The sequence below is a fragment of the Cellulomonas sp. NS3 genome (assembly GCF_024757985.1).
Classification (GTDB): domain Bacteria; phylum Actinomycetota; class Actinomycetes; order Actinomycetales; family Cellulomonadaceae; genus Cellulomonas_A.
On the sequence record NZ_CP103289.1, the window covers coordinates 1130671 to 1187590 of the forward strand.

Below are 56920 nucleotides of genomic sequence, written 5' to 3' on the forward strand. Positions count from 1 at the left end.
CAGACGCTGGCCGCGACCGGCATCTCCCCGGACGTCCGCGTGAAGGACCTCGGTGACACCGAGCTCGTCGCGCTCCGCGACTACCTCGAGGGCAACTACAAGCTCGAGGGTGACCTTCGCCGTGAGGTCGCCGCGGACATCCGCCGCAAGGTCGAGATCGGGTCCTACGAGGGCCTCCGCCACCGTCGTGGCCTTCCGGTGCGCGGTCAGCGCACCAAGACCAACGCGCGTACCCGCAAGGGTCCGAAGCGCACCGTCGCCGGCAAGAAGAAGGCCGGCCGGAAGTAGCCCGCGACGGGCAGGCGGCGCGCACAGCGCCGCGGCCCGCGCGTCGGACACCCGACCTCACGACCCCCGCAGACCCGGAAGAGAACCCACATGCCTCCCAAGTCCCGTACCGCCGTGCGCAAGCCGCGCCGCAAGGAGAAGAAGAACGTCTCCCACGGCCAGGCGCACATCAAGAGCACGTTCAACAACACCATCGTCTCGATCACCGACCCGTCCGGCGCCGTCATCGCCTGGGCCTCCTCCGGCCAGGTCGGCTTCAAGGGCTCGCGCAAGTCGACGCCGTTCGCCGCGCAGCTCGCTGCCGAGGCCGCCGCGCGTCGTGCGCAGGAGCACGGCATGAAGAAGGTCGACGTCTTCGTCAAGGGTCCCGGCTCCGGCCGTGAGACCGCGATCCGCTCGCTGCAGGCCACCGGCCTCGAGGTCGGCTCGATCCAGGACGTGACGCCGCAGGCGCACAACGGGTGCCGTCCCCCGAAGCGTCGCCGCGTCTGATCCACCGGTGGGCCGGGTCGCCGCGGGAGTGCCCGCAGCGACCCGGCCCAGCCGTGCACGACTCACCGACCGGGTGGACCGAGACCGGGTCGGCCAGCAGTAGCTGCGCAGCGTCATATGGCGGACGCGCGCTGAGAGGAAACCAGAAGTGCTCATCGCACAGCGCCCCACCCTGACCGAAGAGGTCATCTCGGAGAACCGGTCGCGGTTCTCCATCGAGCCGCTCGAGCCGGGCTTCGGCTACACGCTCGGCAACTCGCTCCGCCGCACCCTGCTCTCCTCGATCCCCGGTGCCGCCGTCACGTCCATCCGGATCGACGGTGTGCTGCACGAGTTCACGACCGTGCCCGGGGTCAAGGAGGACGTCACCGAGATCATCCTCAACATCAAGAACCTCGTCGTCTCCTCGGAGAACGACGAGCCCGTCGTGATGTACCTGCGCAAGCAGGGCGCCGGCGTCGTCACGGCCGCGGACATCGTGCCGCCGGCCGGGGTCGAGGTCCACAACCCGGACCTGCACCTCGCGACGCTCAACGAGAAGGGCAAGCTCGAGATCGAGCTCACGGTCGAGCGCGGTCGCGGGTACGTCTCCGCGAACCAGAACAAGTCGTACGACGCCGAGATCGGCCGCGTGCCGGTCGACTCGATCTACTCGCCGGTCCTGAAGGTGACGTACAAGGTCGAGGCGACGCGTGTCGAGCAGCGCACGGACTTCGACAAGCTCATCGTCGACGTCGAGACGAAGGCCGCGATCACGCCCCGCGACGCCCTCGCCTCCGCGGGCAAGACGCTCGTCGAGCTGTTCGGTCTGGCCCGTGAGCTGAACGTCGAGGCCGAGGGCATCGAGATCGGCCCGTCCCCGACGGACGCCGCGCTCGCCGCCGACCTCGCGCTCCCGATCGAGGACCTGCAGCTGACGATCCGGTCGTACAACTGCCTCAAGCGTGAGGGCATCCACTCCGTGGGTGAGCTCGTGGCGCGCAGCGAGGCCGACCTCCTGGACATCCGCAACTTCGGCGCGAAGTCCATCACCGAGGTCAAGGAGAAGCTGGCCGAGCTCGGCCTGTCCCTCAAGGACAGCCCGCTCGACTTCGACCCGACCGCCGCCGCCGGCTACTACGACGGCGACGAGGGCGACTTCACCGAGGACGAGCAGTACTGACGCCCCCCGGGAGGCGTGCGGCCCGTCCGGCCCGCGCACAGCCCTTCACTGACCTCAAGGAGTAAAGACCATGCCTACGCCCACCAAGGGTCCTCGTCTCGGTGGCGGCCCGGCGCACGAGCGGCTCATCCTGGCCAACCTGGCCACGGCGCTGTTCGAGCACAAGCGCATCACGACGACGGAGACGAAGGCCAAGCGCCTGCGTCCCCTCGCCGAGCGGCTCGTCACGTTCGCCAAGCGCGGTGACCTCGCGGCCCGCCGTCGCGTGCTGACGGTCGTCAAGGACAAGTCGGTCGTCCACACGCTGTTCACCGAGATCGCCCCGGCCGTGGCCGAGCGTCAGGGTGGCTACACGCGCATCACGAAGATCGGCCCGCGCAAGGGCGACAACGCGCCGATGGCCGTGATCGAGCTCGTCCTCGAGCCGCTCTCGCCGAAGCAGGCGGTCGTGCGCGAGGCCGAGAAGACGGCCGCGAAGTCCGCCCCGAAGACGGCCTCGACGGCGGACGCCGCCGCGGCGCCCGCCGCCGAGGAGCCGGCTGCCGGCGACGCCGCTGTCGAGGAGACCACGGAGGCCCCGGCCGCCGAGGCGACCGAGGCTCCGGCCGAGGGCAGCGCCGACAAGGCCTGAGCACCACCGACGCGAGGCCCGGACCGGGAAGACCTGGTCCGGGCCTTCGTCGTACCCGGGGCTTCGTCGTACCCGAGCCCTCGTCCCCGGGCTCTCGTCGCACCGGGTCGACGTCGCACCGGGACGCGTCGTCCCGCGCGTGCGGACTCCGCGCCGCCGGTGCGAGACTCCGAGGATGACGACCGATGCGTCCCGCGAGACCCGTAGCGGCTCGGGCGCCGAGGCCGGCGCCCGAGCGGCGAGCCTGCCGCCGAGCAGCGAGGTGCGCCCACATCCCGGCGCGCTGCCCGTCGTGCTGCTGCACGGTCTGCGGACGTCGTCGACCATGTGGCGTGCGCAGGTGCGCGCGCTCGAGGCGGCGGGCCGGCGCGTCGTCGCGCCCGACCTCCCCGGGCACGGGACGCGGATCGACGAGCGCTTCACGCGCGCGGGGGCGATCGAGACGGTCGAGGAGTCCGTCGACGAGGTCGGCGGGCGGGCGCTCGTCGTCGGCCTGTCGCTCGGGGGGTACATCGGGATGGCGCACGCCGCGAGGCACCCCGAGCAGGTCGCGGGCCTCGTCGCGGCAGCGTGCTCGACCCGGCCGGCGCGGCTGCTGGTCGCCGGGTGGGCGCTCGCCGCGCGCGGGATCGTCCGCCTGCCGGACCACGGTGCGGCGCTCAACCAGCTCCTCGTCGAGCGGGTGCTTCCGCCGTCGGCCGCGGAGGACGCCGGCGCGGGCGGGTTCGCGCTGCACGTCGTGGAGGACGTGCTGCGCGAGGTGTCCGCGTGCACGCCGCTCGAGGACCTCACGCGCATCGACGCGCCGGTGTGGCTCGTCAACGGGCGCTTCGACCACTTCCGCGGCGAGGAACGACGCTTCCTGGCGGCGTGCCGCGACGGCCGGCTCGTCGTGGTGCCGCGCGCGACGCACCTCGTGAGCCTCGTCGCCCCCGAACGCTTCACCCGCACCGTGCTCGAGGCGCTCGACGAGCTCGAGCACGGACCGCGGGCCGGGTCGGCTCCCGGGCGGCGCCTCCACGGCGCGGCGCGCTGAGGGACGGCGCGGGACGGTGAGGAGCGCGGCACGGTGAGGGACGCGGGACCTCGGTGAGGGACGCGGGACGGTGCGGAGCGTGGGGCGGCGCGGAGCGCGGGACCTCGGTGAGGCGGGGGACGCCGGGCGACGGTGGACGCCGGGGCGCGGGCCGCCGCGAACGCGGACGCGGACGCTCCCCGGCTCAGGCGGGGCGGCGCAGGTCCCACGCCCGGACACCGCCGACGATGCCGGCCTGGTTCGGTACGACGACGACGTCGTCCCCGAGCCGCGCGAGCACCTGCGGGGTGACCTGGCGCGCGTTCCCGCCGCCGAGGTAGAGCCGGTCCCACAGGAAGACGGGCCGCAGCCCGTCGACCACCCGGCGCACGCGGCGCGACCACAGCCCGTTGCCGAGCCGTGCCCGCTCGATCTGGCCGATGTAGGAGTCGTAGGTGGTGTCGCGGCGCACCGGCGCGTGCGAGAGCTCGAGGTGCGGGGCGAGCAACCCGCCGTCGAACAGCGCGGAGCCGAGCCCCGTGCCGAGCGTCAGCACGAGCTCGACACCGGTTCCCGAGACGACGCCCGCGCCGTGCACCTCGGCGTCGTTCAGGACGAGCGTCGGGACGCCGAGCCGCGCCTCGAGCAGCGCGCCGATGTCGCAGCCCGACCAGAGCTCCACCAGCGCAGGGTCGACGCGCGTGTGCGGTCCCGAGCGGGTGACGTAGTGCGGGGTCGCGACGACGACGCCGTGCCGCACCATCCCCGGCATGCCGACGGTGGCGCGCTCGGCGCGGGGGAGGCCCTCGGCGATCGAGGCGATGGTCTCGACGAGCCGCTCGGGCGGCAGGGGGTACGGGGTCGCGACGCGCACCGCGGGCGCGTGCAGGGTCCCGGCGGCGTCGAGCACCGAGGCCTTGATCCCGCCGCCGCCGCAGTCGACCGCGAGCGTGAACGACGCGCGGCCGCCCGGACCGGGGACGACGGGTGCAGGCATCCGTCCACGCTAACGCGACGCGCGGGACGGCGACGCGCGGGACGGTGACGCGCGGACGGCGACGGGCTGCGCGGCAGGGGAGACAGCGGCCGGCGAGGCGGCGGCGCGCGCGGAGCTGGCGAGACGGCGGCGAGCCCGACGGCGGCCACGCGGTGGCGTGCGAGGCGGTGCACCGCCGCCCCTCGGGCGTGCTGGGCCCGGGGTCCGGGGCGTTACGGTGTCGGGCGTGAGCAGCGTCCGTGTCCGTCTCGACCTCGCCTACGACGGGACCGACTTCGCGGGCTGGGCGCGTCAGCCCGGGCTGCGCACGGTCCAGGGGGTGCTCGCGGACGCGCTCGGGCGGGTGCTGCGGACGGAGAACCCGCGCGTGGCGGTCGCGGGCCGCACCGACGCCGGCGTGCACGCGCGCGGGCAGGTGGCGCACGTCGACGTCACCCCGGAGGCGTGGGAGCGCGTGGTCGGGCGCACGACGCGGACCCCTGCCGAGGCGCTCGCGACGCGCCTCGCGGGCGTGCTGCCGCCGGACGTCGTCGTGCACCGGGTGGGCGTCGCGCCGCCCGGCTTCGACGCGCGCTTCTCCGCGCTGCGGCGCCGCTACGCGTACCGGGTGTGCGACGACGCCCTGCTGCGCGACCCGCTGCGGCGCACCCACGTGCTGTGGCACCGCGCGCGGCTCGACGTCGACGCGATGGACGCGGCGGCGCGCCTGCTGCTCGGGCGGCACGACTTCGCGGCGTTCTGCCGCCCGCGGCCGGGCGCCACGACGATCCGCACGCTCGAGGTGCTGCGCTGGGAGCGGGCGCAGGAGGGGGCCGACGCGGGGCTCGTCGTCGCGCACGTCCAGGCGGACGCGTTCTGCCACAGCATGGTCCGGGCGCTCGTCGGGGCGAGCATCGCGGTGGGGGAGGGCCGGCGCGACGTCACGTGGCCCGCGGACCTGCTCGCGGGGCGACGTCGAGACCCGGGGAGCGCGGTCGTCGCCGCGCTGGGGCTCACGCTCGAGGAGGTCGCCTACCCGCCGGACGCCGAGCTCGCCGCGCGGGCCGAGCAGACGCGGGCGACGCGTGCGGCGGACGACGTCGACGTGCTCCGGGGGCGCTGCACCGACGAGGGCTGACCGCACCCGGCTCCGCCCTGGGCCTCGACACACGGGCGCGCCGACAGGTCCTCCAGCACCGCGCGGACGAGCGCCGGGCCCGGCGCGCGACGGGCCCGGACAGCACGACGACGCGGCACCCACGGGCGGGTGCCGCGTCGTCGTCGTGCCGGGGTCAGGCCCGGTCGTCGCGCTCCAGGTACGGCGCGTCGGTGCTGCTCGGGTCCTCGGTGAGCCCGAGGTCGCCCACCACGTCGCGGTCGGTGCCGTCGTCCGCGCCGGCTGCGACGTCGTCGACCAGGAGGTCCGTGTCGAGGCGCGGGTCCTCGTCCTCGAACGTGTCGTCGCCCGCGTCGGCGGTCTCGAGCTGGTCGAGCACGATCTCCTCGTCGTCGACGACGTGGATCGCGGCCTCCTCGGCGCTCACGGTGCCGGCGGTCGAGCCGGTCTCGATCGCGAACGCGTCGGTCCCGCCCGCCGCGACGGCGTCGTCGTCCTCGACGAGCTGACCCGCGCCGTCGGGCGCGACGTTCGGGTCGCCGGGGCGCCGCTCCTCCCAGACCTCGGGCTCCTCCTCGTCGAGGCGCTGGCTGAGCGTCTCGCCGTGCGCCTGCTCCCACGCGGTCTCGCCGAAGTGGTTGGGGCGCGGGTGGTCCGGCGGGGAGTAGCCCTCGTCGAGCATCGTGTCGTCGTCGGGCTCCGCGAGCGTGTCCTCGCCGGGCAGCTGGTTGGTGTCGCCCTCGGAGCCGAGGGCCGGGTCGGTGCTGGTGGCCGGGGTGTCTTCACTCATGGCACTCACGATGGCACCGCCACGCGTGACCTGCGAGGGGAGCGCGGGACGTCCCGCGGAGGGAGGGCGCGGGTAAGAGGTCGCCCGCACGGCTCGCGGCCCGGGACACTGGTGGGGTGGGACACCTCGACATCAGCTCCGTGAGCTACTTCCTGCCCGACGGCCGTCCGCTGCTCGACGAGGTCGACCTGCGCGTCGCCGACGGGGCGAAGGTCGCGCTCGTCGGGCCGAACGGCGCCGGCAAGACGACGCTGCTGCGGATCGTCGCCGGGGACGAGGCGCCGCACGGGGGAGCGGTCGCGCGCAGCGGGGGGCTCGGCGTGATGCGCCAGATGGTCGGCCGGATCGACGACGAGCGCTCGATCCGCGACCTGCTCGCGTCGCTCGCGCCGGCGGCGGTCCGCGACGCCGCCACCGAGCTCGCCGCCGCGGAGCTCGGGATCATGGAGGTCGACGACGAGCCCGCGCAGATGCGGTACGCGACGGCGCTCGTCGACTGGGCGGACGTCGGTGGCTACGAGGCCGAGGCCGGCTGGGACCAGGTGACGGACTCGGTGCTGTCGATCCCGTTCGACCGGGCGCAGCACCGTGAGGTGCGCACGCTGTCCGGCGGGGAGCAGAAGCGGCTCGTGCTCGAGGCCCTGCTGCGCGGTCCCGAGGAGGTGCTGCTGCTCGACGAGCCGGACAACTACCTCGACGTCCCGACCAAGCGCTGGCTCGAGCAGCAGCTCACGGCGTCGCCCAAGACGGTCCTGTTCGTCAGCCACGACCGCGAGCTCCTCTCGACGACGGCCACGCAGGTCGCGACGCTCGAGCCGACCGCGGCCGGCTCGAGCATCTGGGTGCACGGCGGCTCGTTCCGCACCTACCCGCAGGCGCGCGAGGACCGGCGCTCGCGGCTCGAGGAGCTCATGCGGCGCTGGGAGGAGGAGCACGCGAAGCTCAAGGACCTCGTGTTCACGCTCAAGAACAAGGCGGCGTTCAACGACGGGCTCGCGTCGCGGTACCAGGCGGCGCAGACGCGCCTCCGGAAGTTCGAGGAGGCCGGCCCGCCCCAGGTCATGGCGCGCGAGCAGAACGTGCGCGTGCGGCTGCGGGGCGGCCGGACGGCGAAGCGCGCGGTCGTCGCGACCGGGCTCGAGCTCACGGGCCTGATGAAGCCGTTCGACCTCGAGGTGTGGTTCGGGGAGCGCGTCGCGGTGCTCGGGTCGAACGGCTCGGGCAAGTCTCACTTCCTGCGGCTGCTCGCGACCGGCGGCTCCGACCCCGGCCCGGAGCACGAGCCGGCGGGCGAGGTCGACGTCGCACCCGTGGCGCACAGCGGGCGCGTCGTGCTCGGCTCGCGCGTGCGCCCCGGGTGGTTCGCGCAGAACCACACGCACCCCGAGCTCGGGGGTCGCACGCTGCTCGAGATCCTGCACCGCGGCGACGGGCACCGGCCCGGGCTCGGCCGCGAGCCCGCCAGCAAGGCGCTCGACCGCTACGAGCTGGTCGCGGCGGCGGAGCAGGCGTACGACACGCTCTCGGGCGGCCAGCAGGCGCGGTTCCAGATCCTGCTGCTCGAGCTGGGCGGCGCGACGCTCCTGCTGCTCGACGAGCCGACCGACAATCTCGACCTGCACTCCGCGGAGGCGCTCGAGGCCGGCCTCGAGGCGTTCGAGGGGACGGTCATGGCCGTGACGCACGACCGGTGGTTCGCGCGCGGCTTCGACCGGTTCCTGTCGTTCGGGGCGGACGGCGTGGTCGTGGAGACCCCGGAGCCGGTGTGGGACGCCGGTCGGGTGCAGCGCGCGCGCTGAGCGACGTCACAGCGGGTTCAGCCGACCGCGTTTTGACCCTGCCTCCGCCCGGCGGCTACTCTGGTGTGTCGTTGTGCGTCTCCCGCCTGCGCTGGATGTGCGAAGAGCAGCCGCTACCTGCTCCCGCCGGGTCCAGCACGGGCGGTCGTGCCGGTGCGATCCCACTCGCCGGCCAGGGATGCTCCACCGACAGCACTCATCGGCGGGACCCCCTGTGGTCCCACGCCGTGAACACATTCAGCAACACGAGACGAAGGCTTAGACCGTGCGCACGTACACCCCGAAGCCCGGCGACGTCGAGCGGAACTGGTACGTCATCGACGCGACCGATGTCGTCCTGGGCCGCCTCGCCACCCACGTGGCCACGCTGCTGCGCGGCAAGCACAAGGCGACCTTCGCCCCGCACGTCGACGGTGGCGACTTCGTCGTCGTCATCAACGCGGGCAAGGTGGCCCTCACGGGCAACAAGCGTGAGACCAAGCTTGCCTACCGCCACTCCGGTTACCCGGGTGGCCTGCGTGCCACCGCGTACGCCGACCTCCTCGACAAGCACCCCGAGCGGGCGATCGAGAAGGCCGTGCGCGGCATGCTCCCGAAGAACTCCCTCTCGCGCGCTCAGCTGAGCAAGCTGAAGGTGTACGTCGGCGCGGAGCACCCCCACGCGGCCCAGCAGCCGAAGCCCTTCGAGATCACCCAGGTCGCTCAGCAGGCCTGAGCCTGCTGCAGCCAGCCACCCAGACAGGACGCGAGGACACACCAGTGGCCGAGACCACGGTCGACATCGACCTTGAGGGCGACGACACGCCCACCAGCTACACCTCCGAGACCGCTGCGCCCACGGGCCGCGGCCAGAGCATCACCGCTCCCGGCCAGGCCCTCGGCCGCCGCAAGGAGGCCATCGCCCGCGTGCGCCTCGTGCCCGGCACCGGGCAGTGGAAGATCAACGGCCGCACCCTCGAGGACTACTTCCCGAACAAGGTGCACCAGCAGCTCGTCAACTCGCCGCTCAAGCTCGTCGACGTCGAGGGCCGCTTCGACATCGTCGCGCGCATCACCGGCGGCGGCGTCTCGGGCCAGGCCGGCGCGCTGCGCCTCGGCATCGCCCGCGCGCTCAACGCGATCGACGCCGACTCGAACCGCCCGGCGCTCAAGAAGGCCGGCTTCCTGACGCGTGACGCGCGGGTCGTCGAGCGCAAGAAGGCGGGTCTCAAGAAGGCCCGCAAGGCGCCCCAGTACTCCAAGCGCTGATCCCTCAGCCGTGGCCCGATGGCCCCGACGGTCACCAGACCATCGGGGCCATCGGCGTCTCACGAGCCGACCGGCACCGCACGACGCACGACGAAGGAGTGATCTGATGGGTCTGTTCGGGACCGACGGGGTCCGTGGCCTCGCGAACCGGGACGTGACGGCCGAGCTCGCGCTCGACCTGTCCGTGGCCGCCGCGCACGTGCTGGGCTCCCTGGGCGAGTTCGAGGGGCACCGCCCGCGCGCCGTGATCGGCCGCGACTCCCGCGCCTCCGGGGAGTTCCTCAGCGCCGCGGTCGCCGCCGGGCTCGCGAGCGCCGGGGTCGACGTGCTCAACGTCGGCGTGCTGCCGACGCCCGCCGTCGCGTTCCTCACGGCGACGCTGGACGTGGACCTCGGCGTGATGCTGTCGGCGTCGCACAACCCGATGCCGGACAACGGCATCAAGTTCCTCGCGCGCGGGGGCCACAAGCTCGACGACGAGCTCGAGGTCGCGATCGAGGCCCGCCTGCGGGAGGACTGGGAGCGACCGGTCGGTGCCGCCGTCGGGCGTATCCGGATGGACAACGGGCAGGCGGGGGCCGACTACGTCGAGCACCTCGTCTCGACGATCGACGTGAGCCTCGCGGGCCTGCGCATCGCGGTCGACTGCGCGAACGGTGCGGCGAGCGAGGTCGGCCCGGCCGCGCTGCGTGCCGCCGGCGCCGACGTCGTCGTCATCAACGCGTCCCCGGACGGGCGCAACATCAACGAGAAGTGCGGCTCGACGCACCCCGAGCAGCTCCAGGCCGCGGTCGTGGCCTCCGGCGCGGACCTCGGCGTCGCGTTCGACGGCGACGCGGACCGGTGCCTCGCGGTCGACCACACGGGTGCGCTCGTCGACGGCGACCAGATCCTCGGGACGCTCGCCGTCGCGATGCGGGAGCGGGGCACCCTGACCGACGACACCCTCGTCGTCACGGTGATGAGCAACCTGGGCCTGCGGCTCGCGATGACCGCGGCCGGCATCCGCACGATCGAGACGGCCGTCGGCGACCGGTACGTGCTCGAGGAGATGCGCGCGGGCGGGTACGCGCTCGGCGGCGAGCAGTCGGGCCACGTCATCCTCGCCCAGCACGCGACGACGGGAGACGGCGTGCTGACGGCGCTCCAGCTCGCGGCGCGCGTCGCCGGGACGGGCCAGAAGCTCGAGCAGCTTGCTTCGGTCGTCCAGCGGCTCCCGCAGACGCTCGTCAACGTGCCGCGCGTCGACCGGGCTCGCGCCTCGACCGACGAGGTGCTCGCGGGCGCCGTCCGGGCCGCGGAGGTCGAGCTCGGCGACACCGGGCGCGTGCTGCTGCGTCCCTCGGGCACCGAGCCGCTCGTGCGGGTCATGGTCGAGGCCGCGAGCCAGGACGACGCCGAGCGCATCGCGAACGGCCTCGCGGACGTCGTGCGCGCGCAGCTCGCGCTGTGAGCGGGACGCCGTCCGGGGCGGCGGCGCTGCTGCGCGAGCAGGTCCACCGCCTGCTCGACGCCGCCCAGGACGGCGTCGTCCCCATCGTGCAGGCCGGCCAGCCCGTGCTCCGCGCCGTGGCCGAGCCGTACGACGGTCAGCTGGACGCGGCCGAGCTCGGCGCGCTCGTCGAGCTCATGCGCCGCACGATGCACGCCGCCCCGGGCGTCGGGCTCGCCGCACCGCAGATCGGGCTGTCGCTCGCCCTTGCTGTCGTGGAGGACCCGGGCATGCTCGACCCCGACGTCGAGCAGGTGCGTGAGCGTCCGCGCCTGCCGTTCCGCGTCCTGGTGAACCCGCGGTACGAGGCGGTCGGCGACGAGCGCGTGTCCTTCTACGAGGGCTGCCTGAGCGTCGTCGGCTACCAGGCCGTCGTGGCGCGGCACCGCTCGGTCCGCCTCACGGGCGCCGACGAGGCGGGGAGCGCGCTCGACGAGGTGCTCACGGGCTGGCCCGCGCGCATCGTGCAGCACGAGACGGACCACCTCGGTGGGACCCTGTACCTCGACCGGGCCGAGCTGCGCTCGCTCGCGCGGACCGACGAGCTCGGCGCCCGCTGGGCCGGCGAGCCGCGCCCCGAGACGGCCGCCCGCGCGCTGGGCTTCCCGCTGCGCTGAGGCGCCCGGCGCTGCTGCGCCCGCCACCACCCGAGGTCGAGACCACGCGCGCCCCAGGTCGGTGCGCGCGGTGCTGTGCGGCGCACGTTGGGGCGCCCTCGGTCGTGCGACGGGGTATCAGGTGTCGGCCTGTCGGCCCCTCGGAGTAGCGTCCTGGACGCGATCTCATCCGGTCGACGGAGGCGTCACCGCGCTCCTCTCCAGCAGGATCGAGGGGAACGGAGGGCGCGCACCCTGGGACCACCTGGGGGTCGCTGGGGGTCGTCTGGGGGGCTTCCCCCATTCCGGCGCCCAGTGACGGCGACCTACCGTGAGCAGGACGACCTCACCGGCGGCTTCGCTGCCACGACCTAGTGGAGCTGATGACTGGTGCTGGAGGAGTGGATCCTCGCGCTCGCGGGCTCCGGGTGGATCTACCTGGGCATCTACGTGTTCGCGACGATCGACGGGTTCTTCCCGCCGATCCCGAGCGAGTCCGTCGTGATCGCCGTCGCGGCGACGGCGATGGTCGGGGACGGGCCGAACCTGGGGCTCCTCGTCGCGTCGGCCGCAGCCGGAGCGTTCACGGGTGACCAGATCGCCTACGCGATCGGCAGCCGCGTCGACGTGCGACGCGTCCGGTTCCTGCGGGGCAGGCGTGGCCGGGCGACGCTGGCGTGGGCCGAGCACGCGCTCGCGAACCGTGGCTCGTCGTTCATCCTCGCCGCGCGGTACATCCCCGTGGGACGGGTCGCCGTGAACATGACGGCCGGCGCGCTGGGCTACCGCCGCCGCCGCTTCGTCGCCCTGACCGCGCTCGCCGCGCTGACGTGGGCCGTCTACGGGACGGCGATCGGCGTCGGTGCGGGGGCCTGGCTGCACGACCACCCGGTCATCGCCGTCGTGGCCGGTGTCGTGGTCGGCGTCGTCCTGGGCCTGCTCATCGACTGGCTCCTGCGCCGGTGGCTGCGGCCGGGCGTCCCCGTCATCGAGCAGAGCGTCCTGGGCGACCTCGCCCCGACGCCGGACCTGGCCGACGACCCCGCGGCGGACGCCGGTCCGGCAGGGCCGCTGCTGCACGAGACGCACGTGACCGCCGGGGTCGACCCCCGCACGGCCCGGCCGGTCACGTCTCCGCAACGATCCGCTCACCCGGGTTAACGATCTGGTCTCGTCCGGCGCCCTCCGCCGGGGTCCGTCCTACGCTGGTCATGGGACGACACCGCTGTCGCCCCTCCCGCCCACCGGACCACCTTCGAGGTGCTCCCTCGGTGCGCGGGCCGGCAGGGGGCGAGCGGGGGTTTCGGCATGCGACGACGACACGAGGGGCGTGGGCGAGGCAGCCCTCGACGGCGCCTCGTCGCGCTCGTCGGCGGCACCGCGCTCGCGTGCACGACCGTCCTCGCCGGCTGCGCGGGTGCGGGCGACCCGCTCCCGGCCGAGGCCGAGACGGCGCCGCGGGCCGACTGCCTCGCACCCCAGGTCATCGCGTCGCTCGGGCTGCGCGCCGACGACGCGTCGGGCACCGCGCACCCGGACGTCCCCGAGCCGGGTGCCGTCCCCGAGACGTTCACGCCCGTCAGCGCCGTCCAGTGCATGAGCGGGGAGCGGCTCACGGACGCCGACGGCGTGTGGGCCGCCGTCACCGTGCGGCAGCTCGAGGGCGACCTCGCGCCGCTGCTCGAGGCGCTCGAGCGGCCGTCGGAGACGGTGCGCGCCGACCAGGCGTGCGCGGCCCCGGTGTTCCCCGCGTGGGAGCTGTGGCTCGTCGACGCGCTCGGGCGGGCGGTGCGGGCGCACCGCCCCGTCGACGCGTGCGGCGCGCCGATCGAGCAGGTCACCACGGCCGTCGAGCAGCTCGACACGACGGGTGAGGAGCACTTCCCGGTCGACCTGCTCGCCGCGCGGGTCACCGCGACGCCGACGCCGTGACGGTGCTCGCGGGCCGCCGCACGCCCTGACGGCGGCCGCCGCTCACCGGTCGTGCGCCGCGCGGGTCGCGTGCCGCAACGGTGCACGCGCCGCCCCGGTCGTGCGCCGCGCCGGGCCCCTCAGAGCTTGCGGAGCCGGACGCGCTGGACCGCGTGGTCCGGCCCCTTGGTGAGCACGAGCGTCGCGCGGCTGCGGGTCGGCACGATGTTCCGCTCGAGATTCGGGGCGTTGATCGCGTCCCAGATCGCCTCGGCGCGCGTCACGGCCTCGTCGTCCGAGAGCGACGCGTACCGGTGGAAGTACGACTCGGGACGGGCGAACGCGGTCGCCCGCAGCGACAGGAACCGGTCGACGTACCACTGGCGGACGTCCGCGGTGCGGGCGTCGACGTAGATCGAGAAGTCGAAGAAGTCGCTCACGGCGAGGTTGGACACGCCCCCGTCGAGCGACGGGCGGGCCGGCTGCAGCACGTTGAGACCCTCGACGATGAGCACGTCCGGGCGCCGCACCACGACCTCGGCGCCCGGCACGATGTCGTACGTCAGGTGGTCGTACACGGGTGCGCGGACCTCGGCGCGGCCGGCCTTGACCTTGGTCAGGAACCGCACGAGCGCGCGCCGGTCGTAGGACTCCGGGAAGCCCTTGCGGTCCATGAGCCCGCGGCGCTCGAGCTCGGCGTTCGGGTAGAGGAACCCGTCGGTGGTGAGGAGCTCGACGCGCGGGGTCGCGGGCCAGCGCGCCATGAGCTCGCGCAGCAGCCGCGCGGTCGTCGACTTGCCGACCGCCACCGACCCCGCGACGCCGATGACGTACGGCGTGCTGCCGGTGTCCTCGCGCAGGAACGTGCTCGACGCCTCGTGCAGGCCGCGCGTCGCGCCGACGTACAGGTCGAGCAGCCGCGAGAGGGGCCGGTAGACCGCGTCCACCTCGGCGAGGTCGATCGGGTCGCCGAGCCCGCGCAGCCGCGTGACGTCGGCGTCGGTGAGCGGCAGCGGGGTGGACTCGCTCAGCCGTGCCCACGCGGACCGGTCGAGGTCGACGTACGGGGACGACGGCGCGAGGGCGGAGGGGGCCACGAGGAGCCATTCTGCCGGACGGGGCCGTGCCGCCCGGCGCGTCCGACCGGGCCGCGCGCCCGCACGTGCCGGAGATCACCATGAGTCCCACCTGCGCGCCCGTAGACTCGCCCCCATGTGCGGAATCGTGGGATACGTCGGCAGCCAGGATCCGAGCGGCCGTCCGCTCGACGTCGTGCTCGAGGGGCTGCGACGCCTCGAGTACCGGGGCTACGACTCAGCAGGTGTGGCGCTCACGTGCGGGGACGGGACCCTGACGAGCGCGAAGAAGGCGGGCAAGCTCGCGAACCTCGTCGAGGTCCTCGACGCAGAGCCCCTGTGCGAGTCGACCGCCGCGATCGGTCACACCCGCTGGGCCACGCACGGTGCGCCGAACGACGTCAACGCGCACCCGCACGTCGTCGGCAAGCTCGCGCTCATCCACAACGGCATCGTCGAGAACTACGTCGCGCTCAAGGCCGAGCTGCTCGCCGCCGGGGTGGAGTTCCAGTCGGAGACCGACACCGAGGTCGTCGCGCACCTCGTCGCGCGCCAGTACGAGCAGACGCCCGACCTCACCACGGCGCTGACGACGGTCGTCCGCCGCCTGCACGGCACGTTCACCCTCCTCGCGGTGCACGCCGACCTGCCCGACGTGGTCGTCGGCGCACGGCACGACTCCCCGCTCGTGGTGGGTCTCGGCGAGGGCGAGAACTTCCTCGGGTCCGACGTGGCGGCGTTCATCGCGCACACGAAGGAGGCGCTCGAGCTCGGTCAGGACCAGGTCGTGACGATCACGTCGACCTCCGTCGAGGTCACCGACTTCGAGGGCCGCCCCGCGCAGGGCCGCCGCTACACCGTCGACTGGGACGCTGCCGCCGCCGAGAAGGGCGGCTTCGCCTCGTTCATGGACAAGGAGATCCACGACCAGCCGCAGGCCGTCGCGGACACGCTCCTCGGCCGGACCGACCTCCAGGGCCGGCTCGTGCTCGACGACCTGCGCATCGACGAGTCGGTGCTGCGGTCGGTGGACAAGATCATCGTGATCGCGTGCGGCACCGCCGCGTACGCCGGGCACGTCGCCAAGTACGCGATCGAGCACTGGTGCCGCATCCCGGTCGAAGTCGAGCTCGCGCACGAGTTCCGGTACCGCGACCCGGTCGTCAACGAGAAGACCCTCGTCGTGGCGATCTCGCAGTCGGGCGAGACGATGGACACCCTCATGGCGGTCCGGCACGCGCGCGAGCAGGGCGCCAAGGTCGTCGCGATCGTGAACACGCACGGCTCGACGATCCCGCGCGAGTCCGACGCGGTGCTCTACACGCACGCGGGGCCGGAGATCGCGGTCGCGTCGACCAAGGCCTTCCTGTCGCAGATTACGGCGGCATACCTGCTCGGGCTGTACCTCGCGCAGCTGCGCGGCAACAAGTTCCCCGACGAGATCGCGGAGATCTTCGAGGACCTGCGCCAGATGCCCGACAAGATCCAGCAGGTGCTCGACCGTGCCGGCCGGGTCCGCGAGATCGCCCGCTGGATGGCGGACACGTCGTCGGTGCTGTTCCTCGGCCGGCACGTCGGGTTCCCCGTCGCGCTCGAGGGTGCGCTCAAGCTCAAGGAGCTCGCGTACATCCACGCGGAGGGCTTCGCGGCCGGCGAGCTCAAGCACGGTCCGATCGCGCTCATCGAGCCGGGGCAGCCGGTCTTCGTGATCGTGCCGTCGCCGCGCGGGCGGGACTCGCTGCACTCGAAGGTCGTCTCGAACATCCAGGAGATCCGCGCGCGCGGCGCCCGCACGCTCGTTGTCGCCGAGGACGGCGACGAGGACGTGCGGCCGTTCGCCGACGAGGTGTTCTACGTGCCGCAGTCGCCCGTGCTGCTCGCGCCGCTGCTCGCGGTGGTGCCGCTGCAGATCTTCGCGTGCGAGCTCGCGACCGCGCGCGGGCTGGACGTCGACCAGCCGCGCAACCTCGCGAAGTCGGTCACGGTCGAGTGAGCGCGGGCCGCGGGCGGGGGCCGGCGGTCGCTGCCGCCCCGCTCGCGAGCCCCGCGTGGCGGGACCGGCCGGCTCGCCCTGCGCGGGCCGCCCGGTGATCGTCGGCGTCGGGATCGACGTGGTCGACGTCACACGGTTCGTGGCGACGCTCGAGCGTGCCCCCGGCCTGCTCGAGCGGCTGTTCACGCCCGACGAGCGGCACCTGCCGCCCGCGTCGCTCGCCGCCCGGTTCGCCGCCAAGGAGGCGATCGCCAAGTCGCTCGGGGCTCCCGCGGGGATGAGCTGGCAGGACGCCACGGTCCGGCGCGTCCCTGGTCAGCAACCCGTCGTCGAGGTGGTCGGGACGGTCGCGGCACGCGCCGACGAGCTCGGGGTCGCGCGGTTCCACCTGTCGATCTCGCACGACGCGGGCATCGCGTCGGCGGTCGTGGTCGCGGAGCGCGACCCGGTCTGACCTCCGGGCGCGACGGGCCGACGTGCGAGGCCCGGCGCTGACGCCGGGTGGCGGCCCACGCCGGTCCGGGCCCGGTCCCGGCACGACGCGGGCCGCCCTCCCGCAGGAGAGCGGCCCGGCCGGGCGGTGCGGGTCGGCGACGCCGGTCAGCGCAGCGCGGGGACGACCTCGCGCTCGAACAGCTCGATGCCCGAGCGGTCGTAGGCGGCCTCGGCGAAGTACGTGATGGCGTAGGTCATCCCGAGACCCTCGAGCTCGCGGAGCTTGTCGACGATCTGCTCGGGCGTCCCGACGAGCGGGCCGTGCCGCAGCTGCTGGGCGAGCTCCGGAGCCTTGTTCGGGACCGTGAGCGCGTAGTGCTCCTCGGCCCACGCGATGCGGTCGTCCACCTCGGCCTCGGTCGCGCCGATCACGACGTTGTAGTTGGCCGAGCGCGTGATCTCCTCGAACGGCCGCCCGAGGGCGTCGCAGTGCCCGCGCAGGACCTCGGACTTGTGTGCGAACGTCTCGGGCGTCCCGTCGAAGTTCGTGTACTGCGCGTGCTCGGCGGCGATGCGCAGCGTCTTCTGCTCGCCGCCGCCCGCGATCCACAGCGGCGGGCCGTCGGTCTGCAGCGGCAGCGGCGAGAGCTGCGCGCCGTCGACCTGGTAGTGCGTCCCGTCGAGCGTGGCCGTGCCGTTCGTCCAGAGCTGCTTGAAGATCTGCACGCCCTCGTCGAGCATCGCGAGCCGCTCCCCGGCGCGCGGGAACCCGTAGCCGTACGCGCGCCACTCGTGCTCGTACCAGCCGGCGCCGATGCCCATCTCGACGCGGCCGCCGCTGATGACGTCGGCGGTCGCGGCGACCTTCGCGAGGTACGCGGGGTTGCGGTAGGCCATGCACGTGCACATCTGGCCGAGGCGGACCCGGCGGGTGCTCGCCGCGTAGGCGTTGATGAGGCTCCACGCCTCGTGCGTGGCCTCCCCGTTGGGCTCGGGGACGGCGTGGAAGTGGTCGTAGACCCAGATGGACTCCCAGACGTCGCCGGTGTCGGCGTGCTGGGCGAGCCCGTTCATGACGTTCCAGTGGTCGGCCGTGGCGATCCCGGTGAGGTCCTGCCGCCAGCCCTGGGGGATGAAGAGTCCGAAGCGCATGAGACCAGAACCTACCGCCGGGCCCGGCGCGCGCCCGTCGGGCGCCCGTGGTGTCCGCCCCTCGAGAACCCGGTCTGCCGCACCCGCGACCGTGCACCCGCCGCCGTGCACGCGCGACGCGTCCCGCGGTGCGGGGAGCAGCGGCGACCGTCCCGTCGCGGCCCGCCGCGCGGGGGCGCCCTCGACTCCGCCAAGATGGGCCCGTGATCGTCGCCTACACCGCCGCCGACGTCCGCGCCGCCGAGGAGCCGCTGCTCGCCGCGGGCGTGCCGCTGATGGACCGGGCGGCGTTCGCGCTCGCCGGGGTGGCCGTCCGAGAGCTGCGGGCGCGGCGCGGGCGCGTCGCGGGGGGCCGGGTCGTGGTGCTCGCCGGCGGGGGGAACAACGGCGGCGACGCCCTGCACGCCGGCGCGCTGCTCGCACGGCGCGGGGTCGGCGTGCTCGCGGTCGCGACGTCCGAGCGGCTGCACGAGGGCGGTCTCGCGGCGCTCCGGTCGGCCGGCGGCAGCGTCGTGAGCGTCGCCGACGGGGGGCCCGGGCCGCGGGTGTGGCCGGGCGACGCGATCGCGGAGGCGTTCACGGCGGACGTCGTGCTCGACGGCGTGCTCGGCATCGGCGCCCGGGGCGGGCGGAGCGCGGTGCGCGGACCCGGCGCCGAGGTGCTCGCGCTGCTCGGCGAGCTCGTCACGGACGGGCGGGCGGGCGGGCGCGGCGAGGGTCCGTGCGTCGTGGCCGTCGACGTGCCGAGCGGTGTCGGGGTGGACGACGGCGACGTGCCCCGCCCGGGGTCGTCCAACGGGTCCGGGCACGCCCCCGCCGGGGAGCCGGTCGCGGTGCTGCCCGCCGACGTCACCGTGACCTTCGGGGCCCCGAAGCCCGCGCTGCTCGTCCCCCCGGCGTGCGCGGCCGCGGGCCGGGTGGAGGCGGTGGACATCGGCCTCGACCTCGGCGGCGCGCGGCCCGCCGTCGCGCGCCTCGAGCCCCGTGACGCGGCGGCGCTGTGGCCCGCGCCCGGCCGTGCAGCGCACAAGTACACGCGCGGCGTCGTCGGCGTCGTCGCCGGGACCCCCGCGTACCCGGGTGCCGCCGTGCTCACCGTGTCCGCCGCGGTGCACGCCGGGGTGGGCATGGTCCGCTACCTCGGGTCGCCCGGGGTCACCGCGGCCGTCGTCTCGCACCGGCCCGAGGTCGTCGCCGGGGACGGACGCGTCCAGGCGTGGGTGCTGGGCCCCGGCGTCGACCCGACCGACTCGGCGCAGGCCGAGCGGGTGCACGGCGCGCTCGCGGGCGTGCTCGCCCAGGAGCTGCCGGCCGTCGTCGACGCGGGCGCCCTGACCCTGCTGCCCGAGCGCCTCGCCCCGTGGGTCGTGCTGACCCCGCACGCCGGGGAGCTCGCGACGCTGCTGAGCGCGCGCGGCGAGGACGTCGACCGCGCGCAGGTCGAGGCGGAGCCGCTGCGCTGGGCGCGCCGTGCCCGGGAGCTCACGCGGGCGACCGTCCTGCTCAAGGGCGCCACGACGCTCGTCGTCGGTCCGGACGACGCCGTGTACGCGCAGGCCGACGGCCCTTCGTGGCTCGCGACCGCCGGTGCGGGCGACGTCCTCGCCGGCGTGCTCGGCGCGCTGCTCGCCGGCCGGGCGCAGGACCTCGCGGGCGAGCCGTCGCTGGTCGCGGCGCTCGCGGCGTGCGCGGCGCTCGTGCACGGCCGCGCGGCGCACGTCGCGAACCCGGGGGGCCCGGTCGCGGCGCTCGCGGTCGCCGAGGCGCTGCCCCGGACCGTCGCCGAGCTGCTCGCGTCGTGATCCTCACCGACGCGCTCGCGGACCGGGTGCGGGCGCTGCTCGGGCGTGGCGGGCGACAGCTGCTCGGGATCGCGGGCGCACCCGGCGCGGGCAAGTCGACGCTGTCCGCGGAGCTCGCCGCGACGTTCGGCGCGCAGTGCGTCGTCGTCCCGATGGACGGGTTCCACCTCGCGCAGACCGAGCTCGAGCGGCTCGGGTGCGCGGACCGCAAGGGCGCCCCGGACACGTTCGACGCGGCCGGTTACGTCGCGCTGCTGCGCCGGCTGCGCGACGTGCGCGACGACGTCGTGTACGCCCCCGAGTACCGGCGCGACCTGCGCAACGGCGTCGCGGGGGCCATCGCCGTCCCGGCGACCACGCCGCTGGTCGTCACGGAGGGCAACTACCTGCTGCTCGACGACGCGGGGTTCGGGCCGGTGCGCGCGCTGCTCGACGAGGCGTGGTTCGTGGAGCCCGACGACGACGTGCGCCTGAGCCGGCTCGTCGCGCGGCACGAGCGGTTCGGCAAAGACCCCGACGCGGCGCGCGCGTGGGCGCACGGGCCCGACGAGCGCAACGCCCGGCTCGTCGCCGGGACGCGGGGGCGCGCGGACGTGGTCGTCCGGGCCTGACGGGCCACCCCGGACGCGCCGGGCCCGCGCCGGGTGACCGCGTGCGGTCGTCGACCGGTGGGAGACTGGGCGGGTGAGCGACTACCCCGCCCGTGCCGTCGTCGACCTCGCCGCGATCCGCGGGAACGTCCGCGCGCTCGCGCAGCACGCGCCCGGTGCGCAGGTCATGGCCGTGGTCAAGGCCGACGCGTACGGTCACGGCCTGGTCCCGAGCGCACGCGCGGCGCTCGCCGGGGGAGCGACGTGGCTCGGCGCCGCGCAGGCCGCCGAGGCGCTCGAGCTGCGGGCCGCGGGCGTCGGCGGTCGCCTCCTGACGTGGCTGCACGCCCCCGGCGCCCCGTTCGCCGCGCTGCTCGAGGCGGACGTCGACGTCTCGGTCGCCGGCGCGTGGGCCCTCGACGCGGTCGTCGACGCGGCACGACGCACGGGCCGCACCGCGCGCGTGCACCTCAAGGTCGACACCGGGCTGGGCCGCAACGGCCTGACCCCCGCCGACCTGCCGGACGTCCTGGACGCCGCCCTCCGCGCGCAGGCCGAGGGCGCGGTCGAGGTCGTCGGCATCTGGTCGCACCTGGCGTTCGCCGACGAGCCGACGCACCCCACGGTGCTCGCCCAGGCGGAGGTGTTCGCCGACGCGGTGCGCCTCGCGGAGTCCCGTGGCGCCCACCTCGAGGTCCGCCACCTCGCGAACTCCGCGGCGACGCTCACGAGCCCCGCGGTGCACTACGACCTGGTACGCCCCGGCATCGCGGTGTACGGGCTCTCGCCCGTGCCGCAGCTCGGCGGCCCCGCGGACTACGGGCTCGTGCCGGCGATGACGTTCGAGGCCGCGCTCGCGACCGTGAAGACCGTGGGCGCCGGCCAGGGCGTCTCGTACGCGCACGCCTACACGACGTCGACGCGCACGGTGCTCGGCGTCGTCCCGGTCGGGTACGCGGACGGCGTCCCGCGCCACGCGTCGGGCGGCCCCGGGCACCCCGGCGCGCCGGTCCTCGTGCGCGGCCGGCGCGTGCCGATCGCGGGCCGGGTGTGCATGGACCAGGTCGTGCTCGACCTCGGGCCGGGCGCCGGCGAGCAGCCGGGCGACCCCGTCGTGCTGTTCGGCACCGGCGCGGACGGCGGCCCGACCGCCGAGGACTGGGCGCGCTCCGCGGGGACCATCAGCTACGAGATCGTCACGCGCCTCGGTGCGCGCGTGCCCCGCGTGCACGTCGACAGCGAGCAGGCGGGCGACGGCGCTGCGGACGGCGCCACGCCCGCCGCCGCCTCCGGCGCACCGGGCGGGCGGACGACGCCCGGGGCCGGGGACGCGCCACCGCCACCCCCGGTGACCGGCGCTGCGGTGACGGCCGAGCCCGCGCGGGCCGGCCGGTGAGCGGGGCGGGCGAGCAGCGCGTCGTCGTCGAGCTGCCCGACGCCGACGCGACGCGCGCGTACGGCCGGGCGCTCGCGGGGGTGCTGCGGGCGGGCGACCTGGTGATCCTCACGGGCGACCTCGGCGCCGGGAAGACGACGCTCACGCAGGGCATCGGCGCGGGGCTCGGCGTGCGGGGGCAGGTCGCGTCGCCGACGTTCATCATCGCGCGCGTGCACCCGCCGCTGCCCCGTGCGGGTGCGGACGAGGCCGACGGCGGGCGGACGGGGACGGTGACGACGACGGGCACCGCGCTCGTGCACGTCGACGCGTACCGGCTCGGCTCGCTCGACGAGGTCGACGCGCTCGACCTCGACGCGAGCCTCGACGAGTCCGTGACCGTGGTCGAGTGGGGCGAGGGGCTCGTCGAGGCGCTCGCGCAGGACCGGCTCGAGATCGCGCTGCGCCGGCCGCGCGGCGACGCGGCGACCGGCTCGGACGACGACCCCTCCGCGGGCGTGCGCACCGTCACGGTGACGGCCGTGGGGGAGCGCTGGGCAGGCGTCGCGCTGCCGGGGTGACGCCCGCACCGCCCCGGTGACGTGCGCGGCCGTCGCGTCCCTGCGACCCGAGCGCCCGGCCCGCAGCCACCGGGCCGGGGATGGGATGCTGGACCCGTGCCCGTCCTCGCCCTCGACACGTCCAGCTCCGTCGCCGTCGCGCTGACCGACGCGGCCGGCCGCACGCTCGCCGCGCGGTCCGCCCCCGAGCAGCGCCACCACGCCGAGCTCCTCGCCCCGATGATCGACGCCGTCCTCACCGAGGCCGGCGTCGACCGCACCCGGGTCACCGCGGTCGTCGCGGGCACGGGTCCGGCGCCGTACACCGGCCTGCGGGTCGGGCTCGTCACGGCACGGACGCTCGCGCTCGCGCTCGGGATCCCGGTGCACGGGGTGAGCAGCCTCGACGCGCTCGCCGCCGAGGCCGCCGACCGGCTCGGGCTCGCGGCCGGCGACGAGGTGCTCGTCGCGACCGACGCCCGGCGCCGCGAGGTGTACTGGGCGCGCTACCGGGTCACGGCGACCGGCCCGGCGGCTCCCGAGGGCCCCGGCGCGCTCGTCGAGCTCGTCGCCGGACCGTCCGTCGGCAGCGCCGCCTCGGTCGCCGCCGAGGGACGTGCGGACGGTGCGGTCGTCGTCGGACGCGGGGCCCAGCAGTACGCCGCCGAGCTCCCGCCCGCCGCCGACGGGCCTTCGGACCCCGACCCGGCGGTGCTCGCACGCCTGGCCCTCGCCCGGCTCGCCGCCGCACCCGCCGGGACGCTGCTGCCGTCCGAGCCGCTCTACCTGCGCCGGCCCGACGCCGTCCCGCCGGCCGAGCGCAAGCGCGCGCTGGCATGACCGTCGCGCACCCGGGCGTCACCGTCGACCGCCTGGTGGCCGCGGACCTCCCCGTCCTCGCCCGGCTCGAGCGCGAGCTCTTCGGGGCCGGCGCGTGGTCGCTCGTGTCGCTCGCGGACGAGATTGCGGGCGAGGACCGCTGGTACGTGGGCGCGCGCGACGCCCAGGGTGAGGTCGTCGGGTACGCGGGGCTGTGGTTCGACGGCGAGGACGCGCAGGTCATGACCATCGGCACGGCGACGACGCACCAGGGGCAGGGCATCGGGCGCCTGCTGCTCGACGAGCTCGTGGCCCGGGCCCGCGCGCTCGGTGCCGTGCGCGTGCTGCTCGAGGTGCGCGTCGACAACGAGCCCGCGCTCCGTCTCTACGAGCGCGCCGGGTTCGCGCGGCTCGGCCGCCGCCGCGGGTACTACCAGCCCGAGAACGTCGACGCGTGGACGATGGGCCTCGCGCTCGACGCGGTCGCCGTCCCGGACGGTCAGGGCGCGGGCGCGAGCTCGGGCGCGGGCTCGGGTGCGGGTGCGGCCGCGGGCGCGGTTCCGGGTGCGGCCGCCGACGATGCCGACGCCGGGCCCGTCCCCGCCGACGCCGCCCGGTCCGCGGTCCTCGTCACCGCCGCCGCGCTCGCCGCGCTCCTCGCGCGGGACGGCGACGCGCGCCCGGTCGTGCTCGACGTCCGCTGGGCGCTCGGGCGGTCCGACGGCGCCGAGCAGCACCGCGCGGGCCACGTGCCCGGTGCCGTCTACGTCGACCTCGAGACCGAGCTGGCCGCGCCCCCGACGCCGCAGGACGGCCGCCACCCGCTGCCGGACCTCGCGACCCTCGAGGCGGCGGCCCGCCGCTGGGGCGTGCGCGCGACGACGCCGGTCGTCGCCTACGACGCGGTCGGCGGGATGTCCGCCGCGCGCGCGTGGTGGCTGCTGCGCTGGGCGGGCCTCACGGACGTGCGGCTGCTCGACGGCGGGCTCGACGCGTGGGTCGCAGCCGGGGGAGCGCTCGAGCAGGGCGACGTCGTGCCGGAGCCCGGTGACGTCGCGCTCGGGGCGGGGCGTCTGCCGACGGTCGACGCGGACGAGGCCGCCGCGCTCGCGCGCACCGGGACGCTGCTCGACGCCCGGGCTCCCGAGCGCTACCGCGGTGAGGTCGAGCCCGTCGACCCGCGCGCGGGACACGTCCCGGCCGCGGTGAGTGCGCCGACCGCGGGCAACCTCGGCCCCGACGGTCGCTTCCTCGACGCCGACGCGCTGCGCGAGCGCTTCGCGGCCCTCGGTGTGCGGCCGGGCGCGGGCGACGTCGCCGTCTACTGCGGGTCGGGCGTGACCGCGGCGCACGAGGTCGCGGCGCTCGCGTCGATCGGCGTCGAGGCGCGGCTGTACCCGGGTTCGTGGTCGCAGTGGTCGAGCGACCCCGACCGTCCCGCCGCCACCGGGCCCGAGCCGGGCTGACGCGCGGGCCGTTCTCGGGCCGGTCGCCGCAGCGGCGCGACGCGCGGCCGGGCCGACGTGCCTGACGCACGGCCGCCCGCGCAGGAGCGACCCTCCGCGCCGCCTATCCTGGGCGGCATGTCTGGTGGACCGCTCGTGCTGGGGATCGAGACGTCGTGCGACGAGACCGGGGTCGCGCTCGTGCGCGCGCACGCCGACCGCAGCGAGCTCCTCGTCGACGCGGTCGCGAGCTCGATGGACGAGCACGCGCGGTTCGGCGGGATCATCCCGGAGATCGCCTCGCGCGCCCACCTCGAGGCGATGGTGCCGACGATCGAGCGCGCGCTGAGCGAGGCCGGGGTCGCGCTGTCCGACGTCGACGCGGTCGCGGTGACCGCCGGCCCCGGGCTCGTCGGGCCCCTCACCCTCGGGGCGTCCGCGGCGAAGGCGCTCGCGCTCGGGCTCGGCGTCCCGCTCTACGGCGTGAACCACGTGATCGGGCACGCGGCCGTCGACGAGCTCGTCGACGGCCTCTTCCCGGACCGGGTGATGGCGCTCGTCGTCTCGGGCGGGCACTCGAGCCTGCTGCTCGTCGACGACGTCGTCACGGGCGTCACCGAGCTGGGGTCGACGCTCGACGACGCGGCGGGCGAGGCGTTCGACAAGGTCGGCCGCCTGCTCGGGCTCCCGTACCCGGGCGGCCCGCACATCGACCGGCTCGCGCGCGCGGGGGACCCCACGGCGATCCGCTTCCCGCGCGGGCTGACGGCGCCCAAGGACCAGGCGGCGCACGCGTACGACTTCTCGTTCTCGGGGCTCAAGACCGCGGTGGCCCGCTGGGTCGAGGCCCGGCAGGACGCCGGTGAGCCGCTCCCGCTCGAGGACGTCGCGGCGTCGTTCGCGGAGGCCGTCGCGGACGTGCTGACCGCGAAGACGATCGCCGCGTGCCGCCGCCACGACGTCTCGACCCTCGTGGTCGGCGGCGGGTTCTCGGCGAACTCGCAGCTGCGCGAGATGGCCGCGAAGCGCTGCGCCGAGGCCGGTATCGACCTGCGCATCCCGCCGATCCGGTACTGCACCGACAACGGCGCGATGATCGCGGCGCTCGGCGCGGCGGTCGTGCGGCGCGGTCTGCCGCCCTCGTCGCTGGACCTCGCGGTGGACTCCTCGATGCCGCTCACTCAGGTCCTCGTCTGAGCCGGAGCGCACGGAGGACCACCGAGGACCACCGACCGGGGGCGCTTCGACGCGTCAGGCCGCCGACGCCGTGCGGCGCGGCAGGAGCCGCCAGAGCCGCGAGCCGAGCGCGAACCCGACGGCCGCGAGCCCACCGACGACGAGAACGCCCTGCAGCGTGAGGCTCGTGCCGAGCGAGAGCTCGTCGCCGGTCGCGGTGACGGTCGTCGGCGCGCCGAGGTACTCGAGCGTCACCGTCCCGCCGCCCTGGGCGAGCAGGGTGTCCGCCGCCCCGCCCCAGTAGGCGAGCAGGCAGAGCCAGGCGCCGAGGAGCACGAGGCCCAGGACGAGCCCGCCGTCCCAGTACCGCGGTCGTTCGCGGCCGAGCTCGGCGTGGTAGCCGGCCGCGAGGCGGCGGGGCGAGCCGAGGTCGCGCAGCGCCTGCTCCATGCCGGTGTCCGCCGCGGCGGCGTCGATCTCGGCGACGAGCGACCGGGCGATCCGGCGGTAGTCCTTCGGCGGGTAGTCCTGCATCGCGAGCTCGAAGCGCAGGCGGAACCAGTCGCGGCGGAGGCGGTCGCGCAGACCAGGCCGGTCGGGGGCGGTGGTGGCGGTGGTCATGAGGACTCCTTGCTGCGCACCGGCGCGCCGGGCAGGGCCCGGGTCAGCACGGCGTCGACGGTGGCGACGAGCTCGCGCCACGCCGCCACGGCGTCGTCGCGCTGCGTGGCGCCGGTGGGCGTGGGGACGTAGTACTTGCGGGCGGGGCCGGCCGACGAGGCGACGAGCCGCGAGGCGATGAGGCCGTCGCGTTCGAGGCGGGTCAGCACGGGGTAGACGGTCCCGGTGGTGATGTCGGTGAGGCCGTCGGTCTGGAGGCGGGTCACGAGCTCGTACCCGTACGACTCGTGCTCGGTGAGGAGCGTCAGGACGAGGATCGGCAGCACCCCCTTGAGGAGCTGCGGGTCGCGCGGAGCGGTCGGCACGGACCCAGGCTATACCTGCTAGTGGGCATAACCAAGTAGTGAGTCGTGCCAGTGACCCGACGTGGCCCGCCGTGGCCGGGCGTCAGAGCGGGCGGCCCGCCCGCATCTCGGCGACGAGCGCCGCGACGACCGCGTCCAGCTCGCCGCCGTGCCGCCGGGCGACCGCGCGCTGCCGCTGGTACGAGGCGCCGCGCCGCAGGATGACCCGGACCGCGTCGAGCTCGGCCGTGCAGCCCAGCCGCTCCGCGACCGGCGCGAGCTCGACGAGCAGGCGCTCGACCGCGTCGGTCACGAGCTCCTCGTCGCCCGCCGCGTTGACGATCACGATCGCGTCCATGCCGTAGCGCGCCGAGCGCCACTTGTTCTCCTGGACGAACCACGGCTGCATCGTCGGCAGCTCCTCGCCGCGGTCGAGCATCGAGGAGAAGTGCTCGACGAGGCAGTGCGTGAGCGCCGCGAGCGCCGTGACCTCGAGCAGGTTCGACGCGCCGTCGCACACGCGGGTCTCGATCGTGCCGAACCGCGGCGACGGCCGCACGTCCCAGCGCACCTCGTCGAACTGGTCGATCACGCCGGTGTGCAGCATGTCGGCGACGTAGTCCTCGAGCTGCTCCCAGCGCTCGAACTGGAACGGCAGCCCCGCGGTCGGCAGCTGCTGGAACATCAGCGCACGGTTCGACGCGTACCCGGTGTCCCGGCCGCCCCAGAACGGGCTCGACGCCGAGAGCGACTGCAGGTGCGCGAAGCACGTGAGCAGCGCGCGCGAGATCGGCAGCACCTTGGAGCGGTCCTCGATGCCGACGTGGACGTGCACGCCGTAGATGAGCATCTGCCGGCCCCACCACTGCGTGCGGTCGATCAGCGTCGCGTAGCGCTGCTTGTCGGTGACCTTCTGCTGCGCCCACCGCGCGAACGGGTGCGTGCCCGCGCACATGAGCTCGACCCGGAGCGGGTCCGTGACCGCGCGGACCTCCTCGATCGCGCGCGCGAGGTCGGCGCCCGCCTCCCCGACGGTCCGGCACACGCCCGAGACGACCTCGACCGTGTTGAGCAGCAGCTCCTGGCGGATCGCCGGGTGCTCGCGGCCGTCCGCGGGACGCACCGCGTCGAGCACCGTCTGGGCGACCTGGCGCAGGTCGCCGGAGTCGGCGTCGACGAGCGCGAGCTCCCACTCGAGCCCGACGCTCGAGCGCTCGGACCGGGCGAACGGCAGCTCCAGGCGGCTCATGCGCGGTCCTCTCCCGAGCCGGTCGCGTCCCCGCCGGCCGCGTCGCCGCCCCCGCCGGTCGCGTGCACGGGCTCGACCACGAGCACCTGCTGCGTCCCGGCGACGCGCGTCAGCACGATCGTCGACTCGTGCGGCCCCCGCAGGTCGAGCTGGCGCCGGAGCTGCTCGGGCACGACCGCGGTGCCGCGCTTCTTGATCGTGAGGCGCCCGACGCCCCGCTCGCGCAGGTACGTGCGCAGCCGCTTGAGGCCGAAGGGCAGCGTGTCGTGCACCCGGTACGCCGTGGCGGCGGGGCTGTCGTGGAGCGCGTCGGACGTCACGTAGGCGATCGTGCGGTCCACGAGCCGGCCGTGCACGCGGGCGGCGACCTCGCCGACGAGCCCGGCGCGGATCACGGCGCCGTCGGGCTCGTAGAGGTAGCCGCCGACGGGACCGACGTCGGGGACCGGCGGGCCGTCGGGTCCGCTGCGGAGCACGTGCGTGCCGCCGGCACCGAGCACGAGCGCGCTGCGTCCCGGCCCCTCGGGCGCGAGCGGGCCGAACCACAGCCCGACCTCGACGACGTCGCCGTCGACCGAGACCCACTGCGCCTCGGCGTCGTCGGGCAGCGCGCTGTGCGGCAGCCCGGGCCCGAGCTTGAGCCCGAGCGACGGCACGGTTGCGCGCAGCGCGAGCAGCGCGTCGAGCGACGGCGCGTAGGCGTTCGGGTCGAACACCCGGCTGCCCGACGTCGTGCGCCGCGCGGGGTCGGCGTACAGGCCGTCGACGCCCTCCGCGGCGAAGTCGGTCACGAGTCCGTCGCCGTGCCGGACCTCGGCCTCGGGGAAGTGGCGCAGGTTGACGGTCGCGACCGACGCGGTGACCTCGTCGACGTCCGTCGCGAGGACGGTGAGCCCCATGCTCGCGAACGCCATGGAGTCGGCCCCGACGCCCGACGTGAGGTCGGCGACCTTGGTGATGCCGGCGGCGGTGTACCGGCGGGCGTGGTGCGCGGCGACGACGAGCCGGGTCGCCTGCTCGAGGCCCGCGGGGGTGAAGAGCATGCCGTCCGCGAAGTCGCCGAACTTGGCGTGGGCCTTCGCCCGGAGGCGGGACTGGGTCAGCGCGGCGGCCACGAGCTCGGCGTCGATGCCCTCCTTGCGCAGGCGCTCCGACAGCGCCATCGCCCGGTGCTCGTCGTAGGGGGGGAGGGCGCTCAGCAGCGCCCAGCCCGTCGGGCTCAGGAGCTTGGCGAGGCCGGTGGCGTCCATGCGGCGATCCTTCCACGCCCGCTCCGGCCGGGCCGCCCGGCGCGGGCGACGCACGCCGCGCCGCGCCGGTCTGGCACTCGCCTTGACCGAGTGCTAACCGCTTCCTAGAGTGAGGCGCGCTGGCACTCTCGGGTTGAGTGTGCCAGCAGCACCGGCCGGCTCCCCGGCACCCGCGACGACGGGCGAGCCACACGGTGCGTCATGGACATCACTGAAGAACTCACATGCGAAGGGGAGGTCCGCTGTGTCGGTCTCCATCAAGCCGCTCGAGGACCGCATCGTCGTCAAGGCCCTCGAGGCCGAGCAGACCACGGCGTCCGGTCTCGTCATCCCGGACAGCGCCAAGGAGAAGCCCCAGGAGGGCGAGGTCCTGGCGGTCGGTCCCGGTCGTGTCGACGACAACGGCAACCGCGTCCCGCTGGACGTGGCCGTGGGCGACAAGGTCATCTACAGCAAGTACGGCGGCACCGAGGTCAAGTACTCCGGCGAGGAGTACCTCATCCTCTCGGCGCGCGACATCCTCGCGGTCGTCGTCAAGTGACGTCGGGTCAGCGCTGCTGACCGCGTGACAGAGCCCCTCCCGGCCTGGCCGGGAGGGGCTCCGTCGTGCGTGCGCTCGTGCAGGTGCCCGGGCGCGCAGGTGCCCGGACATGCACGAAGCCCCTCCGGACGAACCAGGAGGGGCCTCGGCGACGTGGGCCCGCGGTCAGGCGGGCGGTCGTGCGGGTGCGGCGTGCGTCAGACGGCGGCCTGGCGGGTCGACGGCCGGGCGAGGATCGCGGCGCGCTCGTCCTCGGACAGCCCGCCCCAGACGCCGTACGGCTCGCGGACGGCGAGCGACTGCTCGCGGCACTCCTTGAGCACCGGGCACGTGGCGCAGATGGCCTTGGCGGCCTCGGCGCGACGACGGCGGGCCGAGCCGCGCTCTCCCTCCGGGTGGAAGAACAGGTTCTCGTCGGCGTCGCGGCAGGCGCCCTCGAACTGCCACTCCCACAGGTCCATCACCGGTCCGGGCAAACGCGAGATCTCAGCCATGGGGTCCTCCTTGACGAGCTGTGCGCCGGCGGGGGTCCCGCGGGCGGAAGTTGTGTCGACGAGAGACCGGGGCCGAAGCCCTGACCTGCTGCGTCTGAAGCGAGACACTACAACCGAGTCAGAAGTTGTTCAAGCCCCCTGTTCGAGAACGCTTCACCTTCGAGGCGCACGTGACCAACTTGGTCACGTGCCCGACTCGCTGCTGGAACGCGTTGGCGACCGTGTCAGGACCTGGGCACAATCGCTTCATGGCAACCGCGGACGGGTCCGGCTCGGCGTCCGCAGACCCCTCGCCGCCCGCCGCCGGGGAGGCTCCGGCGCTGACCGTCGCCGCCGTCGCACGGCGGCTCGGGGTGGCTCCGGCGACGCTGCGGACGTGGGACCGGCGCTACGACCTGGGTCCCTCGGCGCACTCCGCCGGCTCGCACCGGCGCTACACCGCCGAGGACGTCGCGCGCCTGCTCGTCATGCGCGGGCTCACGCTCGACGGTGTCGCGCCGTCCGAGGCCGCCCGCGTCGCGCGCGAGTCGCACGTGCACGCCGACGTCGACGGGCTCACGACCCCGGCCGCGCCCCGCCCCGCAGCCCCGGCCGAACGCCGCGACGCCGCCGCGCCCGCGACGCCCACCCTGGTGGTCGACGCGGCGCTGCGCGGCGACGAGGCCGGGGTGCGCCGGCTGCTCGCGCCGCCCGAGCCCGGCGGCGTCATGGCGTGGTGGACCGAGCTGGTCGAGCCGGCGCGGCAGGCCATCGCGTCGCGCACCGTCCTCGCCCGGGCGGGGGAGGACGCGGACGGCCTCGTCGTCGCGGCCGTGCTCGCCGGGCTGCGCGCGCGCACCGCCCCCCTGCAGAACGCGCACGTGGCGGGGCGTCGTGTCGTCCTGCTCCTGGCCCCGCCGGGGGAGGAGCGACCCCTCGTCCTGCACATGCTCGCCGCCGCGTTCGCGGAGCAGTCGGTCGACGCGCGCATCGTGGCCGGGCGCGTCGAGCAGAACCGCCTCGTCGAGATCGCCACGATGACGCGGCCCGCGGCGGTCGTGCTCGTCAGCACCGGGGCCGCCCCCGACCTCGCCGTCGTGACGGCGCTCGCGGCGGCGCACCCCCAGGTCCCGCAGTTCGTGCACGTGCCCGACGACGCCGCCGCGGAGCACGTGCCGCTCGACCGGACGGTGCACCGCTCGCGCTCGCTGCCGGGGCTGTTGCACGAGGTCCTGGCCGTGAGCGCTTGACGGACATCTGTCCAGCTTTGGGCCCCCGGGCCCGCCCTTTCACCCGTTCGGTGGACTAACCTTGCGGAGCGCTGGGTCGATACACAGTCGACGGCCGACGGACGCTCCGCGGCCAGGAGGAGGGATCTGATGGCTGGAGTCGTGGTCTGTCACGGCTCGACGACGGTGCGCGAGCGCCTCGTCCTGACGGCCCTCGGGGTCCCCTCGCTCGCACCTGTCCGGGCCGCGGCCTCGGTCGACGAGCTGGTGACCCTCGCGCGGCGCATGCCGCCGACCATCGTGCTGCTCGACGCGCACCTCGGTGGCGTCGGGCCGATCGAGGCGATCCGCCGGCTGCGCTCGGTCTCGGGCGCCACCACGGTCGTGCTGCTCGCGACGCCCGGTGACGAGGTCGCCCTCGACCGCGCCATCGCGATCGGCGCACGCGGCTACCTCGCCCCCGACGTCGGGCGCGCGGAGCTCTCCGCGGTCGCCGCGCACGTCCTCGCGACCCCGGTCATGCCCGCCGCCGTCCCGGTCGGTGCCCGCACCGAGCCCTCGACGGGCGTCATCGAGGCGCTCACCGAGGTCCCCGCGCAGGCGCACGCACCCGAGACGGTCTCGCTCACCAAGCGCGAGATCGAGGTGCTCATCGGCATGAGCAACGGCCGGTCGAACTCCCAGATCGGCGCCGAGCTGTTCCTCTCCGAGGACACCGTGAAGACGCACGCGCGTCGCCTGTTCCGCAAGCTCGGTGCCGCCGACCGCGCGCAGGCCGTCGCGATCGGGCTGCGCCGGGGGCTCATCCGCTGACCTGGCCGGGCCCGCACGCGGCGCGGCCGTGACCCGTTCCGGGGGCGTCGTCCGGGCGCTGTCCGTGTGACGGGCGGCACCTCGGAGGGCCGGATCCCGCGGCGTATCATCGCTGGATGAGCGACGCTGGCACCCCCGGATCCGCTGCGCCGGCCGACCCGTTCGGCTACATCGGCCTCACCTACGACGACGTGCTCCTCCTCCCCGGGGAGACGGACGTCATCCCGAGCGAGGTCGACACCACGACCCGCCTCACGCGCGAGATCTCGATCGCGATCCCGCTGCTCTCCGCGGCGATGGACACCGTCACCGAGTCGCGCATGGCGATCGCGATGGCGCGCCAGGGCGGCATCGGGATCCTGCACCGCAACCTCTCGATCCAGGACCAGGCCCACCAGGTCGAGCTCGTCAAGCGCTCCGAGTCCGGGATGGTCACCGACCCGGTCACGGTCGGGCCGGACGCGTCGCTCGCCGAGCTCGACGCGCTGTGCGGCAAGTACCGCGTCTCCGGGCTCCCGGTCGTCGACGACGGGCAGCGCCTGCTCGGCATCATCACGAACCGCGACCTGCGCTTCGTCCCGTCCTCGGAGTACGAGACCCGGACGGTCCGCGAGGTCATGACCCAGATGCCGCTCGTCACGGCGCCCGTGGGCATCGAGCGCGACGACGCCGCGGCCCTGCTCGCGAAGCACAAGATCGAGAAGCTCCCGCTGGTCGACGCCGCGGGCGTCCTGCGCGGGCTCATCACCGTCAAGGACTTCGTGAAGTCCGAGCAGTACCCGCTCGCCACGAAGGACGGCGAGAGCCGGCTGGTCGTCGGCGCCGCGGTCGGGTTCTTCGGCGACGCGTGGGACCGCGTGACGACGCTCGTCGAGGCCGGGGTCGACGTGCTCGTGGTCGACACCGCCAACGGGCACGCGCGCCTGATGCTCGACATGGTCCGCAAGATCAAGTCCGACCCCGCGACGCGCGGCGTCCAGGTCATCGGCGGCAACATCGCGACGCGCGAGGGCGCCCAGGCGCTCGTCGACGCGGGGGTCGACGCCGTCAAGGTCGGCGTCGGGCCGGGCTCGATCTGCACGACGCGCGTGGTCGCCGGTGTCGGCGTGCCGCAGGTGAGCGCGATCTACGCGGCGTCGCTCGCCGCGAAGCCCGCCGGCGTCCCCGTGATCGGCGACGGTGGCCTGCAGTACTCGGGCGACATCGCCAAGGCGCTCGTCGCCGGCGCGGACTCGGTGATGCTCGGCGGGCTGCTCGCCGGGTGCGACGAGTCCCCGGGCGACCTGGTCTTCGTCAACGGCAAGCAGTTCAAGCGCTACCGCGGCATGGCCTCGCTGGGGGCGATGCAGTCGCGCGGCGACCGCCGGTCGTACTCCAAGGACCGCTACTTCCAGGGCGACCTGTCCGACGACGAGATCATCACCGAGGGCATCGAGGGCCAGGTCCCGTACCGCGGCCCGCTCGCGGCGGTCTCGCACCAGCTCGTCGGCGGCCTGCACCAGTCGATGTTCTATGTCGGCGCGCGGACCGTCCCCGAGCTGCAGGCGCGCGGCAAGTTCGTGCGCATCACGTCGGCGGGGCTCAAGGAGTCCCACCCGCACGACGTGCAGATGATCTCCGAGGCGCCGAACTACTCCTCGCGCTGACACCCGCCGACGCCGGGTCGCCCCACGCGGGTGGCCCGGCGTCGTCGTGCGCGGGGACGTTCAGCCGACGGTGACGGCCTCGGCGGGCGCACGCGTCGGCCACGTCGTCTCCGCGCCCGGCCCCTCGAGCCCGCGGCCCGCGCGCCACGCGTTGAAGCTCTCGGCCCACGCCCGGTGCGCGGTCACCTGGTACTCGTGCAGGGTCTCGAGGTCGAGCGTGCGCAGGTGCGGGAACCGGCCGACGAGCCGGTCGAGCACGTCGAGCGTCGCGACGACGTCGACGTCGGCGGTGTGCAGCGCGCCCGGGTCGACCACCTCGTAGTGGCCGCACAGGTCGACGAGCTTGCGCCGCCCGGGCCGGTAGCGGTCCTCGTGGCGGTCGAGCACGAGCGGGTCGATCACCGGCCCGACGGCCCGGCCGAGGCGCGCGGACATCGGGCGCAGGCCGTGGCGGCGGAGCTCGGCGTCGAGCAGGCAGAGGTCGAACGAGGCGTTGTAGGCCACGACGGGCGTGCCCTCGCGCAGCGCGGTGGCGAGCTCGGTCGCGATCTCCTCGAGCGCGCCCGCCGGGACGGCGCCGTGCGTGCGCGCGTGCTCGGTCGAGATGCCGTGGATCGCGGCCGCCTCGGCGGGGATCTCGACGCCCGGGTCGACCAGCCAGGTGCGCACGTGGGTGCCGCGCGCGTCGCGGCGCACGAGGGCGGCCGTGACGATGCGGTCCTGCTCGACGTCGACGCCGGTCGTCTCGGTGTCGAAGCCCACCAGGGGACCCAGAGTCCAGCTCATCGTCGTGCTCCTCGCTCGCCCTGCTCGTCCTGCCGGTGCCGCCGTCCGACGGCTGCGCGCCGCAGCCCGGCCCACCGGGACCGGGACCCGCGCCCACCTGCAGCGCAGCTCGCGCCCACAGTGCCAGCGGGCACCGACACGGAGCGGGACGGCACGCCGGTAACCTGGACCGGTGAGCAACGAGATCGAGATCGGGCGCGGCAAGCGGGGACGCCGCGCGTACTCCTTCGACGACATCGCGGTGGTGCCCTCACGGCGCACGCGCGACCCCGAGGAGGTCTCGGTCAGCTGGCAGATCGACGCCTACCAGTTCGAGCTCCCGGTGGTCGCCGCGCCGATGGACTCGGTCATGAGCCCCGCGACGGCGGTCGCGCTCGGCCGGGCCGGCGGGCTCGGGGTGCTCGATCTCGAGGGCATCTGGACGCGCTACGAGTCGCCGGAGCCGCTGCTCGCCGAGATCGCCGAGCTCGACAGCGCCGACGCGACGGCCCGCATGCAGGAGATCTACGCGGCGCCGATCGACGCCGACCTCATCGCGCTGCGCCTCAAGGAGATCCGCGCCGCGGGCGTGACCGTCGCGGGCGCCCTCTCGCCGCAGCGCACGCGCGAGTTCTCGAAGGTCGTCGTCGACGCCGGGGTCGACCTGTTCGTCATCCGCGGGACCACGGTCTCGGCCGAGCACGTCTCGGGCCGCGCGGAGCCGCTCAACCTCAAGCGCTTCATCTACGAGCTCGACGTGCCGGTCATCGTCGGCGGCGCGTCCACGTACACCGCGGCGCTGCACCTCATGCGGACCGGCGCGGCCGGCGTCCTCGTGGGCTTCGGCGGCGGCGCGGCGCACACCACGCGCACGTCGCTCGGCATCCACGCCCCGATGGCGACCGCGGTCGCGGACGTCGCGGCGGCGCGGCGCGACTACCTCGACGAGTCGGGCGGGCGCTACGTGCACGTCCTGACCGACGGCGGCGTCGGGCGCTCGGGCGACATCGTCAAGGCCATCGCGTGCGGCGCGGACGCGGTCATGCTCGGTGCGGCGCTCGCCCGCGCGACCGAGGCGCCGGGCCAGGGCTGGCACTGGGGACCCGAGGCGCACCACCCGCAGCTCCCGCGCGGCGAGCGGGTCCGCGTCGGCTCGTCGGGCACGCTCGAGCAGGTGCTCTTCGGCCCCGGCCACACCGCCGACGGCACGCTCAACCTCATCGGGGCGCTGCGGCGCTCGATGGCGACCACCGGCTACTCGGACCTCAAGGAGCTGCAGCGCGTCGAGGTCGTCGTCTCGCCATACCAGCCGCACTGACGCACCTCCCGGCGCGCGGCCGGCCGGGCTCGGGGGAGCGCGCCAGGTCGCTCCGGTGCCCGGGATGCCCGACTACCCTGGCCGGATGGCGCACGACGACGAGCACGTCCAGCTGATCGACCCGGAGACCGACCCGCTCGCGACGTACGTGCTCGAGCCCGACGACGTCCGCACGCTCCTCGCGCGCGTCGTGACGTCGCCCGGGCACGAGACGCGCACGACGTACGCACCGTTCACGGGCGGGCCGATCGCGGCCGTCCCGCTCTCGACGCCCGACGACGTCGCCCGCGCCGTCCGGTCGGCGCGCCGCGCGCAGCACACGTGGGCCGCCCTGCCGCTGCGCCGCCGCGCGGACGTGCTGCTGCGGCTGCACGACCTCGTCCTGGCGCACCAGAGCGACGTCCTCGACCTGATCCAGCTCGAGAACGGCAAGTCACGGGCCAGCGCCTACGAGGAGGTCGTCGACGTCGCGCTGGTCGCGCGGCACTACGCCGTCAAGGCCCGGGCGTACCTGGCGGCGCGGCGCAGCGGCGGCATCCTGCCGGGGCTCACCGGCACGCGCGTGGTGCGCCACCCGCTCGGCGTCGTCGGCGTCGTCGCACCGTGGAACTTCCCGCTCACCCTCGCGCTCAGCGATGTCCTCCCGGCGCTCGTCGCGGGCAACGCCGTGGTGCTGCGCCCGGACCCGCAGACGGCGCTGACCGCGCTGTGGGCCGCCGAGCAGCTCGAGGCCGCGGGCCTCCCGCCCGGGGTGCTCCAGGTCGTGGTCGGCGACGGGCCCACGGTCGGGGCGGCGGTCGTCGAGCACGTCGACCAGGTGAGCTTCACGGGCTCGACCGCGACCGGCCGGGTCGTCGCGCGGCGGGCCGCGGAGCGGCTGATCCCCGCGACGCTCGAGCTCGGCGGCAAGAACCCGATGTACGTCGCGGACGACGTCGACGTCGAGACGGCCGCGGAGGGTGCGGTGCGGGCCTGCTTCGCGAGCACGGGCCAGCTCTGCGTGTCGATCGAGCGGCTGTACGTGCACGAGGCCGTGGCCGAGGAGTTCCTCGCGGCGTTCGTCCGGCGCACCCGCGCGCTGTCGCTCGGCGCCGGTCTCGACTACGTGGCCGACGTCGGCTCGCTCACGTCGGCCGCGCAGCTCGCGACCGTCGTCGAGCACGTCGAGGACGCCCTGACCCACGGCGCGCGCGTGCTCGCGGGCGGGGTGCACCGCACCGACCTCGGGCCGTACTTCTACGAGCCGACCATCCTCGACGGCGTCACGGAGGACGCCCGGGTGCACCGCGAGGAGACGTTCGGGCCGGTCGTGTCGGTGTACCGGGTCGCCTCGGACGACGAGGCCGTCGCCGCGATGAACGACAGCGACCTCGGGCTCAACGCGAGCGTGTGGACCCGAAGCGCCCGACGCGGGGCCGCGCTCGCTGCCCGGGTGCGCGCGGGCACGGTCAACGTGAACGAGGGGTACGCCGCCGCGTGGTCGTCGCTCGGTGCGCCGCAGGGCGGCCGGGGGCAGTCGGGCCTGGGGCACCGGCACGGGCCCGAGGGGCTGTGGGCGACGACCGCGACGCAGACCGTCGCGGTGCAGCGCGGCGTCCACGGGCGGGCCGGTCTGCCCGGGATCGGGCTGCGGCGGGTGTACGAGCTCGACGCCGAGCAGTGGACGTCGATGATGACCGGGGCGCTGCGGGTCATGAAGGCCTTGCGGCGACCGTGACCGGCGCCGGGGCCTCACCCTGACGACCAGCCGCAGGCTCCGAGGTACCCGACGGTGTGGGCCCGAACCCGGCGTCCGATATGCCCGGGTCGCGTAGTGTCCCGGGCAGACGAGTGACGATACCGATCACGAAGCTCCTGGAGGACGAATGGGTTCTGCACGAACGCGCAGTCCACGAAGGTCAGTGATCGTCGGAGCGGTGCTCGCGCTGGTGGCGGGGCTCCTCGTGGCGCCAGGGACGGCGCACGCGGCCACGACGACGTACACCGCGGACAACAGCATCTTCCCCAACCCCGAACGCGGGTTCCGCGACAGCGTCGACATCCTGCGGGTGTCCGCCGCGGAGATACGGTCCGCCAGGTCGACGCACAGCATCACCTTGCTGCACTCGTACCTGCGCCTCGACGCGTTCCGCACGTCGGACATCGACCGGGCCACGCTCGACGGGCTGTCCGCCGGCCTCGCGACGGTGCGCGCGAACGGTGCCAAGGTGGTCCTGCGTGCCTCGTACAACTTCGGGCCCTACCCCGACTCCGAGCCCGACGCGTCGGAGAGCCGGATCGCCAGGCATCTCGACCAGCTGGCCCCGGTGCTCGCCGCGAACGCGGACGTGATCGCGTTCGTCGAGGCCGGCTTCATCGGTGCGTGGGGGGAGTGGCACACCTCGACCAACGGGCACGACACGAACGTCGACGCCAAGGTGCGGATCCTCACGAACATCCTCGCGGCGGCCCCCAGCGAGCAGGTCGCGCTGCGCTACCCCAGCGACGTGCGCCTCGTGCAGTCCCGCCTGGGTTCAGCCGCATTCGACCGCATCGGCAGCCACCTGGACTGCTACGGCGCCTCGGACCCGGGCGACATGGGGACCTGGGGCCGCGACGGCAGCACGCCCCAGGCGGACAAGGCGCTCATCGCGGCGGTCGGAGTCGACGGCTTCGTCGGGGGTGAGACCTGCAACCACGTGAACACGACGCGGGCCGACTGCACGACCGCGCTGGCGGAGATGCCGGCCATGCACTTCACGCAGCTGAACATCGAGTACGAGCCCACGGTCATCCAGAACTACCGTGACCAAGGGTGCTTCGACACGATGCAGCGGAACTTCGGCTACCGGCTGCGCGTCACGACTGCCACGTATCCCACGAGTCTCAGTCCGGGCGGCGTGATGCCGCTCGAGATCGGCGTCGTGAACTCCGGGTGGGCCTCCGTCCTCAACCCCCGACCCGTCTTCGCCGTGCTGGACGGTCCGGGCGGCCAGTTCCCGATCGCGCTGTCGGCCGATCCGCGGACGTGGGAGTCGGGCCAGAACGCCCTGGTCAGCCAGAGCGTCACCGTGCCGTCGAACGTCCCGGCCGGGACCTACCGACTGGCGCTGTGGCTGCCGGACGAGGCCATCGCCCTGCGCGGTGACCCCCGCTACAGCATCCGGCTCGCCAACACCGGCACATGGGACGCCGCGACGGGCCTGAACGTCCTCGCGACGGGCATCACGGTGGGCGCGCAGTCCGACACGTCGCCGCCCTCCGTGCCGACCGGTGTCCGGGCGACGGTGAGCGGCTCGTCGCCGACCGTCGCGTGGACCGCTTCCAGCGACGCCGCGGGCGGATCTGGTGTGGCGGGATACGAGGTGCTCCGCGGGGGCACGGTCGTCGGCACGGTCGGGCGTGACGCGACGACGTTCACGCAGACGGGCCTGCCCGCCGGCGCCTACAGCTACACGGTGCGCGCCTACGACGGCGCCGGGAACCGCTCGGCCGCGTCTGCAGCCGCGACCGTCACTGTCGCCGCCACGGCCGGTGTGCCGCGGCTCGTGCTCGACAACTACGACGGCAACCCGGCATGGGGCACCGGCCGGAACGACCTCGGCAGGTGGACGGGTGCGAACTCGTTCGCGAACGGGTCCGGAGCCGGCGTGGTCAGCGGTGGAGCGCTGCGGCTGCAGTACGCCCGCACCGGCTGGTTCGCCTCGGACGTCACCCGCGACCTGAGCGACCGGTCGGTCATGGTCGTCCGGGTCCGCGGCCTCATGGGCGGTGAGCAGAACCACATCGGCGTCTCGATCGGTGGTGTCACCCAGCGGTTCGGCGAGTACTCCACCAGCAGCGGAGGGAACGCCGTCATCACGACCGCGTTCCAGGACATCCGCATCCCGCTGGTCGCCAACGGGATCAACCGTGCCGCGCCGGGTCAGCTGGCGCTGAGCTTCTGGCACGGCGGGAGCAGCACCGTCTGGATCGACGAGATCCGCTTCGAGTAGGCACAGCGCGGCGGCGGGAGAGCCGCCTGCACCGTCCCGTCGTGCGGCCGGTCAGCCCGCGGAGATCGTCTCGACCGCCTGGCGGGCGATCTCGAGCTCCTCGTTGGTCGGGATCACGAGCACCGTGACCTCGGCTCCGTCCGGCGAGATGACCTTCTCCTCGGTGACCCGCCCGGCGTTGCGCTCCGGGTCGACCACGATGCCGAGGCGCTCGAGACCGGCGAGCGCGCCGGCCCGGACGTGCTCGTCGTTCTCGCCGATGCCCGCGGTGAACACGATCGCGTCGACCCGCCCGAGGTGCGCGTAGTAGCTGCCGACGTAGCCCTTGATGCGGTGGTAGTACACGTCGAGCGCGGTGCGGGCGTTCTCGTCGCCCGCCTCGACGGCGGCGTGCACGTCGCGCATGTCGGTGTGCCCGGCGAGCCCGAGCATCCCCGACCGGCGGTTGAGCAGGTCGTCGAGCTCGTCGATCGACATCCCGGCGACGCGGGCCAGGTGGAACAGCACGGCGGGGTCGATGTCGCCCGAGCGCGTGCCCATGACCAGGCCCTCCAGCGGGGTCAGGCCCATCGACGTCTCGACCGACCGCCCGCCGCGGACCGCGGTCGCCGAGGCGCCGTTGCCGAGGTGCAGCACGATGACGTTGAGGTCGGCGGGGTCCTTGCCGAGGAACGCGGCCGTCTGGCGGGAGACGTACAGGTGCGAGGTGCCGTGCGCGCCGTAGCGCCGGATCGCGTAGCGGCGGGCGACCTCGCGGTCGATCGCGTACTCGTACGCGGCGGGCTCGAGCGTGCTGTGGAACGCGGTGTCGAAGACCGCGACGTGCGGTGTCGACGGGAACGCGTGGCGCGCGGCCCGTACGCCCGAGACGTTCGCGGGGTTGTGCAGCGGCGCGAGCGACGAGAGGTCGTCGATCTGCTGCAGCACCGCGTCGTCGATCACCGCGGGGCCGGCGAAGACGCTGCCGCCCTGCACGATGCGGTGGCCGACGGCCGCGAGCTCCTGCTCGACGAGGCGCGGGCCGTGCTCCTCGAACAGCTGCAGGACCAGCGCCATGCCGGCCTCGTGGTCGGGGACGGGCTGCTCGAGCGTCGTCGTCCCGGCCGGCCCGGTGTGCTTGAGCCTGCCGGTCGGCTGCCCGATCCGCTCGACGAGCCCCGTGGCGAGGGCCTCGTGCGTGTCGACGTCGAGCAGCTGGTACTTGATCGAGGACGAGCCGGAGTTGATGACGAGGACGCGAGTGCTCACGAGAGGCCTTCCGGGTCGGGCGCGCCGAGCGCGTCGAGCGCCTGCGCCTGGATCGCGGTGATCGCGACCGTGTTGACGATGTCCTGGACGAGGGCGCCGCGCGAGAGGTCGTTGACCGGCTTGCGCAGACCCTGCAGCACGGGGCCGACGGCGACGGCGCCCGCGGAGCGCTGGACCGCCTTGTAGGTGTTGTTCCCGGTGTTGAGGTCGGGGAACACGAAGACGGTGGCGCGGCCGGCGACCGCGGAGTCGGGCATCTTGGTCTGCGCGACGGAGGCGTCGACCGCCGCGTCGTACTGGATGGGGCCCTCGACGCTCAGGTCGGGGCGGCGCTCGCGTACGAGCTCGGTGGCGCGGCGGACCTTGTCGACGTCCGCGCCGGAGCCGGACGCGCCCGTCGAGTACGAGAGCATCGCGACGCGCGGCTCGATCCCGAACTGGCTCGCGGTGGCCGCCGAGGAGATCGCGATGTCGGCGAGCTGCTCCGCGGTCGGGTCCGGGTTGACGGCGCAGTCGCCGTAGACCAGGACGCGGTCCTCGAGGCACATGAGGAACACCGACGAGACGATGGAGACGCCCGGGACCGTCTTGATGATCTCGAACGACGGCTTGATCGTGTGCGCCGTGGTGTGCAGCGCGCCCGAGACCATGCCGTCCGCGAGCCCGAGCTGGACCATCATCGTGCCGAAGTACGACACGTCCGCGACGATCTCGCGGGCCCGGTCGAGCGTCATGCCCTTGTGCCGGCGGAGCTCGGTGTACTCGGCCGCGAAGCGCTCGAAGAGCTCGCCCGACGCGGGGTCGACGACGTGGGCGTCGTCGAGCCGCAGCCCGAGCTCGACGCCGCGGGCCCGGATCGCCGTCTCGTCGCCGAGCAGCGTGATGTCCGCGACCCCGCGCTGGAGCAACGTCGAGGCGGCGCGCAGGATGCGGTCGTCGTTGCCCTCGGGGAGCACGATCTTCTTCCGCGAGGAGCGCGCCCGGTCGAGCAGCTCGTACTCGAACATGAGCGGCGTGACGACCTCGATGCGCGGCACCTCGAGCGCCGCGAGCAGCGCGGAGCCGTCGACGTGCTTCTCGAACAGCGCGAGCGCGAGGTCGACCTTGCGCTGCGAGTCGCCGCTCAGCCGGCCCCGGGTGCGGGCCGCGGCGCCCGCGCTGCGGAACGTCCCCAGGTCGGTGCGGATGATCGGCAGGCGCGCGCCGAGGCCCTCGACGAGGCGGGCCACGGTCGGCGGCGGGTAGAAGCCGCCGTTGAGGATGATGCCGGACAGCGACGGGAAGCCCTCGGCCGCGTGCGCGGTGAGCAGGCCGAGCAGGATGTCGGAGCGGTCGCCCGGGGTGATGACGACGACGCCGTCGTGCAGCCGGTCGAGCAGGTGCTCGATCGACATCGCGCCGACGAGGACGTCCACGACCTCGCGCGAGAGCAGCTCCTCGTCGCCGACCGTGAGGTGCCCGCCCACGGCCTCCATGAGCTGGCGGACCGTCGGCGCCGAGAGGAACGGCTCCTCGGGCAGCGCCCACGCGGGGACGTCGGAGCCGAGGGCGACGCGCACCCGGTCGAGCGCACCCGGGTCGCAGCGGTTCGCGACGACCGCGATCGCGTGCGCGTGGTTCGCCTCGAGCTCGGACAGCGAGACCTCGGCGGCCTGCCGGACGGCCTCGGGCGTGCGGCCGTACCCGCTCACGACGAGCAGGACCGGCGCGCCCAGGTTCGCGGCGATGCGCGCGTTGTACGCGAGCTCGGTCGGGCCCGCGACGTCGGTGTAGTCCGTCCCGACGATCACCACGGCGTCGCACTGCCGCTCGACCGCGTGGTAGCGCTGGACGATCTCGGCGAGCGCCGCCTCGGGGTCGGCGTGCACCTGCTCGTACGTCACGCCGACGCAGTCCTCGTACGCCAGGTCCACGCCGTCGTGCGCGAGCAGCAGCTCGAGCACGTAGTCGCGCGTGTCGGTCGAGCGCGCGACGGGACGGAACACCCCGACCCGCTGCACGGTGCGGGTGAGGAGGTCGACGAGCCCGAGCGCGACGGTCGACTTGCCGGTCTCGCCCTCGGAGGACGTCAGGTAGATGCTGCGGGCCACGGGACTGCTTCTCTCTGTGCTGGTCCCCGGGGTGCCGGGGAGGGCGGACGCGGACGGGGCGCCGGGACGGTGGTCCCGACGCCCCGGTGCGTCACTCGTTGTCGCCGCCGGTCGCGGCGGTGGCGTCGTGGCCGGCGAAGGTCTGCCGCTGGCCGTCGTACTCCGTGCCGCTCGCGTCCCGGCCGGTCTCGCCCGCGTCGGGCCAGACCCAGTCGCGCACCTCGGGGATGTCCTCGCCGTGGCGGCGCGTGTACTCGCGGGCCTCGATCCGGCGGTCGTCCATGCGCTGGCGCAGGCTCGCGGCCTTCGAGCGCAGGCCCGGGGTGTGGTCGATGACGTCCATCACCAGGTGGAACCGGTCGAGGTCGTTGAGCATGACCATGTCGAACGGCGTCGTCGTCGTGCCCTCCTCCTTGTACCCGCGCACGTGGATGTTCGAGTGGCCCTTGCGGCGGTACGTGAGGCGGTGGATGAGCCACGGGTAGCCGTGGTACGCGAACACGACGGGCTTGTCGGTCGTGAACAGCGTGTCGAAGTCGCGGTCCGAGAGCCCGTGCGGGTGCTCGCGCTCGTCCTGGAGGCGCATGAGGTCGACGACGTTGACCACGCGCACCTTGAGGTCCGGCAGCTCCTGCTTGAGGATGTCCGCCGCGGCGAGCACCTCGAGCGTCGGCACGTCGCCCGCGCAGCCGAGCACGACGTCCGGGTCCTCGCCCGGGCGCTCCGTGCCGGCCCAGTCCCAGATGCCGAGGCCGCGCGTGCAGTGCGCGACCGCCTGGTCCATCGTCAGGAAGTTCGGCGCGGGCTGCTTGCCGGAGACGACCACGTTGACGTACTGCCGGCTGCGCAGGCAGTGGTCGTACGTCGAGAGCAGCGTGTTCGCGTCCGGCGGCAGGTACACCCGGATGATGTCGGACTTCTTGTTGACCACGTGGTCGATGAAGCCCGGGTCCTGGTGGCTGAAGCCGTTGTGGTCCTGGCGCCACACGTGGCTCGAGAGCAGGTAGTTGAGGCTCGCGATGGGCCGGCGCCACGGGATGTCGTCGGTGACCTTGAGCCACTTCGCGTGCTGGTTGAACATCGAGTCGATGATGTGGATGAACGCCTCGTAGCAGTTGAACAGCCCGTGGCGCCCGGTGAGCAGGTACCCCTCGAGCCAGCCCTGGCACTGGTGCTCCGACAGCATCTCGACGACCCGCCCCACGCGGGCCAGGTGGTCGTCGACCTTGTCGCTCTTGTACTCGGCGTTCCAGACCTTGTCCGTCACGTCGAACACGGCCTGCAGCCGGTTGGACGCCGTCTCGTCGGGCCCGAAGATCCGGAAGTTGTCGGGGTTGAGGCGGATGACCTCGGTGAGCCACTGGCCCAGCACGCGGGTCGCCTCGCTGATCGACCCGCCGGGGACGGGCACGTCGACCGCGAAGTCGCGGAAGTCGGGCAGGCGCAGGTCCTTGAGCAGCAGCCCGCCGTTGGTGTGCGGGTTGTCGCTCATCCGCAGCGTCCCGGCCGGCGCGAGCGCGGCCACGTCCTCGACGAGCCGGCCGCTCTCGTCGAACAGCTCCTCGGAGCGGTACGAGCGCAGCCAGCCGTCGAGCACCTGGAGGTGCTCCTCGGTGTCGCGCGCGCTCGCGAGCGGTACCTGGTGCGAGCGCCAGGAGTCCTCGACCTGCTTGCCGTCGATGACCGGCGGGCACGTCCAGCCCTTGGGGGTCCGGAAGACGATCATCGGCCACTGCGGGCGGGTCTCGTCGCCCTCGTTCGCGCGGGCCTTGATCGCGGCGATCTCGTCGAGCACCTCGTCGAGCAGCGCGGCGAAGCGGGCGTGGACCGCCCCGTGGTCCTCCTGGTCGAACCCGCCGGTGAACACGTACGGCTTGTGGCCGTAGCCGCGCATGAGGTCGAGGAGCTCCTCCTCGGGGATGCGCGCGAGGACCGTCGGGTTCGCGATCTTGTACCCGTTGAGGTGCAGGATCGGCAGCACGACGCCGTCGGTCCGCGGGTCGACGAACTTGTTCGAGTGCCAGCTCGTGGCGAGCGGGCCGGTCTCGGCCTCGCCGTCGCCGATGACCGTCGCGACCAGCAGGTCCGGGTTGTCGAACGCCGCGCCGTACGCGTGCGAGAGCGCGTAGCCGAGCTCGCCGCCCTCGTGGATCGACCCGGGCGTCTCGGGCGCCACGTGGCTCGGGATGCCGCCCGGGAAGGAGAACTGCCGGAACAGCCGGCGCACGCCCTCCTCGTCCTGCGTGATGTCGGAGTACACCTCGGAGTACGTGCCCTCGAGGTACGCGTTCGCCACGAGGCCGGGGCCGCCGTGGCCGGGGCCGGTGATGTAGATCGTCGACTGCTCGCGCTCCGCGATGACGCGGTTGAGGTGCGCGTAGAGGAAGTTGAGGCCCGGGGTCGTGCCCCAGTGACCCAGCAGGCGCGGCTTGACGTGGTCGCGCGTGAGCGGCTCACGCAGCAGCGGGTTGGCGAGCAGGTAGATCTGCCCCACCGAGAGGTAGTTGGCGGCGCGCCACCACGCGTCGATGCGGCGGAGCGTCTCGTCGGTGACGGCGGCGCCGGTTCCTGTCCGCCAGGAGGTGTGCTGCGAGGTCGTCGTGCTCATCTGCTCGTCTCCCCGTGGGTGCTGGGTGCTTGCTCGTCGTTCGTTCCTGCGTGCCCCCGCACCCCGCACGCGCAGCGCGCGTGGTGCCGGTTCCAGCCTTGCGCGGACCAGGACGTCGAGCCGGGACGTCCGACCCAGGCGCGACCCCCGACGGTGCGGTGCGCCGTCCGCGCGCCGCGTCGTCGGTCCCCGCCCATACAACCCCATCGGGGTCCGTGCCGCACGACCGTGACCCTCGGCCGCCCGGCGGCCCGTCGTGGTCGCGCAGCGGTGTCTGCGCTGGTCACCGGGGTCGTGCGCGCGCCACGAGCGCCTCGCAGCCCCGCCCGGTCGGGCTGACGTGCGGGGTTCCGGGCGGCTGCGCGAGGTACCGTGCAGGCGTGCTCGAACCCGCCGGCCCGGACCGTCCCGACGCTGCGCGCGAGGGGCGTGACGTCGGTCACGCCGACGGCTCCGAGGTGACCACCGAGGTCGAGCCCGGGGCCACGGCCGGGGCCGCTCCCGGGCGGGACGACGACGGGGGCACGGGCGCGGCGGCGGACGAGGCCGGCGCCGGGGCGGCCCCGACGACCTTCGTGCGCGCGGCGCTGCGTCCGCGCATGCTCGTCCTGCTCCTCGTGCTGCTCGCGGCCGCCGCGGTGTGCGCGCGCCTCGGCGTGTGGCAGCTCGACCGCGCCGAGATCCGCGGGGCCTCGGAGGCGGCGGAGCGGCGCGCCGAGCAGGCGGCGGCCGAGCCCGTCGGGATCGGGACGGTGCTCGAGCCGCAGACGACGTTCCGCGGCGAGCTCGTCGGGCGGCACGTCACGGCGCGCGGCGTCTACGAGCCCGCGGCGCAGCTCCTCGTCGAGGACCGCGCGCTCGACGGGCGGACCGGCTACCTCGTGCTGACCCCGCTGCGCGTGCACGACGCGGACCCGAGCGGGTCGGCTTCGACGGGCCCGGCGTCGATGAGCCCGGCGTCGACCGGCCCGGCGTCGACCGGCTCCGGGGAGACGGGGTCGGGGGAGACGGGCTCCGGTGACCCGGTGCTCCCGGTCGTGCGCGGGTGGGTCGCAGAGCCCGGTGACGCCGCCGCGCTCGCGGTCCCCGAGGGGGAGGTCACGGTCTCGGGCTACCTCCAGTCGTCCGAGGGCGCGGGCGACGGCGGCTCCGCGCCCGGGCGCACCGACGCGATCAGCTCGGCGGCGCTGGTGAACGCGTGGGGCGGTCCGATCTGGAGCGGGTACGTGGTGCTGACCCGGTCCGACCCCGGCCAGGGCGACGCGCTCGCGCAGCTCCCGCCGCCGACGCGCGCGGGCTCGGGCCTCAACGTCCAGAACCTCGCGTACGCGGCGCAGTGGTGGATCTTCGGCGGCTTCGCGCTCGTGCTGTGGATCCGGATGGTGCGCGACGAGGCGCGCGGCGGCGTGCCGGGGATGCCCGACGAGGTGCCGGTCCACCTCCCTTGACGCGCCCGGAGGCGTGCCCTAGCGTCGCGCGGGTCCGGAAAGCGCTTTCTACAGTGAGGTAGAGATGCCCGCACGACGACGCACCCGACTGCTCGCGATCCCGGTGGCCGTGCTCGGCCTCGTGCTGGGAGCCTTCGCCCCTGCCGCTGCGGCGACCGCCCCGGACCTCCCCGGCGGGACCGCGCCGGACGGCACGCGCGCCGGCGCCGAGGCCGACCGGCCCGCCCACGGCCACGACCGGCCCGACGCGACGGTCTCCGCCGACGGGCGCGCCGACTTCCCGAGCGTCCAGGCCGCGATCGACGCCGCCCCGGAGGGTGCCACGGAGCCGTGGGTCATCGCCGTCCGCCCCGGCGAGTACCGCGAGCTGGTGAAGGTCCCGGCGACGAAGCCGTTCCTCACGCTCGTCGGCACCGGGCGCCGGGCGCAGGACGTCGTCATCGCCTACGACAACGCGAACGGGACCCCCAAGCCCGACGGCACCGGCACCCACGGCACCAGCGGCAGCGCGAGCGTCACGGTCGACGGCGCCGACTTCACCGCCCGCAACCTCACCTTCGCGAACCTGTTCGACGAGGCCGCGCACCCCGAGATCACCAACCGCCAGGCCGTCGCGGTGCTGACCCGCGCGGACCGGCTCGTCTTCGACGGCGTCCGCTTCCTCGGCAACCAGGACACGCTCTACGTCAACAGCTCGTCCGCGGCGGTCGTTGCGCGCGCCTGGTTCCGCGACTGCTACGTCGAGGGTGACGTCGACTTCGTCTTCGGCCGCGCGACCGCCGTGTTCGAGGGCTGCGAGATCCGGTCGCTCACCCGCGGCTCGGCGACCAACAACGGGTACGTCACCGCGCCGAGCACGATGATCGCGAACCCGTACGGCTTCCTGTTCACGCGCTGCCGGTTCACGAGCGACGCCCCCGCGGGCACGGTCTTCCTCGGCCGGCCGTGGCACCCGAGCAACGACCCCGACGCGGTCGGGCAGGTGCTCGTGCGCGACTCGTGGATCGGCGCGCACGTCGGTGCGACCGCGTGGAGCGACTTCTCGGGCGGCTGGTCGTGGCGCGGCGCGCGCTTCGCCGAGCACCACAACCGCGGGCCCGGCGCGCTCGTGACCCCGGACCGCCCGCAGCTCACGCGCGCGGAGGCTGCGGCGTTCACCCCGCGGACCTACCTCGCGGGCGACGACGGCTGGGCGCCGTTCCGGCGGAGCTGAGCCGCGCGGGGCGCCAGCGTGCGGGCGAGCCAGCGGGCGGGCCGGCGGGCGGGCCGGCGCGCGGGCGAGCCAGCGGGCCGGCGGTCAGGCGTCGGGGCGGCGGCGCAGCGCCTTGACCTCGCGCCGGCGCCGCTCGTCCGTCGCGCGCCGGACCCGGGACGCCCGGCTCGGCCGGCTCGGGCGTCGCGGCGGGGGCGGGGGAGCGAGCGCGCCGTCGAGCAGCGTGGCGACCCGCTCGAGCGCCGCCTCGCGGTTGCGCAGCTGCGAGCGGTACTCGGACGCGGCGACGACGAGCCGGTCGCCGTCGAGCCGCGCGGCGAGCCGCTCGCGGACCCGGGCCTCCTGCTCGGGCGAGCGCCAGAGGACCGCGGAGAGGTCGACGAGGAGCTCGGCGCGCGAGTCGGCGGTGTTGACCGACTGGCCGCCCGGACCACCCGACCGCGAGAACCGCCAGGCGAGCGCGTCCGGGGGCAGCACGACGCCGCCGCGCAGCGGGACGGGAGCGAACATGGTCCTAGGATCCGGCATCCGCACGCCCACGTCGCCGGGATAATCTGCGTCGGCCGTCCCCGCGCGACCCGACACGACCCGGGGGCGGGGTGGCGACGCAGCCCGGCGCACCTGGAGGAGGTTGCGGTGGCGTTCATCCGGCCGTACGAGGCGTTCGACCGCGCCGACGTGTACGACGTGTGCGTGCGGACCGCGGCCGCGGGCGGCGACGCCCGGGGCCTGTACCGCGACGACGACCTCATGCCCGACGTGTTCGCGGGTCCGTACCTCCTGCTCGAGCCGGAGCTGGCCTTCGTGCTCGACGACGGCGACCGGGCGGTCGGCTACGTGCTCGGCACGGCCGACACGGCGCACTGGGTCGAGGAGCACCGCCGCCGCTGGCTGCCGCTCGTCGCGGCCCGGCACCCGCTGCCCGCGGTGCCCGGCAGCCCGGACGCACCGTTCGTCGAGCTGCTGCACCACCCGGAGCGCAACCTGCACCCCGAGCTCGTGGGCTACCCCGCCCACCTGCACATCGACCTGCTCCCGGAGCACCAGGGCGCCGGTCACGGCCGCGGGCTGGTCCGGGCGTTCCTCGCGGCGCTGCGCGAGCGCGGCGTACCGGCGCTGCACCTCGGGATGGACCCGGCGAACACGTCGGCACGCGCGTTCTACGAGCGGCTCGGGTTCCACGACGTCCCCGTCGCGGACGGGGGAGCGGCCTACCTCGGCATCGCGACGGACGCGCCGGTCTGAGCCGGCGCGGCGGGCTCACGCCAGCCGGTCACCGCCCGCGTGCCCGCGACCCGCGACGCGACCGCCGTCCGTCGCGCCGGAGGGCCGACGCCGCCGAGCGGTCCGTGGTGCCCTCCGTGCGCGGCGAGGGCGGGTGGCCGTCGCGTCGGCCACCCGCCCCCGGCCCCGTCAGTCGCGCTGCCAGGAGTGCCACAGCGCGGCGTAGTCGCCGCCGGCCTCGACGAGCTCGTCGTGCGAGCCGATCTCCGTGATGCGGCCCGCGTCGACGACCGCGACCCGGTCCGCGTCGTGCGCGGTGTGCAGGCGGTGCGCGATCGCGACGACCGTGCGGCCCTCGAGCACGGCCGAGAGCGAGCGCTCGAGGTGCCGCGCCGCACGCGGGTCGAGCAGGCTCGTCGCCTCGTCGAGCACGAGCGTGTGCGGGTCGAGCAGCACGAGCCGCGCGAGCGCGACCTGCTGCGCCTGGGCGGGCGTCAGCACGGTGCCGCCGGACCCGACCGCGGTGGCGAGCCCCTCGGGGAGCGCCGCGACCCAGTCCCACGCGTCGACGGCCTGCAGCGCCCGCTCGAGCTGCTCGTCGGTCGCGGCGTCGTCCGCGAGCCGCAGGTTCTCCGCGACCGTCCCGACGAACACGTGGTGCTCCTGCGTCACGAGCGCCACGTGCCCGCGGAGCTCGTCGAGCGGCAGGTCGACGAGCGGCACGTCGCCGACCGTGACGGTGCCGCCGGTGGGCGGGTGGATGCCCGCGAGCATCCGCCCGAGCGTCGACTTCCCGGCGCCCGACGGGCCGACGACCGCGAGCCGCTCGCCGACGCGCAGGTCGAGGTCGACGCCGTGCAGCACGTCGTGCCCCGCGCGGTAGGCGTACCGGACGCCGCGGCCCTCGACGTGCTCGTCGGCCGGCGTCGCGGGGCGGGCCTCGCGGTCCGGCGCGACCGCGGCGACGCCGATGATCCGCGCGAGGGACGTGGCGCCGACCTGGATCTCGTCGAGCCAGAAGATCAGCTCGCCGATCGGGTGCATCACCTGCGTCGCGTACAGCGTGATCGTCGTGACCGCCCCGATCGTCGCGGAGCCCGTCGACACGAGGTACGCGCCCCAGACCAGGACCGCGACCACGGGCAGCAGGAACGCGACGTCGACGCCGGGGAACAGGACCGTGCGCAGCCGAAGCGTGTGCCGCTCGGCCTCGAACGCCTCGCGCAGGTCGGAGTCGACGCGCGCGCGGCGGCGGGCGCCGAGCGAGAGCGCGTCGATCGTCCGCGCCCCCTCGACCGACTCGGTGATGGTCCCGTTGAGCCGCGCGTAGGACGCCGACTCGCGCAGGTACGCGGGGGCGGCCCGGCGCAGGTACCAGTGCGTGACGCCGAGCAGCAGCGGCAGGCCCGCGAGCAGCCCGAGCGCGACGAGCGGGTGCGTGACGAACGCCGCGACCGCGGTCAGCGTGATCGTCGCGACGGTGACCAGGACGCGCGGGACGCCGAACCGCACGGTGTACTGCACGCGGTCGATGTCCGTCGTGGTGCGCGCGACGAGGTCGCCGGTGCCGGCGCGCTCGACCGTCGAGAGCGGCAGGCGCGTGACCGTCGAGACGAACTCCTCGCGCAGCTCCGCGAAGACCCCCTCGCCGAGCACCATCGCGGACCGCTGCGCGTACCGGATGAGCACGGTCTGCGCGAGCACCGCGACCACGAGGACGGTGACGGTCCGGTCGACGTGCGCGGTCGTCGTGCCCTGCGCGACGGCGTCGACGAGCCCGCCGAGCAGCCAGGGTGCGGCGAGCCCGGCGGCCGCGGCGAGGGTGTGCAGCACGACGACGAGCAGCAGGCCGCCGCGGTGCCGCCGCAGCAGCAGGCCGGTGTGGCGGCGCAGCGCCGGTGCGTCAGCGACGGGCAGCTTCACGGTCGTCCTCCGTCGTCTCGTGCAGGGTCTCGCCGAGCACCTCGGCGAGGTCGTCGGGCCGGCGGTCGGTGCCCTCCGCCGCGGTGCCCGGGCCCGCCGGAGCCCATGTCGGCTCGGCGGTCGAGCGCGACACCACCTCGCGGTACGCGCGCGCCGCGGCGTCGGTCCCGTCCATGAGCGCCCGGTGGGCGCCGCGGGCCACGACGCGCCCGGCCGAGACGAGCGCGACCTCGTCGACCGCGTCGAGCACGAGCGGGCTCGCGGTGACCACGACGGTGGTGCGCCCGCGGCGCGCCTCCACGAGCCGTGCCGCGATGCGCGCCTCGGTGTGCGCGTCGACCGCGCTCGTCGGCTCGACGAGCACGAGCACCTCGGCCTCGGTCAGCAGGGCCCGCGCGAGCGCGACGCGCTGCCGCTGGCCGCCCGAGAGCGAACGGCCCTTCTCCTCGACCTGGCCGCCCAGCCCACCCGGCACGGAGTCGAGCACGTCCGCGGCGTCGGCGACGTGCAACGCGCGCAGCAGCGCGGCCTCGTCGGCCGTGCCCCGCACGTCGAGCTCCTCGGCGAGCACCCCCGTGAAGAGGTGCGGGGTCGACTCGGCGACCACGATGCGGTCGCGGACCTCGCGCAGGTGGAGCTCGTCGAGCAGCGTGCGGCCCCAGCGGACGGAGCCGGTCGGCGCGTCGTCGTCGGGGCCGGCGAAGCGGCCGAGCCGCGTGGCGACCCGTGCGGACTCGTCGGGGTCGGCGCTCACGAGCGCGAGCACCTCACCCGGGCGCACGACCAGCCCGCTGGCCTCGTCGACGAGCTCCGCGCGCGCGTCCACGGCGGGCGTCGCACCGGAGCCCGCGGCCGCCTCGCGCGCCCCCGTGCCCGCGGCCCCGCCCGCCTCGGGGACGGCGAGCACCGCGAGGATCTTGCGGGAGCCGACGACCGCCCGGGTCAGCACGCGCATCGCCTCGGTCGCGGTCCACAGCGGCTGCGTCAGGAACGCGGCGAACCCGTAGAACGCGACGAGCTGGCCCGCCGTGATGTCGCCGGCGATGGCGAGCCGCGCGCCGGTCCAGACGACCGCCGCCACGAACAGCCCGGGGAGCAGGGTCTGCAGCGCGTCGAGCAGCGACTGCGTCTGCGCGACGTCGACGCCCGCGGTGCGGACCCGCTGCGACTGCGCGCGGTACCGGCCCGCGAAGACGTCCTCGCCGCCGATCCCGCGCAGGATCCGCAGGCCCGAGACGGTGTCGGCGCCCAGCGTCGTGAGGCGTCCGGCGGCCTCGCGCTGCGCGGCCTGGCGGCGCTGCAGCGGCTTGACGAGGAACGCGAGCACGCCGACCACGACGGGCAGGCCGAGCAGGACGAGCAGGCCCAGGACGAGCGACGTGCGCAGGAGCACGACGCCGACCGCCACGTAGGCGACGAGGCCGCCGACGAAGCGTGCGGCGATCGCGTAGACCTCGCCGAGCCGCAGCGCGTCGGAGGCGACGGTCGAGACGACCTCGCCCGTCGGCAGCTCGGCCGTGACGGCGTCCCCGGTCCGGGTGATGTGGTGGCCGACGAGCTGCGACGTCGCGAACGCGGCGCGCAGCCAGTTCTCGACGTCGAGCCGGTGGCCCCACATGGTGCACACGACCTGGACGAGCCCGACGGCCGCGAGCGCGCCGCACCCGGCCCACAGCTCGGCCGAGAGCCCCGCCGCGAGCCCGCCGTCGATGATGCGCCCGAGCAGGTACGGCATGCCGGCGGCCGCGAGGTTGCCGACGACGCCGAGCGTCACCGCCCCGAGCAGGAGCGGCAGCTGACGCCGGGCCTGCCACGCGAGCAGCGCCCGGGGCGAGCCCAGGGGAGGGGTGCCGGGATCCGGCAGGGGGAGGGTGCGCACGGTCACCCACGGTAGGCGTCACCACCGACGTCCCCGCACCGTATTTCCCCTGACGGGGCCCGCCGGCCCCGTCCTGCCGCCCGCCCCCGCGGGGCGCGTGCCCGCACCGTGAGCGGCGCCACACTTCGGCCCTGCGCCGGATGAGCGACGATGGTCCCGACCCCCGAGAGAGGACCCCGCACCGTGAGCGAGCCCCGCCCGACCGCCACCCCGACGACGACGTCCGCGCGCGCCTGGGCGGACAAGGCCGACGGGGCGCTGCGCCGCTACCGGGTCATGGCGTGGGTCACGGGCGTGATGCTGCTGGTCCTCACGGTGGAGATGCTGCTCAAGTACGTCGTCGGGGTCGGCGAGGACGTCCTGCGCTGGATCGGCTGGGTGCCCTTCGCGCACGGGTGGATCTACGTGGTCTACCTCGTGACGGTCCTCGGCCTCTGGTCCGCGATGCGCTGGTCGTTCGGGCGGCTCGTGACCATGGTGCTCGCGGGCGTCGTCCCGGTCATGTCGTTCGTGCTCGAGAAGCGCGTGCACGCCGAGGCCGCGGCGCGGATCGCGGCGGCGCGCTGACGCACCGGCCGCGCTCGTCGGGCCGGCGACCGTCCCGTCCCGGGCCCTAGGTCCCGTACCCGACCGGTTCGCCGTGCGTGGCGGCCGAGCGGCTCGCGGCGAGCACGGCGAGCGCACCCACGGTCACCCATCCGAGGAGGTCGAGCGCCACGGTGAGTACACCCGGAGGAGTGATGAGCTGGGTGAAAAACGCCCGGCCGTCCCACGCCATCGGGTTGGCGGCGTAGCCGAGCGCGGTGCCCAGGACGCCCGCGGCGAGCAGCGGGCCGCGCCGGTCGTCGAGCACGTGGCGCCGCACGAGCAGGTACGGGACCGCCGCGAGGAGCGCGAGCACGGTGACCGCGCGCACGACGAGACCGGCGCGCAGGTCCGTCGTCGACTCCGCGGCCCAGGACGCGAGCAGCCCCGAGGCGAGCCCGCCGGCCGCCGTCGCGAGCGCCACCTGGGCGGTGAGTGCGGTGCGCATGTCATGACCCCCGAGACCGTCGACGGGGCCCGCTCGGCCCCGACTCGATCCTCACCCCGCGCGCGCCGCCGGGTCTGGGCCCCCGGGCCCACGAGGGCCCGCGACGGCGTGGGCCCGGACGTGAACCTGCAGGCCCGGCCCGTCGCGGGACGGCGGCGGGACGATCGTCGCGTGCCGGTTCAGGGGGTCGCGGAGTCGTCGGGAGCGTCGCCGACGGACACCGTGCTGCCCACGCGCAGGCCCCACCGCTCGAAGCTCCCGAGGGGCGCCTCGAGCACCGCAGTCACAGCCGGGCGCGGGCGGGTCACGGCCCAGGGCCGCAGGACCTGCACGGCGAGCACGACGCCGCGGGAGTCGAGCAGGGCCACGTCGAGCGGCACCCGCATCCCGGCCCCGTGCACGGAGCTCTCGGGCGAGAGCAGCAGCGCCTCCGGGAGCGTCCGCCGCCCGAGGAGCCCGCGCAGCCGGCCCGCCCAGGTGTCCGCGACCTCCGCGCGGGCCACCGGACGTCCGTCCAACCACAGTCCGGTCACACGATTCATCCCGCCTCGTCCCCCCTATCCTGACCGCGCTCTCGGATTTCCGCGCCACGGCGCGCCCGGCCGCTCGCGGCGGGCTGGGACCGTTCGGGGGAACCGCCAGGCCGTGCCGAGCCGGTCGGCGGGCGCCAGTGAATCATGTCGGGCACGTCGAAGGGGGAGTGGGTCGTCCATGCAGCAGGTCGTCGTCGGAGCCGTGGTCCAGCCCACCACGGAGGTCCTCGAGCTCCTCGGCGGCGAGGCCGTCGTGCTCGCCGGCCCGGACGACCTGGACGGGATGTGGGCGGCCGTCGCAGACGGCACCACGCACCTGCTCCTGCTCGGCGAGGACCGCCACGAGACGCTCGTGCGCCGGCACGCCGCGCTCGTCTCGGACCGCGGCGTCGCTGTCTCGTGGCTCACGCTCCCGCACGGCCCGGCCGCCCTGGTCGTGCTCGCGCTCCAGGCGGCGTCGGTGTCGCTCGACGCCGGCCTGCTCCCGGAGTTCGTCCGCCAGCTCGCGGCGCGGACCTGGAGCGGGGCGTGGACGCCCAGCGTGTCCAAGCTCGTGGACCCCGCGCCGAGCGTGGGCCAGCACCTGCGCTCGTGGGCGCCCGGCGGCTCGGGCTTCGTGGTCACCCTGTCGGGCGACCGCGGCGTCGTGCCCGTGGGCGGCAAGGGGATCGGGCCCGGCGACGGCACGGGCGGCTCGCTGTACTGCGCCGGGTCCGGGATCCCCGACGGGGCGCGCGGCCACCTGGTCGCGGCGTCGGGTGCCACCGACCTCGTCGAGATCGACGCGCTCCGGCTCGACCCGGAGGCCCGATTCGGGCACGCGCGCGCCGTCGAGCTCGTCGCGCTGCCGTCCGACGAGCGCGTGCCCCTGCCGCCCGCGTCGTCGCTCGCCGGCTGCGTCGTGTGCGCGGCCGTCGTGCCCGGAGAGTTCTGCTCGTACTGCCACGTGCGGCCCGCCGGGCTGCCCGCCGACCCCCAAGGAGTCACGCTGTGAACCCCCGCCAGCGCCGCGGCGTTCTGTTCATCCTGATGTCCGTGCTGCTCGCCGTCGTCGTGTTCATCGCGATCGCGGCGTACGTCGGCAACGTCGCGACGCAGGTCGGGTCGGTGGTCCAGGTCTACCGGGTCGCACGCGACCTGCCCGCCTACACGACGCTCGAGGAGTCCTCCCTCGAGGTCGACGAGGTGCCCGCGCGGTGGCTGTCCGACTCGGCCCGGGTCACGCAGGAGGACCTGGTCGGGCGCAAGATCGGCGTGAACCTCCAGGAAGGCACGATGGTCACGGACGACATGCTCGTGCCGCCGTCCGACCTGAGCCCGACCGAGCGCGAGATCGCGATCAAGGTCGACCAGATCACGGGTGTCGCGGACCGGGTCCGGCCCGGCGACTACGTCGACATCTACGCGGTCTTCGCGGACGTCCCCGGGCTGCCCAAGCAGGTGCGCGTGCTCGTGCAGAACGTGCGCGTCGTCTCGGTGCGCGGCAGCCAGGTCGAGATCGACGAGGAGAGCGACACCGGGCAGCAGACGGTGGTGCCGGTGACGCTCGCGCTCGAGC

52 protein-coding genes and 2 pseudogenes (2 of these 54 running past the window's edge) are annotated in these 56920 nt (G+C 74.9%); 36 read left to right on the forward strand and 18 right to left on the reverse strand.

The window, feature by feature from the left end; translation table 11 throughout:
- The 5 genes from rpsM to NXY84_RS05380 form a co-directional block, all read left to right on the forward strand.
- Positions 1-288, forward strand: partial view of a 30S ribosomal protein S13 gene (gene rpsM, locus NXY84_RS05360; protein ID WP_034625821.1) — the 3' portion only. The gene continues 93 nt to the left of window position 1, outside the view; the window shows 288 of its 381 coding nt (coding positions 94-381); the start codon falls outside the window, past its left edge; its stop codon occupies positions 286-288.
- A 90-nt stretch (positions 289-378) separates the two neighbouring features.
- Positions 379-780 carry a 30S ribosomal protein S11 gene (gene rpsK, locus NXY84_RS05365; RefSeq protein WP_034625818.1) on the forward strand — a complete coding sequence of 134 codons (402 nt, stop codon included), beginning with the start codon at positions 379-381 and terminating at the stop codon, positions 778-780.
- Positions 781-928: 148 nt separating this feature from the next.
- The gene (locus NXY84_RS05370) at positions 929-1942 is read left to right on the forward strand and encodes a DNA-directed RNA polymerase subunit alpha (RefSeq protein WP_034625816.1); all 1014 of its coding nucleotides are present in this window, start codon (positions 929-931) and stop codon (positions 1940-1942) included.
- Positions 1943-2012: 70 nt separating this feature from the next.
- Positions 2013-2573 carry a 50S ribosomal protein L17 gene (gene rplQ / locus NXY84_RS05375; protein WP_258726095.1) on the forward strand — a complete coding sequence of 187 codons (561 nt, stop codon included), beginning with the start codon at positions 2013-2015 and terminating at the stop codon, positions 2571-2573.
- Between the two features lie 175 nt (positions 2574-2748).
- On the forward strand, positions 2749-3609 hold the full coding sequence (locus NXY84_RS05380; RefSeq protein ID WP_258726096.1) for an alpha/beta fold hydrolase: 861 nt from the start codon (positions 2749-2751) through the stop codon (positions 3607-3609).
- A gap of 184 nt (positions 3610-3793) precedes the next feature.
- Here the strand turns inward: NXY84_RS05380 and NXY84_RS05385 are convergent, their stop codons facing one another.
- Entirely contained in the window at positions 3794-4585 is a 792-nt protein-coding gene (locus NXY84_RS05385; protein ID WP_258726097.1) for an ROK family protein, read from the reverse strand.
- 226 nt (positions 4586-4811) lie between these two features.
- Here NXY84_RS05385 and truA point away from each other — a divergent pair, with 226 nt between their 5' ends.
- A complete protein-coding gene (gene truA, locus NXY84_RS05390; protein WP_258726098.1) occupies positions 4812-5702 on the forward strand; it encodes a tRNA pseudouridine(38-40) synthase TruA in 891 nt (296 codons plus the stop codon).
- 154 nt (positions 5703-5856) lie between these two features.
- Here the strand turns inward: truA and NXY84_RS05395 are convergent, their stop codons facing one another.
- The gene (locus NXY84_RS05395; protein WP_258726099.1) at positions 5857-6471 is read right to left on the reverse strand and encodes a DUF5709 domain-containing protein; all 615 of its coding nucleotides are present in this window, start codon (positions 6469-6471) and stop codon (positions 5857-5859) included.
- Positions 6472-6587: 116 nt separating this feature from the next.
- Here NXY84_RS05395 and NXY84_RS05400 point away from each other — a divergent pair, with 116 nt between their 5' ends.
- From NXY84_RS05400 to NXY84_RS05430, 7 genes are all read left to right on the forward strand, one after another.
- On the forward strand, positions 6588-8270 hold the full coding sequence (locus NXY84_RS05400; protein WP_258726100.1) for an ABC-F family ATP-binding cassette domain-containing protein: 1683 nt from the start codon (positions 6588-6590) through the stop codon (positions 8268-8270).
- Between the two features lie 265 nt (positions 8271-8535).
- Positions 8536-8985 (forward strand): 50S ribosomal protein L13, encoded by a 450-nt coding sequence (gene rplM / locus NXY84_RS05405; protein ID WP_258726101.1) that lies wholly within the window; start codon positions 8536-8538, stop codon positions 8983-8985.
- 44 nt (positions 8986-9029) lie between these two features.
- The gene (gene rpsI, locus NXY84_RS05410) at positions 9030-9518 is read left to right on the forward strand and encodes a 30S ribosomal protein S9 (RefSeq protein WP_258726102.1); all 489 of its coding nucleotides are present in this window, start codon (positions 9030-9032) and stop codon (positions 9516-9518) included.
- Between the two features lie 106 nt (positions 9519-9624).
- Positions 9625-10971, forward strand: coding sequence for a phosphoglucosamine mutase (glmM, locus tag NXY84_RS05415; protein ID WP_258726103.1), 1347 nt, complete (start codon positions 9625-9627; stop codon positions 10969-10971).
- On the forward strand, positions 10968-11627 hold the full coding sequence (locus NXY84_RS05420) for a peptide deformylase (RefSeq protein ID WP_258726104.1): 660 nt from the start codon (positions 10968-10970) through the stop codon (positions 11625-11627). The genes glmM and NXY84_RS05420 overlap by 4 nt, the downstream gene beginning before the upstream one ends.
- 369 nt (positions 11628-11996) lie before the next feature.
- Positions 11997-12767, forward strand: a complete 771-nt coding sequence (locus NXY84_RS05425) for a DedA family protein (RefSeq protein ID WP_258726105.1) — start codon at positions 11997-11999, stop codon at positions 12765-12767.
- Between the two features lie 147 nt (positions 12768-12914).
- Positions 12915-13538, forward strand: coding sequence for a hypothetical protein (locus tag NXY84_RS05430; protein WP_258726106.1), 624 nt, complete (start codon positions 12915-12917; stop codon positions 13536-13538).
- A gap of 119 nt (positions 13539-13657) precedes the next feature.
- Here NXY84_RS05430 and coaA read toward each other — a convergent pair whose 3' ends face one another.
- Positions 13658-14614 carry a type I pantothenate kinase gene (gene coaA / locus NXY84_RS05435; RefSeq protein WP_258726107.1) on the reverse strand — a complete coding sequence of 319 codons (957 nt, stop codon included), beginning with the start codon at positions 14612-14614 and terminating at the stop codon, positions 13658-13660.
- 115 nt (positions 14615-14729) lie between these two features.
- Between coaA and glmS the strand changes: the two genes are divergently transcribed.
- Both glmS and NXY84_RS05445 read left to right on the forward strand, forming a co-directional pair.
- Complete coding sequence (gene glmS / locus NXY84_RS05440) at positions 14730-16586, forward strand: glutamine--fructose-6-phosphate transaminase (isomerizing) (protein ID WP_258726108.1); 1857 nt, start codon at positions 14730-14732, stop codon at positions 16584-16586.
- Positions 16587-16680: 94 nt separating this feature from the next.
- Positions 16681-17040, forward strand: a complete 360-nt coding sequence (locus tag NXY84_RS05445) for a holo-ACP synthase (protein ID WP_258727123.1) — start codon at positions 16681-16683, stop codon at positions 17038-17040.
- A 146-nt stretch (positions 17041-17186) separates the two neighbouring features.
- Here the strand turns inward: NXY84_RS05445 and NXY84_RS05450 are convergent, their stop codons facing one another.
- Positions 17187-18173 carry an LLM class F420-dependent oxidoreductase gene (locus tag NXY84_RS05450; protein WP_258726109.1) on the reverse strand — a complete coding sequence of 329 codons (987 nt, stop codon included), beginning with the start codon at positions 18171-18173 and terminating at the stop codon, positions 17187-17189.
- A gap of 203 nt (positions 18174-18376) precedes the next feature.
- Between NXY84_RS05450 and NXY84_RS05455 the strand changes: the two genes are divergently transcribed.
- The 8 genes and pseudogenes from NXY84_RS05455 (at position 18377) to tsaD (ending at position 25961) form a co-directional block, all read left to right on the forward strand.
- Positions 18377-19975 carry a bifunctional ADP-dependent NAD(P)H-hydrate dehydratase/NAD(P)H-hydrate epimerase gene (locus tag NXY84_RS05455; protein ID WP_258726110.1) on the forward strand — a complete coding sequence of 533 codons (1599 nt, stop codon included), beginning with the start codon at positions 18377-18379 and terminating at the stop codon, positions 19973-19975.
- Positions 19972-20586 carry a nucleoside/nucleotide kinase family protein gene (locus NXY84_RS05460; RefSeq protein WP_258726111.1) on the forward strand — a complete coding sequence of 205 codons (615 nt, stop codon included), beginning with the start codon at positions 19972-19974 and terminating at the stop codon, positions 20584-20586. Before NXY84_RS05455 ends, NXY84_RS05460 begins: the two co-directional genes overlap by 4 nt.
- 73 nt (positions 20587-20659) lie before the next feature.
- A complete protein-coding gene (alr, locus tag NXY84_RS05465) occupies positions 20660-21961 on the forward strand; it encodes an alanine racemase (RefSeq protein WP_258726112.1) in 1302 nt (433 codons plus the stop codon).
- Complete coding sequence (tsaE, locus tag NXY84_RS05470) at positions 21958-22521, forward strand: tRNA (adenosine(37)-N6)-threonylcarbamoyltransferase complex ATPase subunit type 1 TsaE (RefSeq protein ID WP_258726113.1); 564 nt, start codon at positions 21958-21960, stop codon at positions 22519-22521. The genes alr and tsaE overlap by 4 nt, the downstream gene beginning before the upstream one ends.
- A gap of 96 nt (positions 22522-22617) precedes the next feature.
- On the forward strand, positions 22618-23340 hold the full coding sequence (tsaB, locus tag NXY84_RS05475) for a tRNA (adenosine(37)-N6)-threonylcarbamoyltransferase complex dimerization subunit type 1 TsaB (protein ID WP_258726114.1): 723 nt from the start codon (positions 22618-22620) through the stop codon (positions 23338-23340).
- Positions 23337-23771 (forward strand): annotated as a pseudogene (gene rimI, locus NXY84_RS05480) (ribosomal protein S18-alanine N-acetyltransferase); the annotation flags it as partial. The gene tsaB and the pseudogene rimI, both read left to right, overlap by 4 nt.
- A 153-nt stretch (positions 23772-23924) precedes the next feature.
- Positions 23925-24785, forward strand: a pseudogene (locus tag NXY84_RS05485) (sulfurtransferase); the annotation flags it as partial.
- Between the two features lie 117 nt (positions 24786-24902).
- Entirely contained in the window at positions 24903-25961 is a 1059-nt protein-coding gene (tsaD, locus tag NXY84_RS05490) for a tRNA (adenosine(37)-N6)-threonylcarbamoyltransferase complex transferase subunit TsaD (RefSeq protein ID WP_258726115.1), read from the forward strand.
- A gap of 54 nt (positions 25962-26015) precedes the next feature.
- On the opposite strand, the gene NXY84_RS05495 is transcribed toward tsaD, so the two are convergent.
- From NXY84_RS05495 to NXY84_RS05510, 4 genes are all read right to left on the reverse strand, one after another.
- The gene (locus NXY84_RS05495) at positions 26016-26561 is read right to left on the reverse strand and encodes a hypothetical protein (protein WP_258726116.1); all 546 of its coding nucleotides are present in this window, start codon (positions 26559-26561) and stop codon (positions 26016-26018) included.
- A complete protein-coding gene (locus NXY84_RS05500) occupies positions 26558-26926 on the reverse strand; it encodes a PadR family transcriptional regulator (protein WP_258726117.1) in 369 nt (122 codons plus the stop codon). The genes NXY84_RS05495 and NXY84_RS05500 overlap by 4 nt, the downstream gene beginning before the upstream one ends.
- An 82-nt stretch (positions 26927-27008) precedes the next feature.
- Positions 27009-28154: a glutamate--cysteine ligase gene (locus NXY84_RS05505; protein WP_258726118.1), complete on the reverse strand. Its 1146-nt coding sequence runs from the start codon at positions 28152-28154 to the stop codon at positions 27009-27011.
- Positions 28151-29404, reverse strand: a complete 1254-nt coding sequence (locus NXY84_RS05510) for a class I SAM-dependent methyltransferase (protein WP_258726119.1) — start codon at positions 29402-29404, stop codon at positions 28151-28153. Before NXY84_RS05510 ends, NXY84_RS05505 begins: the two co-directional genes overlap by 4 nt.
- A 244-nt stretch (positions 29405-29648) precedes the next feature.
- Here NXY84_RS05510 and groES point away from each other — a divergent pair, with 244 nt between their 5' ends.
- Complete coding sequence (gene groES, locus NXY84_RS05515; RefSeq protein ID WP_183295483.1) at positions 29649-29945, forward strand: co-chaperone GroES; 297 nt, start codon at positions 29649-29651, stop codon at positions 29943-29945.
- Between the two features lie 197 nt (positions 29946-30142).
- On the opposite strand, the gene NXY84_RS05520 is transcribed toward groES, so the two are convergent.
- On the reverse strand, positions 30143-30439 hold the full coding sequence (locus NXY84_RS05520; protein ID WP_034629095.1) for a WhiB family transcriptional regulator: 297 nt from the start codon (positions 30437-30439) through the stop codon (positions 30143-30145).
- Positions 30440-30687: 248 nt separating this feature from the next.
- Here NXY84_RS05520 and NXY84_RS05525 point away from each other — a divergent pair, with 248 nt between their 5' ends.
- The 3 genes from NXY84_RS05525 (at position 30688) to guaB (ending at position 34106) form a co-directional block, all read left to right on the forward strand.
- Positions 30688-31668 carry a MerR family transcriptional regulator gene (locus NXY84_RS05525; protein WP_258726120.1) on the forward strand — a complete coding sequence of 327 codons (981 nt, stop codon included), beginning with the start codon at positions 30688-30690 and terminating at the stop codon, positions 31666-31668.
- 129 nt (positions 31669-31797) lie between these two features.
- Positions 31798-32460: a response regulator transcription factor gene (locus NXY84_RS05530; protein ID WP_258726121.1), complete on the forward strand. Its 663-nt coding sequence runs from the start codon at positions 31798-31800 to the stop codon at positions 32458-32460.
- Between the two features lie 116 nt (positions 32461-32576).
- The gene (guaB, locus tag NXY84_RS05535) at positions 32577-34106 is read left to right on the forward strand and encodes an IMP dehydrogenase (protein WP_258726122.1); all 1530 of its coding nucleotides are present in this window, start codon (positions 32577-32579) and stop codon (positions 34104-34106) included.
- A 60-nt stretch (positions 34107-34166) separates the two neighbouring features.
- Here the strand turns inward: guaB and NXY84_RS05540 are convergent, their stop codons facing one another.
- The gene (locus tag NXY84_RS05540; protein ID WP_258726123.1) at positions 34167-34892 is read right to left on the reverse strand and encodes an exonuclease domain-containing protein; all 726 of its coding nucleotides are present in this window, start codon (positions 34890-34892) and stop codon (positions 34167-34169) included.
- A gap of 172 nt (positions 34893-35064) precedes the next feature.
- On the opposite strand from NXY84_RS05540, the gene NXY84_RS05545 reads away from it, so the two are divergent.
- The 3 genes from NXY84_RS05545 to NXY84_RS05555 all read left to right on the forward strand — a co-directional run bounded on the left by NXY84_RS05545 (position 35065) and on the right by NXY84_RS05555 (position 40163).
- Positions 35065-36189, forward strand: a complete 1125-nt coding sequence (locus tag NXY84_RS05545; protein ID WP_258726124.1) for a GuaB3 family IMP dehydrogenase-related protein — start codon at positions 35065-35067, stop codon at positions 36187-36189.
- An 85-nt stretch (positions 36190-36274) separates the two neighbouring features.
- Complete coding sequence (locus NXY84_RS05550; protein WP_258726125.1) at positions 36275-37906, forward strand: succinic semialdehyde dehydrogenase; 1632 nt, start codon at positions 36275-36277, stop codon at positions 37904-37906.
- Between the two features lie 184 nt (positions 37907-38090).
- Positions 38091-40163, forward strand: coding sequence for a DUF4832 domain-containing protein (locus NXY84_RS05555; protein ID WP_258726126.1), 2073 nt, complete (start codon positions 38091-38093; stop codon positions 40161-40163).
- 51 nt (positions 40164-40214) lie between these two features.
- Here NXY84_RS05555 and NXY84_RS05560 read toward each other — a convergent pair whose 3' ends face one another.
- The 3 genes from NXY84_RS05560 to NXY84_RS05570 form a co-directional block, all read right to left on the reverse strand.
- On the reverse strand, positions 40215-41411 hold the full coding sequence (locus tag NXY84_RS05560; RefSeq protein ID WP_258726127.1) for an acetate/propionate family kinase: 1197 nt from the start codon (positions 41409-41411) through the stop codon (positions 40215-40217).
- On the reverse strand, positions 41408-43501 hold the full coding sequence (gene pta / locus NXY84_RS05565) for a phosphate acetyltransferase (protein ID WP_258726128.1): 2094 nt from the start codon (positions 43499-43501) through the stop codon (positions 41408-41410). Before pta ends, NXY84_RS05560 begins: the two co-directional genes overlap by 4 nt.
- A gap of 91 nt (positions 43502-43592) precedes the next feature.
- Positions 43593-46109, reverse strand: coding sequence for a phosphoketolase family protein (locus tag NXY84_RS05570; protein WP_258726129.1), 2517 nt, complete (start codon positions 46107-46109; stop codon positions 43593-43595).
- Positions 46110-46489: 380 nt separating this feature from the next.
- On the opposite strand from NXY84_RS05570, the gene NXY84_RS05575 reads away from it, so the two are divergent.
- A complete protein-coding gene (locus NXY84_RS05575; protein WP_258726130.1) occupies positions 46490-47557 on the forward strand; it encodes an SURF1 family protein in 1068 nt (355 codons plus the stop codon).
- A 64-nt stretch (positions 47558-47621) separates the two neighbouring features.
- On the forward strand, positions 47622-48770 hold the full coding sequence (locus tag NXY84_RS05580) for a pectinesterase family protein (RefSeq protein ID WP_258726131.1): 1149 nt from the start codon (positions 47622-47624) through the stop codon (positions 48768-48770).
- An 84-nt stretch (positions 48771-48854) separates the two neighbouring features.
- On the opposite strand, the gene arfB is transcribed toward NXY84_RS05580, so the two are convergent.
- The gene (gene arfB, locus NXY84_RS05585) at positions 48855-49280 is read right to left on the reverse strand and encodes an alternative ribosome rescue aminoacyl-tRNA hydrolase ArfB (protein WP_258726132.1); all 426 of its coding nucleotides are present in this window, start codon (positions 49278-49280) and stop codon (positions 48855-48857) included.
- A 126-nt stretch (positions 49281-49406) separates the two neighbouring features.
- Here arfB and NXY84_RS05590 point away from each other — a divergent pair, with 126 nt between their 5' ends.
- Positions 49407-50015, forward strand: a complete 609-nt coding sequence (locus NXY84_RS05590) for a GNAT family N-acetyltransferase (protein WP_258726133.1) — start codon at positions 49407-49409, stop codon at positions 50013-50015.
- Between the two features lie 168 nt (positions 50016-50183).
- Here the strand turns inward: NXY84_RS05590 and NXY84_RS05595 are convergent, their stop codons facing one another.
- Both NXY84_RS05595 and NXY84_RS05600 read right to left on the reverse strand, forming a co-directional pair.
- Complete coding sequence (locus tag NXY84_RS05595; RefSeq protein WP_258726134.1) at positions 50184-51917, reverse strand: ABC transporter ATP-binding protein; 1734 nt, start codon at positions 51915-51917, stop codon at positions 50184-50186.
- Entirely contained in the window at positions 51898-53796 is a 1899-nt protein-coding gene (locus NXY84_RS05600) for an ABC transporter transmembrane domain-containing protein (RefSeq protein ID WP_258726135.1), read from the reverse strand. The genes NXY84_RS05595 and NXY84_RS05600 overlap by 20 nt, the downstream gene beginning before the upstream one ends.
- Positions 53797-53979: 183 nt before the next feature.
- Here NXY84_RS05600 and NXY84_RS05605 point away from each other — a divergent pair, with 183 nt between their 5' ends.
- Positions 53980-54363 carry a DUF3817 domain-containing protein gene (locus NXY84_RS05605; protein WP_258726136.1) on the forward strand — a complete coding sequence of 128 codons (384 nt, stop codon included), beginning with the start codon at positions 53980-53982 and terminating at the stop codon, positions 54361-54363.
- 46 nt (positions 54364-54409) lie between these two features.
- Here the strand turns inward: NXY84_RS05605 and NXY84_RS05610 are convergent, their stop codons facing one another.
- On the reverse strand, positions 54410-54829 hold the full coding sequence (locus NXY84_RS05610) for a hypothetical protein (protein WP_258726137.1): 420 nt from the start codon (positions 54827-54829) through the stop codon (positions 54410-54412).
- A 179-nt stretch (positions 54830-55008) separates the two neighbouring features.
- Positions 55009-55332, reverse strand: a complete 324-nt coding sequence (locus tag NXY84_RS05615; protein ID WP_258726138.1) for a DUF192 domain-containing protein — start codon at positions 55330-55332, stop codon at positions 55009-55011.
- Between the two features lie 208 nt (positions 55333-55540).
- On the opposite strand from NXY84_RS05615, the gene NXY84_RS05620 reads away from it, so the two are divergent.
- Both NXY84_RS05620 and cpaB read left to right on the forward strand, forming a co-directional pair.
- Complete coding sequence (locus NXY84_RS05620; RefSeq protein ID WP_258726139.1) at positions 55541-56356, forward strand: hypothetical protein; 816 nt, start codon at positions 55541-55543, stop codon at positions 56354-56356.
- Positions 56353-56920 carry the 5' portion of a Flp pilus assembly protein CpaB gene (gene cpaB / locus NXY84_RS05625; RefSeq protein ID WP_258726140.1) on the forward strand. Its footprint extends 161 nt past the window's final position, so 568 of the gene's 729 nt are visible here — the first part of the coding sequence; its start codon is at positions 56353-56355; its stop codon lies off the right edge, out of view. The genes NXY84_RS05620 and cpaB overlap by 4 nt, the downstream gene beginning before the upstream one ends.

Excerpts from the sequence above, each read along its gene's own strand:
- NXY84_RS05495 (WP_258726116.1), bottom strand. The coding sequence starts at position 26,561 with ATGACCACCGCCACCACCGCCCCCGACCGGCCTGGTCTGCGCGACCGC.
- NXY84_RS05620 (WP_258726139.1), top strand. The coding sequence starts at position 55,541 with ATGCAGCAGGTCGTCGTCGGAGCCGTGGTCCAGCCCACCACGGAGGTC.
- glmM (WP_258726103.1), top strand. The coding sequence starts at position 9,625 with ATGGGTCTGTTCGGGACCGACGGGGTCCGTGGCCTCGCGAACCGGGAC.
- NXY84_RS05430 (WP_258726106.1), top strand. The coding sequence starts at position 12,915 with ATGCGACGACGACACGAGGGGCGTGGGCGAGGCAGCCCTCGACGGCGC.
- NXY84_RS05540 (WP_258726123.1), bottom strand. The coding sequence starts at position 34,892 with ATGAGCTGGACTCTGGGTCCCCTGGTGGGCTTCGACACCGAGACGACC.
- NXY84_RS05505 (WP_258726118.1), bottom strand. The coding sequence starts at position 28,154 with ATGAGCCGCCTGGAGCTGCCGTTCGCCCGGTCCGAGCGCTCGAGCGTC.
- NXY84_RS05510 (WP_258726119.1), bottom strand. The coding sequence starts at position 29,404 with ATGGACGCCACCGGCCTCGCCAAGCTCCTGAGCCCGACGGGCTGGGCG.
- tsaD (WP_258726115.1), top strand. The coding sequence starts at position 24,903 with ATGTCTGGTGGACCGCTCGTGCTGGGGATCGAGACGTCGTGCGACGAG.
- NXY84_RS05380 (WP_258726096.1), top strand. The coding sequence starts at position 2,749 with ATGACGACCGATGCGTCCCGCGAGACCCGTAGCGGCTCGGGCGCCGAG.
- glmS (WP_258726108.1), top strand. The coding sequence starts at position 14,730 with ATGTGCGGAATCGTGGGATACGTCGGCAGCCAGGATCCGAGCGGCCGT.
- arfB (WP_258726132.1), bottom strand. The coding sequence starts at position 49,280 with ATGTTCGCTCCCGTCCCGCTGCGCGGCGGCGTCGTGCTGCCCCCGGAC.
- rpsK (WP_034625818.1), top strand. The coding sequence starts at position 379 with ATGCCTCCCAAGTCCCGTACCGCCGTGCGCAAGCCGCGCCGCAAGGAG.
- NXY84_RS05395 (WP_258726099.1), bottom strand. The coding sequence starts at position 6,471 with ATGAGTGAAGACACCCCGGCCACCAGCACCGACCCGGCCCTCGGCTCC.
- NXY84_RS05520 (WP_034629095.1), bottom strand. The coding sequence starts at position 30,439 with ATGGCTGAGATCTCGCGTTTGCCCGGACCGGTGATGGACCTGTGGGAG.
- NXY84_RS05550 (WP_258726125.1), top strand. The coding sequence starts at position 36,275 with ATGGCGCACGACGACGAGCACGTCCAGCTGATCGACCCGGAGACCGAC.
- NXY84_RS05450 (WP_258726109.1), bottom strand. The coding sequence starts at position 18,173 with ATGCGCTTCGGACTCTTCATCCCCCAGGGCTGGCGGCAGGACCTCACC.
- NXY84_RS05580 (WP_258726131.1), top strand. The coding sequence starts at position 47,622 with ATGCCCGCACGACGACGCACCCGACTGCTCGCGATCCCGGTGGCCGTG.
- guaB (WP_258726122.1), top strand. The coding sequence starts at position 32,577 with ATGAGCGACGCTGGCACCCCCGGATCCGCTGCGCCGGCCGACCCGTTC.
- NXY84_RS05385 (WP_258726097.1), bottom strand. The coding sequence starts at position 4,585 with ATGCCTGCACCCGTCGTCCCCGGTCCGGGCGGCCGCGCGTCGTTCACG.
- rplQ (WP_258726095.1), top strand. The coding sequence starts at position 2,013 with ATGCCTACGCCCACCAAGGGTCCTCGTCTCGGTGGCGGCCCGGCGCAC.
- NXY84_RS05525 (WP_258726120.1), top strand. The coding sequence starts at position 30,688 with ATGGCAACCGCGGACGGGTCCGGCTCGGCGTCCGCAGACCCCTCGCCG.
- NXY84_RS05610 (WP_258726137.1), bottom strand. The coding sequence starts at position 54,829 with ATGCGCACCGCACTCACCGCCCAGGTGGCGCTCGCGACGGCGGCCGGC.
- NXY84_RS05530 (WP_258726121.1), top strand. The coding sequence starts at position 31,798 with ATGGCTGGAGTCGTGGTCTGTCACGGCTCGACGACGGTGCGCGAGCGC.
- NXY84_RS05570 (WP_258726129.1), bottom strand. The coding sequence starts at position 46,109 with ATGAGCACGACGACCTCGCAGCACACCTCCTGGCGGACAGGAACCGGC.